The following is a 47,545-nucleotide window of genomic DNA, read 5'->3' on the forward strand; positions in this document are numbered from 1 at the left end:
GGTGGGACACGGTGCTCCCGTTCGGCGGGCGGGGCACACGGGACGGGCCCGAACGCGCGGTCCCGTTCAGTGTTTCGGGTGCACCGAATTCTACCTGTCGTTCATGAAAATGTGTTGTCGTGAAGGAGAGCGAAATATCTGGGTGTTTTTTGTGAGGGATAGGTGTATTTGGATAAAAAAGTTAAGAAAAGGGTGTTATGTGCGGCACCCGGGCCGTCCGCCTCCGGCGACGGACGGCCAGGACGGGCTGGTCAGGAGGCCGGTACCGGTTCAGGGGTCCGACGGCGGGGGCGACCCCACGGCATGAGGCGGTCCACGCAGAGGCGGCCGCCCGTGAACCCGAGGGCCAGGGCCACGGCGCCGAGGACGAGCACGAGCTCGAAGCCGCCGACCAGCGGGTCGCCGACGTGGGCGAAGAAGTAGGCGCCGGCCATCATGAAGGCCAGGAGGATTCCGGCCAGGGGCAGGGCGAACCCGATGATGAGGGCCAGTCCGGCTCCCACCTCGATGCCCGCCCCCAGGAGCGCGGCGAACTGCGGGAAGGGGATCCCCATGGACGCGAAGCCCTGGGCGGTGCCTTCGAGGTCGGACATCTTCGGCCAACCGTGCGCGATGAAGACGACGCCGACCACGACTCTGGCGAGCAGCGCGACGACGTCCCTCACGCGGGACATGAGCGGATTATCGGTCATAGCGGTTCCTGTTCCTGTGAGCGGGTAACCCAGGAGGAGGTCGTGGCCTCGCACCGTTGCTTGAGGATGCAACCTTTTCCTGGGAAAGCAGATGATAGTACGCATCGGCCCGAACACATAGAGTGCCAACGGGGGATATTTCTCCCCCTCGGCGTCCGCCCTGGTGAGAGTCGGCGACAGAACGCGACTCAGCCCCGGCGCGCCGCACCGGCCGACCCCGTGTACCGCGACTCCTCGCCACCGGGGTCGAGCACGCCGAGCATGGACTCCGCGATCCCCCGCAACTGCTTGACCTGGTCCTCGGTGAGCGCGTCGAAGAGCACGCGCCGAACCTCGTGCACGTGGCCCGGCGCCGCCTCGCGCAGCACGGCCGCCCCCTGGGGGGTTAGCTCGGCCAGGGTGGTGCGCCGGTCGTCCGGGCGCTTGAACCTGCGGACCAGGCCGTCCCCCTCCAGGCGGGCGACCGCGTGCGAGAGGCGGCTGGGCGAGGAGCGCAGCCTCTTGGCCAGGCCGGTCATCGTCATCACGCGCTCGGGCGCCTCGGACAGCTTCACCAGGATCTGGTAGTAGGCGTGGGACATGCCGGAGTCCTGCCTGAGCTGCCGGTCCAGCGCCCCGTCCAGCAGGTGGACGGCAGCCAGGAAGGTCCGCCACGTCTGCTGTTCGCCCTCGTCGAGCCACCGCGTCTCGGCCATCGGGCCCGTGCCCCCAGGGATAACTTGAGAGTTCAACTATGTTCTGGTCAAATATCTATCTTCCAGGCATCTGAGAGCGGCCGCGGCACGGCGGCCCCGCACGCCCGAGCGCGGTCCGCCGGTGTCGGCACACTGGAAGGACGCCCCGCCCACCGTCGGCGCCACGGCGGGCGGAATCCCTCTGACCTACGGACTTCCGGGGTTCCCCGCAACGCTACTACGGAGTCACATGCGCCGCCCCGGTTACGCCCCGCCCCGTTCGGGGCCACCGGCCGCCCGCCTCCGGAGGCGTGTCGGCGAGCTGCCTGTCGCAGTGTTGGACCGTCGGCTTCACGGCGGAGGGGGTCGGCTACCGCACCGCGGAGCACTACATGACGGCCGCCGAGACCCGCCTGTCCGGTGACGCCGAGGCGGAGGAGCGAATCCTCGCGGCGGACCGCCCCCGGGACGCCGAGTTCGGCCGGAACCCGGAGCTGCGCGAGTTCCTGCTGGGCACTGGCAGGCGGGTGCTGGTGGAGGCCAGCCCCCGCGACAGGGTGTGGGGCGTCGGACTGGGCGCCGAGAACGACGACGCGCGGGTCCCCGAGCGCTGGCGGGGGCTCAACCTGCTGGGGTTCGCCCTGATGGAGACCCGGGCCCGCCTGGCCGCGGCTCCGTGACACCGGGTCCGTTCCGCGCCGGACCGACGCGGGCGGAGTCGCGCGCCCCGGCCCCTGGCCCCCGTGTCCCCGTTGGCGCGTTAAAAGAGACGTATCGTGCGTGTTGTGTAGTTACCAGAGGATTTTTCCGAATCGCATCCCGTGATCACCGCCGGATCACCCGAATTTCATCCGCTGTATCCGTGGTTACGGCTCCGGCGTTCCCACGACAGGAGTAGAGTCCAGACCGCGGACGGCATGGTGCTTCCGGCACCGCACCCGTTCCCCGGAGCGCTCCGGGTCTCGGCGTTCCCGCCGCCACCCGTCAGACGCTCGCGCGGCCCGACCACGTACGCCCGCCGCACGCTCCGGGAGACCGGTTCACCCACGCGCACCCTCCGGTGCCGCACGCGGTCCGGGAACGCACCGTCCTTCTTCCATCCAGGACGAACCACACTCCAGGGACTTCCCATGGCCTATTACCGCGTCCAGTTGCGCGACGGCTCCGACCACACGCTCCAGGCGGTGCGCATGCGCACCGACGCACGCAGCCTCTATCTGGAGGAGCGCACCGCCGGAGCGTGGACCGAGGTGTTCTCGAACCCGATCACGGAGGTGGAGCGCGTCCAGCGCCGCTTCACCGAGAACGACGGCACGTGGACCTGGCTGAGCGAGCGCCTGCCCGCCCCAGTCGGCGGCGTCCGCGCCTGGTGAGGCCACGACCGGGCGGAGGCGTCCGCCCGGACCCCGCGGGCGTCCCGGCTCTCCGCTTCCCGTTCTCCGGCGCGGCCCCCGGCGGGAGCCGGGCGCGGCGGGCGTGAGGGTCCGGAGTCACGGACCCCTGCCCTGTGTCCTGCTCCTCCCGGACCGGCACCCCTCTTGCTTGGCGTTCATCGAGCAGGAGGGGACGGGGAAAGCTGGATACCGTGGGCGGCGGGTCCGCGACCCCCCGCACGGGCCCGGAGTACCCGACGGGGTGCAGGAAGTGGAGAGACCAGGATGAGCGAGACGACCCCGGCGCCGGACACCCGCGCCCCCTCCGGCGCCGAGGCGCCGACACCGCGGAGGCGGGTGAACCGGCGCGAGCAGATCCTGCGCACGGCGGCCGACGTCTTCGCCTCGCGGGGCTTCCACAACACCTCGCTGGCCGACATCGCGGCGACGCTCAGCATCACCCCGGCGGGGGTCCTGCACCACTTCGGCTCCAAGACCGACCTGCTCACCGCCGTCCTGGAGCTGCGCGACGACACCGACCCGGCGCCGGAGGGCAGCAGGATGCTGGACCACCTGGTGGCGACCGCCGAGCGCAACGCCGAGCGGCCGGGGACCACGCAGCTCTACGCGGTGCTGTCGGCGGAGAGCGCCACCGACGAGCACCCGGCGCAGGACTGGTTCCGGGACCGCTACACGGTGCTGCGCGAGGAGATCGCGAACGCCGTGCTGGACCGGCTGGAACCGGGGCGACGGGAGGCCGCGGACACGCCGGGGCCGGACGGGCACACCCCGGCGCAGGCGGCGGCGTCGGCGGTCATCGCCGCGATGGACGGGCTCCAGGTGCAGTGGCTGCTCGACCCGGGCGCCGTGGACATGGCCGCCGTCACCGAGCTGGTGATCGACTCCGTGGTGGCCCGGCTGTCCCGACGGGACTGACCGGGCGGGCGCCCGGGGCGGGCCCGCCGCCTCCCGCGGGGGCCGCGGAACGCCGGAGGGGGCGCCGGGAACCGTGCGGTTCCCGGCGCCCCCTCCGGCGTCGGGCGGGCGGTTACTGCTCGCCGTGGACGGAGCCGGGGGTGCCCGAACCGTCGGTCACCTGCGGCTCGCCGGTCGCGCTCTCGGCCAGCCACTCGTCCCAGGACATCTGCCAGAAGCCCCAGCCGTTGTTCCACTCCAGCTCGCGGTCGGTGCCGGTGGTCTCCATGACGTCGCCCATGAGGGTGTTCTCGAAGATCCAGCGGGCGTCGTCCATGCGCAGGTTGGTGCAGCCGTTGGAGGTGTTGGCGCTGCCGATGTTGCCGTTGTAGGAGGCCTCGTGCAGGAACTCGCCGCTGTCGCTGGTGCGGACCGCGTACTGCACGTCCACGTTGTAGGCGCCGGGGGTGCCCTCGGGGATGCCCACCGTGGAGGAGTCCATGGTCATCTGCTCGTAGCGCTGCATGAGCACGTGCGTGCCGGAGGTCGTGGTGTCGAAGCGGCGGCTGGCCTTGCCGTTGCTCACCTCGATGGTGCGGTCGTGCTCACCGTCGATGTCGACGACCAGCTCGTGGTCGGGCACGTGCATGGTCATGATCAGCTCGCGGCCGACCTCGAAGTCGATGCGGTGGTTCTCCACGCCGTAGACGCCCTCGGACGCCTCGACGCCCGCGAGGCGCAGGTCGACGCTCACGGACTGGTGGGGCTCCCAGTACTCCTCCGGCCGGAACACGGCCATCGTGTCGGTCTCCCAGTTCCAGGCGCCCTGGACGCCCTGCTCGGAGATGACCTCCATGGAGTTCTCGACCTGCGCCTTGTTGGTCACCGGCAGGTCGAAGTTGATGACGATCGGCATGCCCACGCCGACGGTGTCACCGGAGACGGGCCAGTTGGAGGCGAGTTCCAGACGCTGACCGGCGACCGCCTCCAGGGTGGTGAACTCCTGGACGACCTCGGTCTCCTCACCGGCGTCGTTCTCGGCGGTCGCGGTGACCACGACCTCCGCGCCGGGGCGCAGGTTCCAATCGCTGACCCACTCGGTCGCGTCACCGTTGAGGGTGCCGGTCATGGCGTAGAGGTCGGGGTCCTGCGACCCGCCCTCGCCCTCCGCCGCGGCCTCGGTGGCGACGGCCTGCTCCACCTGGACGTCCGTGATGACACCGCTCTCGGCGGTGACCTTGACGGGGGAGTCGGGCGCGACCTCCTCGGCACCGCTCTCGGGGGTGATCACCAGTTCCACGGGGTCGGCGCCGGCCGCGTCGGTACCGCCGCCCTGGGTCTCGGCCTCACCCGACGTGCAGGCCGTCGCGGCCAGCGCCAGCACTGCCAGTCCGATACCGAAACGACGCGCCACCGCCGGAGCTGTCTTGCCCGTCACGTCTGGTTACCTCCATGTCATGCCTGAAACGCCATCCACGCAAGTAAGACGCACACCCACCGAAAAGGTTCTGAAATCTCATGCATCGGTATAGAGCGGTTATCTGAGGCGTGGGACGTGGGGGACTCCGGAACCGAAGACGATACACCCCGGGGGTACACCTCGATTCCCTACGGGTATGAGGTTACGGCCATCCATAACCGGCCTTGGACACCGGGGCGACCCTCCGCCTAAAATCCTGTCCGAACGTTCAGGTTTCTTCTCCGGAGGAACCTGGCCAAACGCCCGGTCCTCCGCCGGAAGGAACGCAGTGCCCTGGCTCTGGCTGGCCGGAGCGATCACCGCCGAGGTGGTCGCCACCACCTCACTCAAGCTCTCCGAGGGCTTCAGCCGCCCGCTGCCCTCGGTCGTCGTCGTGGTCGGTTACGTCGGGGCCTTCCTCATGCTCAGCCAGTCCCTCACCCGGGGCATCGACCTCGGCGTGGCCTACGGCGTGTGGGCGGCCGTGGGCATCGCGCTGGTCGCGATGATCGGCACGCTGCTCTTCGGCGAGTCGCTCACCTGGGTCCAGATCGGCGGGATCGCGCTGATCATCGCGGGGGTCATGGCCCTGGAACTGGGCGGGCGGCACTGAACGTCCACGACACGGCGTCCGTCTGCGGGGACATCGCCGACGGACGCGGACGCGAGGGCGAGCGGCGCCGCCTTGGACGGCCTGCTCTTTCGGTCCCGCGCCGCCCCCGGTCCGACGGCCGAGGACGTGTACCGCACGCTCAGCCGCCTGGTGTCGCGCGCGCCGCGTAGCGCGCGGGAGGGGTGCCCAGAACGGCGGTGAACTCCCTGGTCAGGTGGGACTGGTCGCTGAACCCGAGTTCGGCGGCCAGGCTCCCCCAGTCGGGCGGCGCGCCCTGTCTGGCCCGCTCGGCGGCCTCGTAGAGCCGGTACCTGCGGATGACCGCCTTGGGCCCGAGGCCGACGTGGTCGGCGAAGCGGCGCTGGAGCAGGCGTACACCCATCCCCTCGCGCAGGGCGAGCCCGGACACGTTGACCACCGAGGGGTCGGCGGCCACCCGCTCCACGACGTCGCGGGTGTCCTCGGCCGGGTGACGCTCCGCGGGGAGCAGTTCGGCCAGGGCGCGGTCGACCAGGGCCATGAGGGCGAGGGGACCGGACGTCCCGGACGTCACCGCGCCGTCGAGGACCCCGCCACCGCCGAGGGCGCCGAAGACCTCCGACGCGGGGAGAGCGGTGTCCACGATCGTGTTCACGGGCCCGCCGAGGAACGGGCGGAACCCCGCGGGCCGGAACATCACCCCGAGCGCCCAGCCCCCGCCCTCCAGGCGGCGCTCGGTCACCTCGGTGGTCGGGCCGTGCACCGTCGCGGTCCCACCGGTGAACACCAGGTTCACGACGGGGTGGGCCAGGACCCGCTGGGTGTACGGCTCGCGGCCGGTCAGGTTCCACGAGGCGAGCCAGTAGCGGTCCACGAAGCGGGCCACCCGCTCCGAGGGCGCGTGTCGGTCCAGGCGGAACCGGGTCAGCCCGGCGGCCGGGTCGAGGATGCCGCGCGCGTCCCCCTCCACCCCCACGGAGTACGGTCTCACGGCTCCAGGGTAGCCCTCCGCCCCCGAACACACGTGCGGTTCGTCGTGTTTTTTCAAGACGGTGAACGGCCGAGGGGGCGAGGATGGCGGACACCGAGACGGAACCGAGGGGAACACGATCATGAGCGACACCTCCGAGCGCTACGCCCGCCTGTCCGAGGACTTCGCCGGGACGGTGGCGGCCGTCCCCGCCGACCGCTGGTCGTCGGCTTCCCCCTGCGAGGGGTGGGACGCCCGCGACGTGGTCCGCCACGTCGTGGACACCCAGGGCATGTTCCTCGGCCTGGTCGGCCGCGGACTGGGCGGCGTCCCCTCCGTGGACGAGGACCCCGGCGCCGCCTGGGACGCCGCCCGCGCGGTGGTACAGGCCGACCTGGACGACCCGCGGCGCGCGGACACCGGGTTCGACGGGTTCTTCGGCCGCACCACCTTCGCCGAGGCGGTGGACCGGTTCCTCTGCTTCGACCTGGTGGTGCACCGCTGGGACCTGGCCCGGGCCACCGGTCAGGACGAGCGCCTGGACCCCGGCGACGTCCGGTGGGCTCACGAGGCCACAGCCCGCTTCGGGGAACACCTGCGCGGGAACAGTGTCTGCGGTCCCGAGCTCACCCCTCCCGAGGGCGCCGACGCCCAGACCCGGTTCCTGGCCTTCGTCGGCCGCCGGGCCTGGTAGCGGCCCCGGGCCCCCGCCCCGGGGGCGGTGCACGGGCGGAGGAGCGCGGACGGGCGGTGCGACGCGGATCGTGTGAGGCGAGGAGGCGGTGCCGTCCACTCCGAGGATGCCGCCTTCGCAGCCGGAGCGGCCGAGCCCGTCCACACCTGTGGAGAACCCGGAGGGCCACGGGGAGACTCCCCGTGGCCCTCCGGCCGAGTCGCCGCGCCCCAGGCGCGGCCGCCGCCCGCTCGTGCGCACTCAGCGGATCAGCAGGTCAGCTCCCAGGAGCACTCCAGCTCACCGCCGGGCCGGGGCGGCGCGCTCTGGGGCCGGACGCTCACGGGCGCCTGGTGGCCCAGGTACTCCGCCAGCCGGACGGCGATCGCGTCCTGCACCGGCGTGGGAGCCGGGCCGCTGTAGTCGTTGTTGACGACGCTGAACGCCAGCCCGTCGCCGCCGTCCCGCCCGGCCGCGTATCCGGACAGCGCGCTGATGCCCGTCATGGTGCCGGTCTTGGCGGAGACGACGCCCGCGGCGGCGGTGCCGCCCATGCGGAACCGCAGGGTCCCCCCGGTGAACGGGTCGCTCTCGCCCGCCACCGGCAGCGAGTCCGCCCAGATCCCGTGCCAGGGCGCGCCGCGCGCGCTCACGAGCAGGTCCACGACCGCGTCGGAGGTGACCAGGTTGCCCCGGGAAAGGCCCGAGCCGTCGTTGAGGACGAGGTCGGAGGTGTCCACCCCCAGCCCGGACAGGGACCGCTCGACACCGTCCAGCCCGGCGTCCCAGCTCCCCTCCCCCGCGACCTCCCGGCCGATGCTCTTGACGAGCATCTCGGCGTGGCCGTTGTTGCTGAACTTCATGAAGGGGACGAGGATCTCCGCCAGCTCGGGGGACTCGTGGTCGGCCACCAGCCGGGCACCGTGGCGTCCCCTCTCGGGCGCCTCGCCGAACTCCACGCCGCCCTCGACGGCGACGCCGTGCCGCTCCAGCGCCCGCGCGAAGAGGTGCCCGGCCAGGCCCGCGGGCTCGTCCACCGTGCGCAGCGCGGTCACGGGGGCGGCGTCGGCCGGGATCGTGCCGGTCACGGTGATGGTGTTGGTCCCCACGGGGCGGTCGACGACCACGCTGCTGGTACCGCCCGCGGGGCCGGTCACGGCCCGGTTGTCGAGTTCGGCGTAGCCCTGGGCGGCGCCCAGGTCCACGGTGGCGGGCGCGCCCGCCGCGCCGGGGGTGACCACGACCTCGGTCACGCCGGTGTCGTAGCGCTCCCCGTGGGCGACGGTGAGGGCCGAGATCTGCGCGGAGTAGGCGTAGGGCTCGTCCTCGGGCCACCAGTCGTCCACGAGGCGCTGGGAGTCGAACCGGGTGTCGTCGGCGAGGACGTCGCCCCGCACGGTCCTGACCCCCGAGGCGGCCACGTCGGCGGCCAGCGCGTCCAGGTCCCGCTCGGACAGGGTGGGGTCGCCGCCGCCCACCAGGTACAGGTCCTCGACGGAGCGCCGCTGCCGGTGGCCGTCGGTCACGACCTCGGTGGAGAAGGTGTGGTCCTCGCCCAGGACGTCCAGGGCGGCCGCGGCGGTGAACAGCTTCATGTTGGACGCGGGCACCAACTGCTCCCCGCCGTCGCGCGAGTACAGCACCGCGCCGGTGGAGGGGTCGGTGACGGTCACACCGGACACCCCGCCCTCAAGGGACGGGTCCGCCAGGAGGGCGTCGATGTCCGCGCGAAGGTCGGTCAGGCGCTCCTCCGCGGCCGCCGGGTCGGCGTGGGCCGGGAGCGCGCCCAGGGGCGCCGCGACGAGCACGGGGACGGCCGCGAGGGCCGCGGTCCAGGCGGCGCGTCGCCGGACCGGGGCACGGCGCCTCCCGACCGGGGGTTCACTGGAAGCGTTGGGGGTTGTCAACGGTGTGTCTCCTAGCGGTCACGGACACGAGGGGCACCGCACCCTAACCCGCTCCGGTTCCACGGCACCAGTACCCGGGGCGCGGGTCGGACACGGGAGGGGCCAATGGGGACGCCTAGGCGCAGGTGACGCGTGCGCACCCAAATCCGCCACAGACGGAACCGCCCGGTTCCGGTCCTCCCCATGGGCGCGGCGAGGGGCCCGGCGCACGGAAGCGGTACCGGGCGCTCGCTCCGCGATCTCCCCGGCCCGGCAGGGCAGGTGCGTGCCCGGCCCCGGCACCGGCCCCTCCCGCCGCTTTGCGCGGCGTGGACGGCGAACGGGCCGGTACCGGGGACGCACTCCCCCGGCACCGGCCCGTCACGGCCGCGGCGCCCGGATCACCCGGGCGGGGCCCCGGTCAGAACAGCTCCCTGGCCCGCGAGTAGTGGCAGGCGTCCAGGTGGCCCGCCCCCCGGTCCATCAGCTCCGGCGGCTCCTCCACGCACTTGGCGCGCTCGCCCTCCGACAGCTCGTTCGCGAACTTCGGGCACCTGGTCCGGAACCGGCAGCCCGAGGGCGGGTCGGCGGGGCTGGGCACGTCGCCGGTGACCACGATCCGCTCCCGGGTCCGCTCCTTGACCGGGTCCGGCAGGGGGATCGCCGAGATCAGCGCCTGCGTGTACGGGTGCGAGGGCGCCCCGAACAGCTCCGCCGTCGTCCCCGTCTCCACGATCTTGCCGAGGTACATCACGGCCACCCGGTCGGCGATGTGCTTGACCACCGACAGGTCGTGCGAGACGAACAGGTACGACAGGCCCAGGTCGTCCTGGAGGTCCTCCAGCAGGTTGATCACGCCCGCCTGGATGGACACGTCCAGCGCCGAGACCGGCTCGTCCAGGATGAGCACCTTGGGGTTGAGCGCCAGCGCGCGGGCGATGCCGATGCGCTGGCGCTGGCCGCCCGAGAACTCGTGCGGGTAGCGCGAGCCGTGCTCGGCGTTGAGCCCCACCAGGTCCAGCAGCTCCTTGACCCGCTTCTTGGCGGTGCCGTTGCCCCGGCCGTGGATCCGCAGCGGCTCGGCGATGATGTCCGAGACCGTCATACGCGGGTCCAGGGAGGCGAACGGGTCCTGGAAGACCAGTTGGAGGTCGCGGCGCAGCGGCCGCATCTGCCTCGGGGACAGCGTGTGCAGCGGCTGCCCCATGTAGCTGACCTCGCCCGAGGTCTGCTTGATCAACTGGAGCATGAGGCGGGCGGTGGTGGACTTGCCGCACCCGGACTCGCCGACCAGGGCGAGGGTCTCGTGCTCGCGCAGCTCCAGGGAGACCCCGGAGACCGCCTGTACCTCGCCGATCCTGCGCCGCAGGAGACCCTTGGAGCGGATGGGGAAGTTCTTGACCAGGTCCCTGACGGTCAGGATGGACTCACGGGGTCCCCCGTCCGCGGGCTCGGCGGTCTGCGCGCCGATGCGGGCGCGCGCCTCCTGCGCCTGTCCCTCGGCCTCCTCGACCTCCGTGACGGTGTCGGCCTCCACCGCCGTCCCCCTGAACAGGTCGGTGGGGGCGGCGCCCCCCAGCTCCTCACTGAAGTGGCAGGCCGCCGTGTGCGCGGAGGTGTCCGTCGCCGGCACGCGCACCCGCTCCCCGTCCCCGCCGACCGCGAGCAGGCGGGGCTCCTGTTCACGGCACAGGTCCCGGGCCATCGGGCAGCGCGGCGAGAACGCGCACCCGGTGGGCAGGGAGAGCAGGGAGGGCGGGGTGCCCACGATGGGGGTGAGCCGCTCGTGGCGGTCCTCGTCCAGGCGGGGCAGCGACCCCAGCAGGCCGAGGGCGTAGGGCATCCGAGGTCGGTAGAAGACCTCCTCCACGGGGCCCATCTCCACGAGGCGGCCGCCGTACATCACGCCGATCCTGTCGACGTGCCCGGCCACCACGCCGAGGTCGTGGGTGATCAGCACCAGGGCGGCGCCGGTCTCCTTGCGGGCCGCCTCCAGCGCCTCCAGGACCTGCGCCTGGACGGTCACGTCCAGGGCGGTGGTCGGCTCGTCGGCGATGATGACGTCCGGCTCGTTGGCCATCGCGATGGCGATCACCACGCGCTGGCGCATGCCGCCCGACAGCTCGTGCGGGTACTGCTTGATCCGCTGCTCGGGGCTGGGGATGCCCACCAGCTCCAGCAGCTCCAGCGCCCGGGCCGTCGCGGCCTTCCTGCCCACCTTGCGATGGGCCAGGACGGCCTCGGCGATCTGGTAGCCGACGGTGTAGACCGGGTTCAGCGAGGTCAGCGGGTCCTGGAAGATCATCGCGATCTTGTTGCCGCGGACCTTGCTGATCTGCGCGTCCCTGAGGCCGATGACCTCCTGGCCCAGCACCTTGGCCGAGCCCTCGACGCGGGCGTTCTTGGGCAGCAGCCCCATGATCGCCATCGAGGTCACGGACTTGCCCGATCCGGACTCGCCCACGATCCCCAGCGCCTCGCCCCGGCGCAGGACGTAGGACACCTCGCGCACGGCGGGCAGCGGCCCGTCGTCGGAGGGGAAGGTGACGCTGAGGTCGCTGACCTCCAGGACCACGTCGCCGTTCGCGGCCGTGGCGGCCCCCTCGTTGCTCATCTGGTCAGTCGTGGTCATCGCCGCACCATGGTCTGTCGTGGGTCGAGGGCGTCGCGCAGCCCGTCGCCGATGAAGTTGATCGTCAGGCAGATCACCAGCAGCAGCAGGCCCGGCGGGTAGAACAGCCAGGGCCTGGTGGAGACGGCCGTGCGCGCGTCGCTGATCATCTGGCCGAGCGAGATGTCGGGGGGCTGGATGCCGAACTGGAGGAAGGACATGCCCGCCTCCAGCAGGATCGCCACCGCGATCAGCAGGGTGGCCGCGACGATGATCGGCCCGGCCGCGTTGGGCAGCAGGTGGCGGACGATGATCCACCCGGGCGAGGCCCCCGCGGCCTTGGCCGCCTCCACGAACTCCTGCTCGCGCAGGGACAGGACCACGCTGCGCACCACGCGGGCGATCTGCGCCCACGAGAAGAAGCCGATGATCAGGGCCACCGCGTACCAGGTGGTACCGGCGCGGGCGTTGCCCGCGATCGCGGCGACCATCACCAGCAGGGGCACGATCATAAACACGTCGGCCACGCGCATCATGAGCGCGTCGATCCGGCCGCCGTAGTAACCGGCCGTGGCCCCCCACAGGGAGCCGATGACGGTGCCCATGACGGACACCGTGAACGCCACCTTGAGCGTCTGCTGGGCGCCGCGCATGAGCTGGCCCAGGACGTCGTGCCCGGCGGTGGTGGTGCCCAGCGGGTGGTCCGCGTTGGGCGGCACGCTCGGCGGGATCTCCAGGTGGACGGTGTGGTCCCACCGCCAGAGGAGGGGGCCCACGAAGGCGGCCAGGACGACGACCGCCAGGACGACCAGGCTGACCATGGCGGCCCGGTGGCGCAGGAACCGGGACAGGATCATCTGGAACTGGGTGCGTTCGGCACCTCCGACGCTCTCGGCGTCGGCGCTCCGCGGCGCCTGGGGCGCCCTCTTCTCACTCATAGCGAATCCTCGGGTCGAGCACGCCGTACAGGAGGTCGGCGATGAGGTTGGCCACGATGACCATGACACCGCTGAGCAGCAGCCAGGCCATCAGCGCGTACGAGTCGTTCTTCTCGACCGCGGTGATGAAGAACTCGCCCAGGCCGCGCCACTGGAAGACGCGTTCGGTCAGGACAGCGCCGTCGATGATCCCGGCGATGCCGACGGCGACCACCGTGGTCAGCGGGATGAGGGCCGTGCGCAGCGCGTGGCGCCGGATGACGACGCGGTTGGGCAGGCCCTTGGCGCGGGCCAGTCGGACGTAGTCGCTGTTGAGCACCTCGAGCATGGAGGTCCGCTGGTACCGGCTCCACGAGGCGAAGCTGGTCAGCATCAGCACGATCGTGGGCAGGGTCATGTAGGCGAAGGCGTTGGTGACGCGCCCCCAGAAGTCCTCGCCCTGCGCCTGGTAGACGCCGTCGCCGATCGTGGCGAGGACCTGGTCGCCCACCAGGTCGTTGAAGCCGACGCCGGCCTGCTGCATGATGCCCGCGAACCAGAAGACGGGCATGGACAGGGCCAGGAAGCCGATGAACGTGAGCGTGTAGTCGAGCTTGGAGTACTGGCGCATGGCGCTGACGACGCCGGCCAGGACGGCCAGGCCCAGCGCGAAGACCATGGACGCGCCCACCAGCCGCAGGGTGGTGCCCAGCCGCTCGGCGATGTTGGCGCCGATGTCGTAGCTGTTGCTCTGCGTGGAGGGGCCGAACTCGCCCTGGAGCAGTCCGATGTCCCCGTTGCCGCCGATGCCGGTGACCCAGAGCCAGTAGCGCTCGGGCATGGACCGGTCGAGGTAGAGCCGCTCCTCCTGGAGCTGGATGACCGAGGGGTCCGGGGGCGGCTGCTGCATCCTGAGCTCCGTCAGGGGATCGCCGGAGACGTCGATCAGGACGAAGGTGAGCACGGACGCGAGGATCAGGATGGGTATCGCGCCCAGGACGCGCCGCACCGTGTAAACGAGCATGAGTGTGATCCTTCAGGGGTGGACGAGGACCGGCCCGGGCCCGGGAGGACCTCCCGGGCCCGGGCCGCGGGCCCTGTGCCGCGAACTACTCGGCGAGGTCCCACTCACCGATGTTGTAGGTGGCGCGGTAGCTGGACTGGAGGTTGTCCTCGACGTTGGCGAGCCCGTCGTTCACGAAGAAGTAGTTGGGCTCGGCCACGATCGGCAGGACGTAGGCGTCCGGGACCACGGCGGCCACGGCGGCGTTGGCGTGCTCGGCCGCCTCGTCCAGGTTGGCGGCCGTCGCGGTGGCCTCGGCGTGCTCGTCCACCTCGTCGTTGGCGTAGCCGCCGAAGTTGCTGGTGCTCTCGGAGTGCCAGAACTGCTCGGGGCTGGAGGCGAAGTACGGGCTGCCGCTCCAGCCGAACTGGACGATGTCGTAGTCCTGCTCGGCCAGCATCGTGCCCAGGTCGTCGGTCATCTCGATGGTGGTCTCGACGCCGATCTCGGCGAGCTGGGCCTGGATCAGCTGCACGGAGTTGTTGCGGATGACGGTGTCGGTGCTGCGCAGGCGGAACGGGCCGACCTGCTCGCCGTCGAGCATGAGGGTGTCCCCGTCGAGCTCGTAACCGGCCTCCTCCAAGATCTCGGTGGCGGCCTCGGCGTCGCCGCTGCCCTGCCCGGACTCGGAGATGTGGTCCTCGAAGTACTCGCTGTCGCTGCCGAAGACGTGGTTGTTCTTCAGCTCGTACTCGGGGTATCCGGCCTCGAAGTTGCGGCTGGCGATCTGGTCGCGGTTGATCGCGGTGAAGACGGCCCTGCGGAGCTCGACGTCCGAGAGCCACTCGTTCTCGGTGTTGATGTCGATGTGCTCCCAGATGTTGCCCTCGCCGATGGTGAGCGTGGCGGTCTCCATCCCCTGGAGCTGGGTGATGATGTCCTCGCTGTACTGCGCGGGGTTGGCGCCGTCGATCTCGCCGTTCTGGAAGGCGGGGACGAAGGTGCCCTCGTCGGTGTTGTACGGCATGATGATGCGGTCGAGCGCGGGCTGCGTCTCGCCGAACCACTCGGGGTTGGGCTCCTTGACGACCTGGTTCTCCAAGTCGCCGTCCACGATCTGGTACGGGCCGCCGGACCACTCGGGGCGCGTCTCGTGCAGCCAGGCGTAGTACTCGCCGAGCTGCGCGGGGTCGTCGACGTCCCAGCCGTTCTCCTCGGCCAGGTGCGCCGGGTAGAAGCCGCCCGCCACGCTGTGCGCGTCGAACATGCCCATCCACTCGGGGTTGGACAGGCCCTCCTTGAGGGTGAAGGTCGCGGTCTTGCCGTCGACCTCGACCTCCTCGACCATGTCGGCGCCGGTGGTGCCGCGGGAGTCGCAGGTGTCGCAGTAGCCCTCGGTGGGGGCCGCGGACATCATCATGGTGACCCGCAGATCCTCACCGGTCATCGGTGTGCCGTCGTTCCACACGGCGTCCTCGGCGAGGGTGAAGCTGAACTGGAACGGGCCCTCGTCGGGGTTGTCGTTGATGAGGGTCGGCTCCTCGGCGAGGACGTCCATGTCGTACTCGTACGTCGCGTCGGGCTGGTACTGCCCGGTGAAGGGCACGACGCCGGAGAGCGCCTGGATGACGTAGACGCTGCCTCCGGCGCTACTGATGGCTCCCCAGGCTGCGGGAAGGCTGTTGATCACCCATGTGACCTCCTTCTCCTGCTCGCCTTCGCCACCGCCGCCGCCGCAGGCGGTCAGCACCATCAAAGCGGAGGTGCCCGCCGCGGCGAGCGCGAGCGTCTTCCTTCGTTTGTGCATCAGTTACACCCTTGATCACTAATACGAGCCGAACCTCGGGGTTGTGTGGTTCGCACACGCCCCGCAGAACTAGGCGATTAGTCGATCAGAAGACCATTGAGCGAAATGTCTGTATAGCCCTACTGCTGGATTCGTGACCCATCCGCAACCGGTTCGCGCCCATCGCACCGAGCCGGGGACGCATAGTTCACACCCCGCCCAGACATGGGGGGTCACCGCAGGTCAGAGCCCGAACCCAGGAGAACAGCCCATCTCTCCGGATTCGGACAAGCCAGAAATACATTGCGGGCCAGTTACGCCAGTCAACAAGGGCCCAGGTAAAGTAAACGTCGTTTAACTACCGGGACGTCCCGAACGACTACACAGAGAAAAACGGACAAAAGTTCCCAAAGCACACATATAATCCCCAAGGCTCCCTCCGGCCCTCCGATCGCCTTCGGGGCGACCCCCGCAGGAAACAGAACGCGTCATACATGGGATGACAGGATGTTAACCAGACATGAGTGCAACAACATCCCAGCCAGGGCCAGACCACGCCAAGCAGGTACGGAAATCCACAGCTCCGGTTGTCCGAAACCACCATCCATGCGCCGCCGGAGCCGATAAGGTTTTGAGCGGCGATTGCCGTCATCCCGCCCGCGGTGCCCACTGAGAGAGGCTTCTGCCGTGTCCGAAACAGTCCGCCTCGTCTGCCCGGCAGGCCGCAAGCACCTGGAGCTGTGGGGCGGCTACGGTCTGGCGGCTCTCGGCGCCCTGGCGATCGCGGTCGACGTCTCACACTGGGCCAACATCGCCCTCGGCGTCCTCCTGGCCCTCACCGGCGCCGCCCTGGCCGCGCACGGCCACATGATCAAGGCACCCGTCCTGGAGGTCTCCGACGGCGAGTTCCGCTACCAGCGGGGCCGCTACATCGTGCGCGTGCCCTTCCACGACATCGGCTCGTACTACGTGCTCCCGGGCCGTATCCGATCCCTGGGGCTGTACGACAACGCCGGGCGCCCCAAGCGCTTCCCATCGCTCCAGAACCGCCGCACCTCGCGCGCCTACCTGCCGCTGACCGGGATGACCAGACCGGCCCGGGTGGAGTCGTTCATGGCGGTGGCGGGCATCCCGCCGCGCGGGCGCTCGCTGACCTCCTGAGCGCGGCGGCCGCTCCCGCGCGCCCGCCCCCTCCCCGAGGACGCCCCGGGCCGGAGACCGAAACCTCCTCCTCCCGCAGGACGGCGCCGCTCGCGTCGACCTGCAGCGACATATCCCGACACTTCGGCCTATTACCCACCACGCCCCGTACGGACATACCGCCGCAAGACCATGTCCTCTACTCTCGATGGGGTGAAGCAGTCCAGAATCACCGCCATCCTGACCGTAGCGGGGATGCTCGCGGCCATGTGGGTCTTCGAGATCCTCGACAGCTTCGTGCTCCTCGGAAGGCTCGACCAGCAATACGGTCTGCGCGCCTGGGACCTCCAGGGGCCCTGGACCGTGTTCACCGCGCCGTTCATGCACGGGAACCTGGAGCACCTCATCGGCAACTCGCTGCCGTTCCTCGTGCTGGGCTCGCTCGTCGCGTTCAGCGGCCTGGGACGGTTCCTGCTCACCACGCTGATCATCATCCTGGTCAGCGGTGTGGGCGTGTGGCTGTTCAGCTCACCGTTCTCCCTCACCGTGGGCGCCAGCGGCCTGGTCTTCGGTTACTTCGGCTACACGGTCCTGCGCGGGATCGTCGAGCGCAAGACCATCGACATCGTCATCATGATCTGCGTGATCCTCTTCTACGGGACGATGATCTGGGGGGTCCTGCCCCAGTACCCCGGAGTCTCGTGGCAGGCGCACCTCTTCGGGTTCATCGGCGGCATGCTAGCGGCCTACCTGCTGCCCAGGCGCGAGCGCCGCAGGCAGCTCGACCAGGGCTACGGGGGCGCCCAGGGCGGCTACTACGCCCCCTGACCGCGTTCCCCGGGGCCGCGCGCGGCCCCGGGAGCGCGGGCGCACGCGGACGGGCCGCCCCGAAAGGGACGGCCCGTCCGTACGAGCGGGAGGCGCGGGCGCCCCGTTGCCCGGGGCCTCAGCCGCAGGTGGTTTGTTCGGGCGCCGCCAGGGTTCTGCTCGACGGGGCAAGCCGCGAGCGAGGAACGAGCGGCAGGCGCAGCCGAGGAGGAAGAATCCCTGGCCTTCTGGGCGCCCGAACACGGGCCGAAGCGAAGCGGAGGCCCCAAGAAAACACAGCCTAGAACTCCAGGCCCTCGGCCTCCTCGCCCAGGGTGCGCTCCAGGAACTCGGGGTTCTCCGACAGCCAGACGCGGGCGCCCGCCTCCGGGTCGTCCTTGTACCCGCCGTCCTCGGACACGGTCAGGACCTCCAGGCTGGCCAGCTCGTCGTCGCTGAGCTCGAAGCCCTCCAGCCAGCCGGTGAGCTCGGGGTACTCCTCGCCGAAGCCGTCACGGCCCACGGCGTGGACGGTCTCCGCGTCGCCCATCAGGCCCTCGGGGTCCTCGAGGTCCTTCAGGTCGTACTGGGCGTAGGCCGGGTGGGGCCGCCACAGGGTCACCACGATGGGCTCCTCCTCGGTGATCGCCGAGTCCAGCTCGGCGAGCATCGCGGCGGTGGAGGAGGTGACCAGTTCGAAGTCCTCGTCCAGGCCGTAGCCCGGCATGGCCTCCTCCTGGGTGACGCGGGTCAGCCCGGCGCCGGGGTCGATGCCCACGATGCGGCCGTCCAGGTCCTCGACGTGGTCGGCCAGGTCGGGGATGCTGTTCACGTCCTCCATGTAGGAGGGCACGGTGATGGTCAGCTTGGCGTTGTCGTACCAGGAGCCGAGGTCCTCCAACTGGTCCCCGTACTCCTCCCAGTAGTCGGCGTGCGTCACCGGCAGCCAGGTGTCGAGGAACAGGTCGACGTCGCCGTTGGCCGCGCCCTGGTACATCGGGGCGACGTCCACGTCGGTGATCGTGACGTCGTAGCCCTTCTCCTCCAGGATGGCCTGCCACATGTGCGTGACGGCGATGCCCTCCTCCCAGGCGATCAGCGCGATGTTGATCTCCTTGGTGTCCTCACCGCCGCCCTCCTCCGGGCCGGTCAGGCTCTCACCACCGCCGCCGCAGGCGGTCAGGAGGAGCGCGGCGCTCATGCCGGCGGCGGAGAGGGCCGCCATACGCTTACGGCTGTACATCGTGGGGTTCCTTCCCTCGGGGAATTCTGTGTGCGGGGCTGGACGTGGTGGGGAGGGCACGCCGCTCAGGCGGCCGACGCGGCCGCGCGGGGGCTGTTGCGGGTGACGGCCGCGGTCAGGCGGTCGAGGAAGATCGCCAGGATGACCACGGCGATACCGGCCTCGAAGCCGAGTGCGCCGTCGTTGCGGGTGATGCCCTGGTAGACCTCGCTGCCCAGGCCGCCCGCGCCGACCATGCCCGCGATGACGACCATCGACAGGCCGAGCATGATGACCTGGTTGACCCCGGCCATGATGGTGGGCAGGGCCAGCGGCAGTTGGATGCCGGTGAGGACCTTGGCCGGGGAGGCGCCGAAGGACTCGCCCGCCTCCACCAGCTCCTTGTCGATCTGGCGGATGCCCAGCTCGGTCAGGCGGACGCCGGGCGGCATCGCGAACACGATGGTGGCGACCACGCCGGGGACTGCGCCGATGGAGAAGAAGAAGATCGCCGGGATCAGGTACACGAACGCGGGCAGCGTCTGCATCAGGTCCAGGACCGGCTTGACGATCTTGCTGACCAGGTCGTTGTAGGCGGCCAGGACGCCGATCGGGATCGCGATGACCACGGCGATGGCGCTGGCCACGAGGACGAGGCCGAGCGTGTCCATGGCGTTGGTCCACTGGCCGACCGAGGCCACCAGGGTGAGCGCGAGCAGGCCGAACAGGCCCATGCGCCACCCGGCCACCGAGAGCGCCAGAAGGCTCAGCAGCAGGATCATCAACAGCGCCCCGGGCCGGGTCACCAGCATCGGGAGCACGAGCCAGCCGAGCAGGACCAGCACGAGCCAGCCGCCCGCGACGACGCCGGTGCGCACGCGGGTGCCCCGGTCGAGCACGCCGAGGACGGTGACGGCGGCCAGGAAGACCAGCGAGACGCAGAAGTAGGCGTCCACGTACTGCTGGTCGAACAGGTTCATCGCCCACAGGAAGAGCTGCGGCGGAAGGCTGTTGACGATGGTGTTGCCGAACCCGAACTGCGCCTGCAGGACGTAGAGCAGCGAGACCGCCGCGACGATCACCACCAGCGGCAGACGGCGGCGGCGCAGCAGCGGAACGGCGATGATCACGGCGGCCACGAAGGCGAGCTGACCGGCGGCCGGTTCCGTGAAGAAGCCGGACAGGGCGCTCACGGCCCAGCTGATGAACGCGCCGACGGCGTCGAAGAAGACGCCGAAGCTGCTCTTGAGCCAGGCGTTGAAGGCCTCGAAGCCGTCGCCGACGGGCAGGGACGGCGGGAAGTCGACGGGTGTCACGGTGTCTCCTTCCCACCCGCGAGCGCGGCCAGTACGGAGTTGCGGGTCACCGTACCGAGCACGGTGCCGTCCTCGTCGACCACGCGGAGGCGATCGGAGGCGGCCGCGCTGGTGTACAGGTCGGCGAGCAGGGTGTCGGCGCCGACCTCGGGCGCTGAGGAGTCGGCAGCGGGAGCGCTCGGGTCGAGCACCGACGCGGCGGTGAGCACGCGGGTGCGGTCGACGTCCTCGATGAAGCGCTCGACGTAGTCGTTGGCGGGCTCGCTGAGGATCTCCTGCGCGCTGCCGATCTGGGCGACGCGGCCGTCCCGCAGCACGCAGATCCGGTCGCCGAGGCGCATGGCCTCGTTGAGGTCGTGCGTGATGAAGACGATGGTCTTGCCCAGGCTCTTCTGGAGGTCCAGGAGCTGGGTCTGCATGTCCCGTCGGATGAGCGGGTCGAGGGCGCTGAACGCCTCGTCCATGAGGATGATGTCGGTGTCGGCGGCCAGTGCCCTGGCCAGGCCCACACGCTGCTGCATGCCTCCGGAGAGCTGGTGCGGGAGCTTGTCCTCCCAACCGCCGAGCCCCACGAGTTCGAGGGTCTCCCCCGCCCTGCGGCTCCGCTCGGCGCGGGACAGGCCCCGCAGCTCCAGGCCGTAGGCGGCGTTCTCCAGGACCGTGCGGTGCGGCAGGAGCGCGAAGTGCTGGAAGACCATGCTGATCTTCTCGCCCCGCAGCTTCAGGAGGTTCTTCCTGCTGAGCCCGGTGATGTCCACGCCGTCGACCTCGACCGTCCCCGCGGTGGGTTCCAGGAGGCCGTTGAGCATCCGGATCAGGGTGGACTTCCCCGATCCGGACAGGCCCATGACGACGAAGATCTCGCCCGGTTCGACCTCGAAGGACACGTCGATGACGGCGGCCGTCACGTCGAGGTCGGCGATGGTGTCACGGTGGCTGCCGTCCGAGAGCCGCCCGACGGCGGCCCTGGACTGTCTGCCGAACACCTTGTACAAGTGGTCTGCGCGTACTGCTGGCACGGTCTCCTCTAGAGGGCTGTCCCGACCGCGAGGCGCGCCGGGGCACCAGTTCCGCCCCATCGCCGACCCGCGGTTCCCACAGGTAGTCGGCGTGCGCGGAGCCCCCTTGCGCGCCCCTCATCAGGGCGGAACCGCTACCTGGTTCACGTCGGGGCGCAACCTTACCGAGGTGTGTACGTACAGTTCAGGCGCTAAGTAACCACCAAATAACATGTTTAAACGCCATAAAAACGGTCCGCCGACCTGTGGCAGCGGATGCCGGAGCCCCAGAAGGCTCCTTTGTGATTTACACCACAGGCAAAAAAATAGTGACCTTGGTCACATATTGATGACAGGCGAATAAAACGACGGTCCGTGTCCGTTCATGACCGTAACGTAAACGAATCGCCCTGTCCGCTCCGGCCCCGGCTAGACGCTCTCCGGACTGATCGGGGTGCGGATGAAGTTCTGGTGGGACCTGGACGGCGTCGGTCCCCGCTGCCCCTGGTAGCGCGATCCGTAGCCCGCGGAGCCGTAGGGGTGCTCGGCCGGGGAGGACAGGCGGAACATGCACAGTTGGCCGATCTTCATGCCCGGGTAGAGCTTGATCGGCAGGGTGGCCACGTTGGACAGCTCCAGCGTGACGTGCCCGGAGAAGCCGGGGTCGATGAACCCGGCCGTGGAGTGGGTGAGCAGCCCCAGGCGCCCCAGCGAACTCTTGCCCTCCAGACGGCTCGCGATGTCGTCCGGGAGGCTGACGACCTCGTACGTGGACGCCAGCACGAACTCGCCCGGGTGCAGGACGAACGCGTCCTCGCCGTCGGTCTCGACCAACCGGGTGAGGTCCGGTTGCTCGGCCGACGGGTCGATGTGCGGGTACTTGTGGTTCTCGAACACACGGAAGAAGCGGTCCAGCCGGACGTCGATGCTGGAGGGTTGGACGAGGCCGGGGTCGAAGGGGTCGATCCTGACCCGCCCGGCGTCGATTTCGGACCTGATATCGCGATCGGAGAGCAGCACGGTCCGAACCTACCGCCTGGGGCAACGCAGCGTAGCGGCGATCCCCGGCCGGGTGGCGGCCCGCGCCGAGTTGCCCACCCGGCCCGGAGTTGGGCTAGGATGGCATCCGTTGCCAGCCGGGTTCCTCCGGTGGTGCCGCGCGGATGTAGTTCAATGGTAGAACTTCAGCTTCCCAAGCTGATAACGCGGGTTCGATTCCCGTCATCCGCTCCAGACACACAGACGGCCAGGTCGTTCGGGGTTTACCGAACACCTGGCCTCACGCGTTTCTGGGGACCTGTACGGGCCGCGTGCCCGTTACGTGCCCGATGCTCGGACCGCAGCACCCGCAGAGGGCGAGCCCCCACCGTCGCCCGCACGGGTCCGGCGCAGCTCCTCGGCGGCCCTCTCCCCCAGCCGGTCCGCCAACTCCTGAGCGCGTTCGTCGCGCGCGTGGAGGTAGACCATCGCCGCGCGGGGACTGGAGTGCCCCGTCCGGTTCATCAGCTCCCGCACGGAGGCACCGGCCTCGGCCGCGTAGGTGTTGCCGGTGTGCCTCAGGTCGTGGAGGTGGACGTCCTCCAGGCCCACGGCCGCGCAGGCGTCGGCCCAGTACTTCGTGAAGTTGCTCCGGCGGAGCTGGTTGCCGCGTACGCCGACGAACACGAACCCGTTCGGCCCCGGAGCCGAGTACTCGTCCAGGTGGCGGCGCAGGTCCGGGAGGATCAGCGACGGGAGGCGCACCGTACGGGCGCCCGCCCGGGACTTGGGCTTGCCCTTCTCCAGGGTCCCGATGTCGTAGACGGTCTCCCGCACGGTCACGGTCCGCCTGTCCAGGTCGAGGTGTCGGCGGCGCAGGCCCGCCAGCTCTCCCCATCGCAGACTGCCGAACGTCGCCAGCAGCACCAGCGCCCGGTACCGCGGTTTGATCGTCTCGGCCAGCACGAGGGCGGGCAGACCGGTTACCCATCGGCTAGGAGCGCTCACGGGTCCGGTCCCAGGACGGGTCCGCCGTGGAACACGGGGCCGTCCGCGCCCAGGCCGGGCGACTCCCCGACAGCGCGACGCCGCGCGTCAAGAGGCCGTCCCCCGCCCCTGTCCCGTTCCTGGTCACCACCGCGCGGCGCCCCGGAAGCGCGAACGGGTCGGCACCCCGACGCGGCCTGCCCCGACCGCGCCCGAGGCGCCGACCCCCGACGGTCCCCGAGGGGGACGCGTCCCGCGGCCGTCAGTCCTCGGCGCGCACGTCCACGACCTCACCCGCGGCGTCGAGGATGACCTCGTACTCCCGGCCGTCGGCGCCGCGCACCTCGGCGTCCCAGCCGTCCCAGCCGTCCTCGTCCTGGCGCTCGACGTCCTCGGTGGTCGCGCCCTCGCCGACCGCGGCGGCGGCGTTGGCGGAGACCGTCTCCCGGTCGGCCGCGGCCTGCTCACCGGTGTTCTGCCAGGGCGCGGGGCCCCCGTCGGTGTCGCGGAAGGCCGTGCCGTTGACGGTGAACACGTCGGCGTCGTCGCGGTCCTCGCCCTCGTCGTCATCGTCGTCCTCGTAGCGCACGCCCAGGGTGACCTCGGTGCCCTCCAGGCCGCGCAGCTCGTCCAGGAGCGGCTCGACGGTGCCGTTGCCGTCGAAGTCCTCCAGTTCGGGGTTGGTCAGCAGCCACTCCTCCGGGCCGAAGTCGACCTCGACCCCGGACACGGACCAGTCGTCGACGTCGTCCCCGGCGCGCAGCTCGCCCACGAGCTGCTCCAGCCCGTCGACCGTCCGGGTCGAGGGCTCGCTCTGCTGCGACTGCCCGTTCCCGCCCGTCTCGGAGTCGGTCCCGGCGGTGACGCCGGTGAGAGCGATCGGGGCCACCTCCTGTTCGGGGTCGCCGGCGAGCAGGTAGCCGACCGTGCCCACGGTGAGCAGTCCGGCGGCGGCAGCGGAGGAGAGGATGATGATGGTCTTGGTCTGCATCGCGGATCCCTTGCTCACGTGCTCGAAGGTCTGTGTACCACCCAGCATGCGGCGGCGCGATGATGGCGGCATGAGGTCGACATGAGGGCCTTCTTCATGTTGCGCTCAGCAACGGTTCAGCGACCTCCGCCACGGTGGGAGGCGACACGGGGAAACGGGGGCACGGCCTTGGCGATTCTGGTGGTGGAGGACGAGGAGGGGATCGTCTCCTTCGTGCGGCGCGGGCTGGAGACGGCTGGTCACCAGGTGCTCACCGCCGCCGACGGGGTCGACGGGCTGACGATGGCGCTGTCGTCGGACGTCGACCTCGTCGTGCTGGACCTGGGGTTGCCGGGGATCCCGGGTGAGGAGGTGCTGCGGCGGCTGCGCGCGCGCCGCCCCTCGGTGCCGGTGATCGTGCTCACCGCCAAGGACGCCGTGAGCGACCGGGTCGCCAACCTCGACGCGGGGGCCGACGACTACATGGTCAAACCGTTCAGCGTGAGCGAGCTGCTGGCCCGCGTGCGGGCCCGGCTGCGCGGCGGCGGCCAGGAACGCGGCGACGTGCTGGCCGCGGGCGGTGTGGTGCTCGACCTGGGGGCGCGCACCGCATCGGTGGAGGGGCGCACCGTCAACCTCTCGGCGCGTGAGTTCGCGCTGCTGGAGGTGCTCATCCGCCACCCGACGCAGGTCTTCTCCCGGCCCCAACTGCTGGACCGGGTCTGGGGCTACGACTTCGAAGGCGCCTCCAACGTGGTGGAGGTCTACGTCAGCCAACTGCGCCGCAAGCTCGGCAGCGAGCGCATCCAGACGGTCCGCGGCGCCGGGTACCGGCTCGGGGACGGCGCACGGTGAGCCTCACCGGCCGGGTGGTCCTGCGGTCGCTGCTGGTCATGGCCCTGGTCATCGGCGGCGTCGCCCTGCTCACCTACGAACTGGTGCGCGTGTCGGGCCTGGCGGACATCGACCGCCTTCTGCGCGAGGAGTCGGCGCTGGTCGGCGACGCCCTCGACGGGCGGCTGCCCGCCGCCGCCGGGCTCGACGGCGTGGTCTCGGGCCCGGAGGCCGAGCGCGCCGCCCGCCAGGCGCTCGCCGTACGCCCCAGCGGCGCACGCCACGTGACGCTGGTGACCGTCAACGGCGTGCGGCTGCAGAGCACCGGGGGCCCCTCTCGCGTCGCGGGCCTCATGCGCGGCGGCGACGCCCCCGGGACCGAACCCGGGACCCTGCGCACGCTCGACACCGTCGCGGGCCCCCTCCGGGTGCTCGACACCCGGGTCGTGGACGACGCCGGTGACACCCTGGCCGTGGTCACCGTCGCCGCCCCGCTCGACTCCACCCGGGACGCGGCGGCCACCGTCCTGCTGTGGGCCGGGCTCGCCGGGGCGATCGGCGTGGTCGGCGGAGGGGTCGTGCTGTGGCTGGTCGTGCGGCGCACCCTGGGCCCCGTGCGGGAGGTCTCCGACGCGGCCAAGGCGATCTCGCCGACCGACCTGGCCACCCGCGTCCCGGTGCCCCCCACCCGCGACGAGATCGCCGAACTGGCCACGGAGATCAACCAGATGCTGACCCGCATCGAACAGGCCGACAGCAACCGGCGCCGGTACCTGGCCGCGATCTCCCACGAGGTGCGCACCCCCCTCTCGGTCGCCGAGGGGCACCTGGAACTGCTGGGCACCGCGGAGGCGGCGGTGGTGCGCGCCGAACTCGACCGCCTGCGCCGCGTGCTGGAGGACCTCATGGCGGTGGCCCGCGGCGGCGACGAGATCGACGTCAGCGTCGAGGCCGTGTTCCTGCCCGACCTGTTCCACGGCGTGCGGGCCCGGCTCGACGCCCTGCCGTACGCCGAAGCCGTCACCTTGGAGGAGCCGCCGCCGGACGTCCTGCTCGGCGACCAGTCGCGCCTGGAGCAGTGCCTGGCCAATCTCACCGCCAACGCCGTCGACCACAACCCGCCCGGCACCCGCGCCACGGTGACCGCACGCGGCGGCGGGGACACGGTCTCCCTCACCGTGGCCGACGACGGTCCGGGGATCAGCGCCGAGGTGCTCCCCCGCGTGTTCGAACCGTTCGTCACCACGCGCACCGCCGGATCGGGACGCACCTCGGGGCTCGGACTGTCGGTCGTGCGGTCCCTGGTCGAGGCCCAGGGCGGTGAGGTGGGCATCGACAGCGGTCCCTCCGGCACCGCCGTCACGATCACCCTCCCGCGCGCCACGCCCTGACCGGCTCCGCGCGGGTCCGGGACCGCGCGTCGGGCCGCTCGCACGGGCCCCTCGGCGGCGCTCCCCCTTCGCCGCTCCCCGCCGGTCAGGACAACCTCGACATATCGCCGCAACGCCTCTCAACTGCGCATACGCCTTCCACGGTCGCCTGACCGGACCATGGCCGAGTTTTGGTCGGCTCTTGGAGGGCAGTGCGATGTGTCAGGAGGTGCTCCAATGGAGACCGGAATAATTGTCATCATCGCCTTAGTGGCGGTGGTCGTCATCGCCGGAGGAATCGCGGTCGCCGCGCGGTCCTCGATCCTTCCGGCCCGGCGCACCGCCCGGCTGAAGAAGCGTTTCGGCGCCGAGTACGACCACGCCGTGGAGGTACACGGCAACAGGACGGCCGCCGAGAACGACCTGTCCGAGAGGCTCCGACGCCGCGACGACATGACGCTCCGCGAGCTGGACGACCAGCAGCGCGCGGCGCACACCCGGACGTGGGCCGGGGTGCAGCAGGAGTTCGTCGACGACCCCGTCCGCGCCGTCCGCGACGCCCGCGGACTGGTGGAGGCGATCATGTCGGACCGCGGCTACCCGGGCCCCGAGTCCGCGGCCGACGGTGACGCGGCCTTCGACCGGCGCCTCGACGACCTGTCGGTGGACCACTCCGCCGCGGTCACCGGATTCCGCCGCGCGCACGCCGCCGGGCGCTCCGCGGAGGCGGGGCAGAGCGGCACCGAGCACCTGCGCGAGGAGCTGGTGTCCTACCGCGGCCTCGTGGAGTCCCTGCTGGGCGGCCTGCCGACGGCCGACGGCACGACCGGCCGGAGCCCGGACGCGGAGCGGACCGCTGTCGACAGCACCGCTACGGCAGCGGGCACGGAGCGCGCCGCCGTGGAGCGGCCGCGCCCGGACAGGGAACCGGAGGCGGGTGCGTGACCGGCACCGGCAGTTTTTCCCCCCGAGGAACCGACGACACGAGGAGGCGGACATGGTGGAGCGCGTAACCGGCCCGGGCACGGACCGGGAGACCGAATCTGACCGTTACCGGGCCTCGGCGCCCGGCACCGGGACCGGCCCCCGTGCCGCGGAGCCGGTGACCGTAGACGCCGAGGTGAACGACCCCCGACCCGCCGGGGGCCAGAGCACCGGGCCCGCCGGCGCCCCCGGTCCCGACCGCACGGACTCCTCCGTCGGCGGTGACCACACCGGCCCCGGGGCCGCCGGACACGCCAGGCCGGGCGGTCGCGGAACCGCGCCGGGCCGGGTGTCGGAGCAGCCGGGCGCCGGAGCGGACCGCCCGGGCACGGCGGACGGGACCCGGTCGCGGGGCGCGAAGCTCGAACGCGTGCGGGAGCGCTGGAACGCGACGCAGGGCAAGTTCGTCGACGACCCCCACGGCGCCGTGCGCGAGGCCGACGCGCTGGCGGCCGAGGTCGCCGACGCCGTGGTCGCGGAGATCGAGGAGCGCCGCTCCGCGCTGCGCTCCGCGTGGAACGAGGGTGAGGGCACGGACACCGAGTCGCTCCGGGTGGCCCTGCGCGACTACCGCTCCTTCGTGGAGCACCTGGTCAACACCAACACCTGACGGCGCGCGGCCGCCGTGAGCCGTTCCGGTCCGGGAGGGGCCGCCCACCGCCGAACGCGGGGGCGGCCCCTCCCGGTGCGCGGCCGGGCCGCTCCCCTCGGCGGGGACCCGTGAGCGGGCCCGCGTCCCCCGGACGGGACCCGGGCGGCCCCGCCGGTCGACTCATCCGGCGAGGAGCTTGTCGACCGCCGCCTCGGCCTCGGCGAACAGCCCCCGGTAGTGGCGCTCCCGGGCCGCACCGGACAGGTCCTGGGCCTCGCTGTCGAACAGCGCGGCCGTGTGGACGTCGAAGACCCCGCAGTACTCCGAGACGCCCCGGCGCAGGGGCCCGTCGAGCATGTCGAACACCAGGTCCGCGTTCTGTTCCCCCTCGGCGAGCCCGGCCAGGGCCAACCACAGCATCCGCTTGCCCGCCATGGGGGACCTGCTGCGGCCGTACGCGAGGCCGTAGTTCCACACGCGGTCGATCCAGCCCTTGAGCAGGGCGGGCAGCCCGTACCACCACACGGGGAAGACGGGGACGATGAGTTCGGCGGCGTGGACGCGGCGGATGTGGGCGTGCACCTCGTCGGAGTAGACCTTGTCCCGGTTGCCGTAGTCGGGTTCGTCGGCCTCGCTGTTGCGGGGGTCGAACCCCTCGGCGTTCAGGTCGAGCAGGTCGACGCGGTACCCGGCCGCCTCCAGGCGCGCCGCGACCCGTGCGGCCACGGCGGCGGTCAGGGAGTCCGGGCGGTGGTGGGCGAACACGACCAGGGCGGTGCGTCCGGTCGGAGTGACGGCCCCGGAGGGCTCGAAGGGGTCGGAAGCTGTGAAGGGCTCTTGGTTCATGAACCCAGTACAGACCAGCGGGCGTGGACTTTCCATGGCTGAAAAGCTGCGTTTCTTTGGCGTGCGTCTACACTCGCCCCCATGGACCCTTTGAGCGACATGCTCAGCGGCATCCGCTCCGCCGGAGCCTCCGTGAGCCAGACCTCGCTGGACCCGCCGTGGACGATCCGCTTCACCGGCGGCGCGCCGCTGACCATGCTGACGGTGATCAGCGGCGGCGGCTCGGTGGCCATGCCCGACGGGACCGCCCTCGGGCTCGGCGCGGGCGACACCGCGCTCGTGCGCGGCCCCGACCCCTTCCACCTCGCGGACAGCCCCGCCTCGCTCCGCCGCCCCCACCGGGACCGCGAGATCGACTGCCTCGACCCGGTGCCCGGGAGCGGGCCGGTCAGCGCTCCCCCGGACGGGCTCCCCCCGCGCGGCGGCCTCCGGGACGGCGGCCCCGGCGGTGGGCCCCCCGCCGGGCCCTCGAACGACGGCGTCGCGAACGGCAGCCTCCCCGACGGGGCCGCCGCGGACGCCACCACCCTGATCGTCACCGCCTACCGGGCGACCCGGAGCCGCCACGAACGGCTGCTGCGCACCCTGCCGCCCACGCTGGTCCTCAACGAGGAGGCCGAGAGCGTCTTCTGGCTCGACGCGGCGAGGGACGCCCTGTCCCGGCGGCACCTCCCGGGCGGACAGGCCTTGGTGGACCGCGTCGTGGACATGGGGCTGGTGTGCAGCCTGGCCTGCTGGTTCGAGCAGGAGGGCGCCGACGCCCCCGCCTGGTACCGGGGGGCCGTCGACCCGGTGACCGGACCCGCGCTGGAGGCCGTCCACCGGCGTCCGCACGAGGCCTGGACGGTGGGTGCCCTGGCCGCCCGGGCGGGGGTGTCGCGCGCGCTCTTCGCCAAGCGCTTCACCGAGGTCGTGGGCCAGTCGCCCCTGGGCTACCTGACGGAGTGGCGGATGTACACCGCCGAGGAGCTGCTGGCGGACCCCGAACTGAGCGTGGCGAAGGTGGCCGGGGCCGTGGGCTACGCCGACCCCTCCTCGTTCAGCACGGCCTTCAAGCGGCTGCGGGGGCTGAGCCCGCGGGAGTTCCGTCTGCGGAACCCGCCGTCGGGAACCGGCACCGCCCCCGACCCCGGTATCGGAGCGAGTCCCTGATCCGGACCGGGGCCCGGGGCCGCGAACGGTCCCGGGCCGGACGGCCTCAGCCCCGAACGACGGGAAGCGCGGCCCGACCGCTCGCCACGATGGACGGGGCCTGCTCCACCCGCGCCCCCTCGGCCAGGCGCAGGTCCGGGAAGCGCGTGAAGAGCGCCTCCAGCGCGGTCACGCCCTCCAGCCGGGCCAGCCCCGCGCCCAGGCAGAAGTGCGGACCGTGCGAGAAGGCCAGGTGCCCCCGCTGCTCCCTCCGCAGGTCGAAGGCGTGCGCGTCGTCGCCGTGGCGCCCGGGGTCGCGCCCCGCCGCGCCGAAGCCCATGAGCAGCGCCTCCCCCGCGGGCACGCGCGTGCCCGCCAGGGTGACGTCCTCGGCCGTGTAGCGCAGCGGCAGGTACTGGATGCTGGCGTCCCAGCGCAGGGTCTCCTCGACCGCGTCGGCCCAGGAGGCGCCGCCGGACCGCACCAGCTCTAACTGGTCCCGGTGGGTGAGCAGCGCGTGCACGGCGTTGGTGATGAGGTTCATCGTGGTCTCGTAGCCCGCGCCGATCATCAGGATCAGCGTCCACACGAGTTCGGTGTGGGAGAGCCGCTCGTCGCCCTCGGCCCGCGCCTGGAGCAGCGCGCTGGTGAGGTCGTCGCCCGGCTCGCGGGACTTGCGCTCGGCCAGCTCCGCCAGGAAGGCCTGCATGTCGGCGTTGGTCTGTGCCGCCACCTCCGGGGTGGTGGTCGCGTCGAAGACCCGGTGCATGAGTGTGTGCAGAGTGCCGCGGTGCTCCGCCCCGACACCGAAGAGCTCGGAGATGACCGTCATGGGCAGCGGCAGCGACAGCGCCGCCTTGAGGTCCACCGGCCCCGGCCCGGCGGCGGCGATGCCGTCGAGCAGGCCGGCGGTGATCTCGGTGATCCTCGGGCGCAGCTCCTCCACCCGGCGCGGGGTGAACGCCTGCGAGACCAGGGTCCGCAGACGCCGGTGGCGGTCGCCGTCCGCGGTGAGCATGTTGTCCGGGGCCACCCAGGAGATCAGCGGCCAGTCCATGGGGATCTCGCCCTGCGCCCACGCCCGCCAGTGCCGCGCCTCCTTGCGCACGCCGGGGTGGGCGAGGGCCTCCATGATGACGTCGTGGCCGGTCAGCGCCCGAACAACCACGCCACCAGTGATCTCAACCTCGACGACGGGGCCGCGGTCGCGGAGTCCGGCTGTCTGTCGGTGGAGGTCGTAGGGGTGGAGGACGGGGATGTCTGCTGCCATGGCGGTGTTCCCTTCGGGGAGGCGGGCGGAAATTCCACGGGGAGTTCGGCCAGGGCCCGCGCGAACGGGGAGACCCGCCAGCGCGGGGCCGGGTCGGTCACGCGCAGGCCGCGCAGGCGCCTGGTGAGGACCTCGACGCCGACCTGGGCCATGGCCTGGGCGAATCCGTGGGCCGGGCAGCGGTGCGGGCCGACCCCGAATGCCAGGTGGGCGCGGGTGACGTGCTCGATGTCGGGCCCGTTCTCGGCCATCGCGGTGTGGGCCGCGGCGTAGCCGAGGAGGATGGGCTCCCCCTTGCGGATGACCCGTCCGCCGCTGATCTCGACGTCGCGCACCGGGTAGAGGACCGGGTAGTTGGTGATGGGCGGCTCGCGCCACAGGACCTGCTCGACCACCTCGTCGACCCCGACGAGGGCGCCGTTGAGGGCCCGGCTCACCTCGGGGTCGGTGAGGATCGTGTGCGTGGCGGCCGTGATGAGGTTGGCGGTCGGCTCGGCGCCGGCGCCGATGGTCACCACGAGCTGGTGCAGCATCTCCTCGTCGGTGAGCCCCGCCCGGTGCTGGAGCAGCCAGGTGGTGATGTCGTCCCCCGGCGACGCGTGCTTGTGCGAGATGGCGTCGGACAGGGCGCGCTCGTACTCGGCGTTGGCGCGTACGACGTCGTTGCCGTCCCACAGGTCCGCGAGCGAGGTCAGGACGCGCTCGCCGACCTCGCGCGAGAAGCCGAACAGGTCGCAGAGCACCAGCAGCGGCAGCAGGCGGGCGTACTCCGGCACCAGGTCCGCGCTGCCGCGCTCGACGAAGGCGTCGATGAGGCTGTCGGCGTGGCGGCGGGTGCTCTCGCCGACACGGCTCTCGGGCACCCGGCCCAGGGAGTCGACCACGGACCGCTTGAGGCGGGCGTGGGCGTCGTCGTCGGCGAAGAGCAGGTTGGGGCGGTAGGACATCATCGCGGCCACGGGGGCGTCGTCGGGGACGCGCCCCTCGGACCAGTCGCGCCAGAGCCGGGAGTCGCGCCGGAAGGTGCGGGTGTCCCTGCACCAGGCGGTGATGAGCGCGTAGTCGGCGACCACCCAGGCGCTGATTCCGGGTGAGATCTCGGCGGGGAAGACGGAGCCGTGTTCCTCGGCCATCCGCGCGTAGACGTCGTGCGGGTCGTCGTGGAACTCGGGGGCGTGGAGCTCGGCGTAGGGGCAGCGGGAAGCCAACGTTTTCCTGTTCTACAGGGGGTTCGAGAGCCGCGCCAGTCTAGTACCGCGGCATGTCCGCCGTTCCTTCCGTCCCGTCTGTTCCACCCCTCACGGAACGCAGGGGGCGGCCGTCCTCCTCCCGAGTCCCGGAGGCTCCCGGTCAGCGGCGCGAGTTGTAGCATCGTGGCCGGATTCCTCCCCCCTGCAACCCGCTCCTCCGGTCCCGGCGAAGGCCGTGCGGCGGGGCTCCTCGACACATACGGGAACGGACGTTCATGGACGCTGAAGACACCCAGGTCATGACCAGGACGAGTGAGTTCACCAGCACCACCCTGAGCTGGGAGGCCTCGGTCCGGGGCCGGGTCGCGGCGGCGGTCGACCGCCTCTCCGGGCCGCTGGCCGACCTGCTGGAGCGCGACGCCAACGACGGCGACACCCGCATGCTCGTCACCGACTTCTTCAGCGTCGGACTGAACTTCAGCAAGTACCAGGACATGACCACCGAGTACCGGACCAGCGGCGACTCGATCGACTACGCGATCGTGCTGGACGGCAAGCTTTTCGCGCCGGTGGAGGTGCGCCGGGTCGGCCAAGAGCTCGACCAGCGCAACATCCAGGTGTCCCGGCGCCTGGCCGTCGAGGAGGGCGCCGAATGGGTGATCCTCACCAACGGCCGCCTCTGGAAGGTCTACCACCTGCGCCCCGACGGCGACGGCGGCAACCGGCCGGTGGAGGTCGTCGACGTCGACCTGACCGACGCCGACGCCTACCAGCGCAACATCGACGCCCTGTTCCACATCACCCGCGAGGCCGTCGACCGCGGACGGCTGGACACCCTGCGCAAGTGGAACGAGGCCGTCGAGGCCGCCCCCGTCGCCGAGGTGCTGCGCAGCGACGCCGTGGTGGAGGCGGTCCGCGCGCAGCTGCGCGCCGCCACGGGACACCCGGGGCACACGGGCGACACCGACGAGGTGCGTCGCTCCCTGGTCGGTGAGGTCATCGCGCCTGGGCTGCTCAAGGACTGACACCGGTGGCGGGCCCGGCTCCCGGGGCCGGGCCCGCCCGCGTCCGACCGGTGCCGCTGGTCGCCCGCTCCGCTCCGGGTGTGTCCCGCCTCCTTCGCCGCCCGCTGGTTCGTGCTTTTGCCCCCATTGACAACTGTGATACACGACACAACAATGGTCATACTATTGGGAGCGCTCCCAGTGCTTCCGACCGCTTACCCCCCAGCGGAAGGACCCCCGTTGAGTCCGGCACGAAGAAACCGCGCGGCGGCGCTCGGCGCCGCAGCCGCACTGGGCACGAGCCTCCTCGTCGCCTCCCCCGCCCAGGCCGACGACGAACCGGTCGAGCAGATCACCAACGGCGACTTCGCCGACGGCACCACCGGCTGGTGGGCGACCGAGGGGATCGACCTCGCCGTGAGCGAGGACGGAGCCCTGTGCGTCGCGGTCCCCGGCGGCACCGGCGACCCGTGGGACCAGATCATCGGCCAGAACGACATCCCCCTCGTGGCGGGGGAGTCCTACTCCCTGACGTTCACCGCCTCCGGCGCCGACGGCCTGCCCGTCCGAGCGCTGATCCAGGAGCCCGTCGACCCCTGGCGAACCGAACTGGACGAGCGCCCCGTGCTCACCGCGACGGCGGCAGGATACGAGTACGTCTTCACCGCGTCGGCCGAGATGGCCGACGCCCAGGTCGCCTTCCAGATCGGCGGGGCCGAGGAGGACTGGACCTTCTGCCTGGACGACGTCTCGCTGCTCGGCGGCGCCGAACCCCCGGTCTACGAACCCGACACCGGCCCGCGCGTGCGCGTCAACCAGGTCGGCTACCTCCCGCAGGGCCCCAAGAACGCCACCGTGGTCACCGACGCCGAGGAGGCCCTGCCCTGGCGGCTGTCCGACGCCGGGGGCGCGGTCGTGGCCGAGGGCGACACCGTGCCCCGCGGCCTGGACGGGTCCTCCGGGCAGAACGTGCACACCGTCGACTTCAGCGGCTTCACCGGGACGGGCGAGGGCTACACCCTGACCGCCGACGGCGAGACCAGCCACCCCTTCGGCATCACCGCCGACCCCTACGCCGCCCTGGCCACCGACGCCCTGGACTTCTACTACACCCAGCGCAGCGGCATCGAGATCCTCGACGAACTCGCCCCCGGGTACGGGCGTGAGGCCGGGCACGCGGGCGTGGAGCCCAACCAGGGCGACACCGACGTCACCTGCCACCCCTCCGCCCCGTGCGACTACTCGCTCGACGTGTCCGGCGGCTGGTACGACGCGGGCGACCACGGCAAGTACGTGGTGAACGGCGGCGTCTCCGTCCACCAGCTGATGAGCGTCTACGAGCGCGCGCACACCGCGCCGACCGGCGACCCCGCCCGGGTCGCCGACTCCACCCTGTCCGTCCCCGAGCGGGACAACGGCGTGCCCGACGTCCTGGACGAGGCCCGCTGGGAGATGGAGTTCCTGCTGTCCATGCAGGTCCCCGAGGGCCGGGAGCTCGCGGGGATGGCCCACCACAAGGTCCACGACGAGCGCTGGACCGGCCTGCCCCTGCTGCCCTCGGAGGACCCCCAGCCCCGCTACCTGCACCCCCCGTCGACGGCGGCCACGCTCAACCTGGCCGCGACCGCCGCCCAGTGCTCCCGCGTGTTCGCGCCCTACGACGCCGACTTCGCCGCGACCTGCCTGGAGGCGGCGGAGACCGCCTGGGACGCCGCGGTGGCCGAGCCCGAGCGCTACGCGACCGTCGGCGGCGAGGGCGGCGGCGCCTACGACGACGGCAGCGTCGCCGACGAGTTCTACTGGGCCGCCGCGGAGCTGTACCTGGCCACCGGTCACGGGGACTACGAGGAGGCGGTGACCTCCTCCGAGGCGCACACCGCCGACGTGTTCTCCGAGTACGGCTTCGGCTGGCGGGACACCGCCGCGCTCGGCCGCCTGCAGTTGGCCACCCTCCCCAGCGGGCTGCCCGACCGCGAGCGCGTCCGCGACTCCGTGGTCGAGGGAGCCGACCAGTACGCCAGCGTCCTGGAGGCGCACCCCTACGGCATCGCCTACGCCCCCGAGAACGGCGCGTTCGTCTGGGGCTCCAACAGCCAGGTCCTCAACAACCTGGTGGTCGTGGCGACCGCCTACGACATCGGCGGCGACACGCGCTTCCGCGACGCGGTGCTGGAGGGCATGGACTACCTCCTGGGACGCAACGCCCTCAACCAGTCGTACGTGACCGGGTACGGCGAGAACGACGCGGTCAACCAGCACAGCCGCTGGTACGCCCACCAGCTCGACCCGGGCCTGCCCAACCCGCCCGAGGGCACCCTGTCCGGCGGTCCCAACTCCGAGACCGGCACCTGGGACCCCGTGGCCCGGGCCAACCTGGACGGGTGCGCGCCCCAGTTCTGCTACATCGACGACATCGAATCGTGGGCGACCAACGAACTGACCGTCAACTGGAACTCCACGCTGGCCTGGGTGTCCGGGTTCGTCGCCGACCAGGGCGACGCCTCCCCGCCCGCCGGGTCCACCTGCGAGGTGGACTACGTGGTCCACGGCGAGTGGCACGAACGCTTCACCACCCAGGTGACCGTCCGCAACACGGGCGACGATCCCGTGACCGGCTGGGAGCTGGTGTGGTCCTTCCCCGGCGGCCAGACCGTGGAGCGCCACTGGAGCAGCGCGCTGGAGCAGGCCGGTCACACCGTGACCGCCGTGAACGCGGACTGGAACGCGGCCATCGAGCCCGGTGACGCGGTGACGTTCGGCTTCATCGGCACCCTGGCGTCGGGTGCGAACGCCGTGCCCGCGAGGTTCGCCCTCAACGGGTCGGTCTGCGGCTGACCCCGTGGGCGGGGCGACGACGGCGCGCCCGCCCACGCCGTAAGAACCCCCTTGGAGGACGGGGCCCTCAGGAGAGCGTGGGCCCCGTCCGTCATGTCCGGGGGATCAGCGCTGCCAGCGCGCCTGGCAGAAGCAGTAGGCGCCGTAGAGGGCGACGCCCAGGGCCACGGCCACGAGCGCCCAGGGCCCGGCCGGGGTCTGGGAGAAGGCCCGCAGCGCTCCGTCCAGCCCGACCGCCTGGTCCTTGTCGAAGGTGATCGCGGCCTGGATGAAGAAGACGCCGACGGCGGCCAGGACCAGGCCCTGGGTGCCGATGCCGAGCACGCCGACGGTGACGACGGCCCTGCGCCGTCGCTGTGTGAGCGCGCCGAGCGCCAGCTCCCGGGTGAAGCGGCGGGTCGCCGCCTTCCAGATCTGGTACAGGCCCACGGCGATCACGCCGCAGCCCACCGCGCCGACGGCGAACCGGCCGAAGGGCAGCGCCATGATCTGGGCGGTCAGCGCCTCCGACTGGCTGTCCTGGGACTGGGGCGAACCCTGCCCCAGCAGGAAGCCCGCGATGGTTGAGGCCAGCACGGCGTAGACCACCGCGCGGGCACCGGAGGCGACGCGCCTGGTGGCCTTCTCCAGGCCCACGGCGGCGTAGACCGCCTGCCACACGCTGAGTCCCACCAGCCCCGCCGCCGCGACCCAGAGCAGCAGCATGCCGCCGGTGTTCTGTGCGACGAGTTGGAGGGCACCGCTGTTGTCCGCCTCCTGGCCGCCGTTGTCGCCGAAGGCGATGCGCAGGGCGATGTAGCCGATGATGAGGTAGAGGAGGCCCGTGGCGGCGAAACCGACGCCCGCGAGCCTGCGCAGCCAGGTGCTGTGGGCCGCCTGGCGGCCCGCGCGCCGTCCCGCCGCCCGGGCGTCCTTGGCGGAGCGCCGCGCCTTGCCTGGTAAGTCTGAGGAGGACATGTCCGGCCCGTGCCCACGAGGAGGGCATGAAAACGGATGTTTACCGTTAATACTCCCTTTTGTGCTGTTCAGCGACGTGGAATCCCTCCGGGGCGCCCGCGCGGGATGACGGGTTGGCCCGCGGCGGGCCGGGCGGGCCGACGGGAACGCGGCACGTCGGGCACTGACGGAAACGGCGTGGAACAGCGCGGGCCGACCAGGGACGGCGCGGGACGCCTGGCCGCGCGTGGAACGCCGGACCACGCCTGAGCGCACGCACCGGTGGACGGGGGCGCCCGGGCGCCTACTCCAGCGGCACCCGCAGGATCCTGTCGCCCCCCTCGACCGGCTCCCCGACCCCGTCGAGGTTGCTGGTGGCCAGCCACAGCGCGTCACCGCCGGGGGCCGTCACCACCGTGCGCAGGCGGCCGTACTCCCCCTGGTAGCGGTCCACCGGCTCGCCCACGCCGCCGTCACCGGTGAGCGGCACCTCCCACAGGCGTTCGCCGCGCAGCGCCGCGACCCACAGGGAGCCTCCCGCGACCGCCGCGCCGCTGGGCGAGGCCTCCGCGGGTCTCCACGTCAGCAGGGGGTCGACGTACTCGTCGCCTCCCCCGACGCCCTCCACCTCCGGCCAGCCGTAGTTGCCACCCGGTTCGATCAGGTTGACCTCGTCGAACTCGTTCTGCCCGAACTCGGTGGCGTACAGGTCGCCCTCGTCGTCCCACGCCAGGCCCTGGACGTTGCGGTGGCCGTAGCTGTAGACCGGGTTGCCGAAGGGGTTGTCCGGGGCCGGATCCCCGTCGGCGGTGATCCGCAGGATCTTGCCGCCCAGCGAGCCGGTGTCCTGGGACAGGCCCTCCCGGCCCGCGTCCCCGGTGCCGACGTACAGCAGGCCGTCGGGTCCGAACCCGATCCGTCCGCCGTTGTGGTACGAGGCGGTGGGGATGCCGTCGAAGACGACCTCGGCGTCCCCGAAGCCCCCGTCTCCGTTCTCGGGGTCGTACTCCAGTCGGCTGATCCGGTTGTCGGAGAGCGCGGTGTGGTAGGCGTACACGTACGGTTCCCCGGGGAAGTCCGGGTGCACGGCCAGCCCCAGCAGCCCGCCCTCGCCGTTCGGCGCGGCCCCCTCGACGGCGCCGACGCCGGCGACCGAGCCGTCGGGGGACACGCGGACGACCTCCGCCGAGTCGCGCTGGCCGACCAGGGCGGAGCCGTCGGGGAGGAAGGCCAGTCCCCAAGGCACCTCCAGGCCCGCGGTCACCTCCTCCGGTCGTCCGGGGTCGGCACCGGCGGAGCCGTCGTGTCCGCCCCGCTCCCGCTGGCCGTCCGCTCCGCCCGCCCCGTCCCCCCTCGCACCGCAGCCGCTGAGGAGGACGAGTGCGCCCAGGACGGCGGCGGCGCGGAGCACGGCGCTCGGGCGCGCTGAAGGTTCCATGCCGTTTCCCTTCCCGTTGTCGGGGCCCGTTACCTCGCCGTACCGCTCGACGTCCCCTCATCGCTGTTCTCGTGCCCCTCCCGCAGCTCCTCGAACAGGCGCTCCAGGCCGGTGCGGTCCCACGCTCGTGGCCGCGGCGCCCCTCAGCCGTTCGGCGGCCATCCGGCCTCCGCCCTCCGGTCCCGTACGGTCTCCCGCGCGAACTCCCCGACCAGGTCGGCGACCCGCTCGGGGGCGGCGGCGGTGAGCGCGTGGGGCTGTCCGGGCAGGGTCACCAGCCGCCCCCGGGGCAGCAGCCTGGCGGCCTCCCGAGCCCATGGTCCGGGGCAGAGCGGGTCATCGCCCCCGCGCAGGACCAGGGTCGGCTGCACCACCCCCGGCAGGACCGTCTCGATCCGGTGCTCGCGGCTGGCCAGAAGGCTGCGGACGTCCCTGCGCGGTCCCGCGTCCCAGTAGTCGGCCACCACGGAGCGGATCACGGAGGGGTCCTCTCGTATGCCGTCGCGCAGCAGGCGCGCGGCCAGTTCGGGCAGCGAGCGCGCCCCGGGGTCCGTCGTGGGCCCGGCCAGCACGAGCGACCCGACCTCGTCGGGAGCGCGCACCGCGGCCTCGGCGACCACCTGCGTTCCGAGGGAGAGCCCGAGCAGGCAGGGCCGTTCGATCCCGCGGACGCGGAGCCACGCCAGGAGGGAGTCCGCTAGTCCGGTGACCGTCGGCGCGTGGTCGGGTGCGGTGCTCGCGCCGAACCCCGGCAGGTCGACGGCCCAGGCGGGCGTCCTTCCCTCCAGGGCCCTGACCACGGGCAGCGTCTGGCGGGAGGAGATCCCCGCACCGTGCACGCAGACCACCGGCGGCCCCTGTCCGGGTACGTGCCACCAGGCCATCGACGCGCTTCCGACCGCGTCCGTACCCCTGCGGGCCTCCATGCCCATACCCCCGAACGGCCTCCTCGGCACCGGTCACGTGGTCGTCACGACTACCCGGATCCCGCGCCTTCAACCCATTCCCCGCCGAGGCGTGTGGAGAGGCGAGGGCCGGTCAGGGAGGTACACGCGAGGGCGTGCGCGCGAAGGGAGCCGGGAGATGGGCAGGAAGTCGGATTCGCCTCAGAGGCACCCGTGGTGGCGGGGCGCCGTGCGGGGTGTCGCGGGTGCGATGGCCATGAGCGGTATGCGGCAGGTGGAGGTCGGGACGGGGTTCGTGCGGCGCACACCGCCCGAGGCCGTTCTGGCGGAGGGCGTGCCCGCCCTGCTGGAGAGCGTCCCCCCGGAGCGGAGGAAGGCCGCGATCGAGCTGGCCCACTGGGGGTACGGGGCGGCTTCGGGCACCGTCTTCGCGCTGCTGCCGCGCCGGGTGAGGCGGTGGCGGCTGGCCGGGCCGGTCTTCGGGGTGGCGGTCTGGAGCGCGTACGAGCTGGCCGTGGCCCCCGCGCTCGGCCTCGCCCACGCGCGCGGGCACCGATCCCGGGAGCGGTGGGCGTTCCTGGTCGACCACGTGCTCTTCGGGCTCATGGTCGGGGAGCGGCCCGCGAGCGTGGTGGCCGGAACGGGGGATTCCGGGGACGACGCGGAGGAGAGGTGCTGCTGCGGGTGCCACGGGAGGGCCGGTGCCCGCGGGGAACACCGGGAACGCCGAGGGCGCGGGGGCCGACGCGAGAGGGGAGCACACGAGAACCACTGCGGCCACTGCGGCCACGGGCACCGCGCGGACGGTGGAGGCCGTGGGGTCCACGGCGGGCACGGGGAGCACTGTGGCCGTGGGAGGCACAGGAGCCGGGGGAAGCGTCACCGGCCCTGACGGCGGAAGCAGGGCGCTGTCGACCGCTCACCGGCCGCCGGAGGCGCACCCCGGCGAAACGACGGCTCGGAAGCCCGCCGCGGCGTGCACATACCGGGCGGCGCTCGCGGGTAGCGGGGGGGCGAAGGGCCGGTAGCGGCCGTGTCGATCCGTGTGGGGGTGGCCGAGGTGGCCGGGAGACCGAACCGCCGGATCGCCGTGGTCAGCGGAGCCAGCGCGGGCGTCGGAAGGGCGACCGCGCGCGAGCTCGCCCGGCGGGGGTACGCCGTCGCGCTGCTCGCGCGGGGGCTGACGGGGTTGGAGGCCGCGGCGGAGGAGGCCCGCGCCGAGGGCGTGACCGCGCTGCCCCTGCGTGTGGACGTGAGCGACGCCGAGGCGGTGCGCGGGGCCCTGGCCCGGGTCGAGTCGGAGCTGGGGCCGGTGGACGTGTGGGTGAACTGCGTGCTCGCCACGGTCGTCTCGCCGTTCACGGAGGTGGACCCGGAGGAGTACCGCCGGGTCACCGACGTCTGCTACCACGGCTACGTGTACGGCACGCAGGCCGCCCTGGAGCGCATGCTGCCCCGGGACCGGGGGGTGGTCGTGCAGGTCGGGTCGGCCCTGGCCTACCGCGGCGTCCCCCTGCAGGCGGCGTACTGCGGAGCCGAGCACGCGATACGCGGGTTCACCGGCTCCGTAAGGGCCGAGCTGATCCACCGCGGATCGGGCGTCCGGGTGACGGAGGTGCACCTGCCCTCGGTGAACACCCCGCAGTTCACCTGGACGCGCGCACACCTGGACGGCCGCCGCCCGCGCCCCGTGGCCCCCGTGTACCAGCCCGAAGTCGCGGCCCGGGCGATCGTCTGGGGTGCCGAGCATCCGGGGCGGCGCCGGTACTGGGTGGGCATGTCGACGGTGGCCGCCGTCCTGGGCCAGCGGTTCGCACCGAGGGCGTTCGACTGGCGACTGGGGCTCACCGGACGGAAGAGCCAGGTCCGCGACGCCCATCCGCCCGCGCGCGACAACCTGTTCCGCCCGCTGGACGAGGAGTACGACTTCGGCGCGCACGGCGAGTTCGACGACGAGTCGCGCGAGTCGAGCCTGCTCCAGGAACTGAGTCAGCGGCGGAGCACCGTGGCCCTGCTGGGCGCCGCCGGGTTCGCGGTGGGGGCCGCGGGCTACGCGGTCGCACGGGGAGCGCACCGACGGCCCTGAACAGCGATGAAGACGAAACCTAGGGAGAAGAGCATGGCCGAGCACGATCCCGCCGTGGACGAGGCGTGGGAGGAGTTCCACGCGGTGGTGAACATGACCGGGGAGCAGCTGCGCGAGTGGCTGCTCACGAACGCCTCGGGCGAGGACGCCTTCCGCACCGAACCGGGGCACACGGTGTCCCGGAGGGGCGAGGCGGTCGTGAACCTGCTGAACAAGCGGCGCGTGGACGTGACGGAGGCCGACGTCGAGCTGATGCGCGAGGTGGCCGAGTACGTCCGCGGCCAACTGGCGGACCCGCACCGCGAGGACGCGCGGTGGCGGCACCGGCTGATGTCGGTGGGGCACGACCCGCTCAGCCCCGACTCCGTGCGCCCCGACGAGGAGGACCTCGCCGGGTAGCGGTCAACGCGGGGCCGGGGCGGGCGCGGGTGCCCGCCCCGGCGCACGTCGGCGCCCCCGTGCGGCCCTCCCGCCAGGGAGGGCTAGGACGGGGCCGAGCCGCGCGGTTCGCCGGTCCTCCTGCCCAGGGACCAAGCGGACACCGCCGCCAGGACGGCGAGTCCGCCCAGGGCCGGGCCCACCACGTGGAACGCGTCCGTGAACCGCCCGCCCTCCAGGCGTCCACCGGTGAGCGCGGCCAGGAGCGCCCCGACCGCGGCGAGGGCGACCGTCTCCACGGTGATCCGGGAGGCGTTGAACACCCCGGCCGCGACGCCCGTCCGCTCGGCTGGCACCACGCCCATGGCCATTCCGTCCACGACGCCGTTGGTGAGGCCCACCCCGGCTCCCACCAGCAGGAACGACGGGAGGAGCCGCCACGGGGTGGCGTCGGGGCCCAGCACGAGCAGCCCCGCGGCTCCGGCGGCGCACAGCAGCAGGGCGCCGACCACGACCGCGGTGTGGGGCAGGCGCGCGGCCAGTTCCGCGCCCAGTGCGGGCAGCAGAAGGGTGGGCAGCGTGAGCATCATCAGCCACAGCCCGGCTTGGCCCGCGCTCAGCCCGACCACGGTGATCAGGTACGACGGCAGGTACACGAGCAGGGGCACGAGCACCGCCATGAACGCGGCGGCGGCCAGGGCGTGGGCGACGAACCGGCGGTTGGCCAGCAGGACCAGGTCCACCAGCGGGTCGCGGGCGCGGCGTTCGACGAGCACGAAGGCGACCGCCAGAGCCGCGGCCGGGGCCAGTCCCGCGAGCACCGCCGGCAGGCCCCGCGCGGGGCCCTCCACCAGGACGGCGATCAGCAGGAGCAGAGCCGAGGTGAACAGGACGGCGCCGAGCCGGTCCACGGGCCGACCCGTACCGCGCGCGGCGGGCAGCAGGGGGACCAGGAGGAGGACGAGCCCGGCCACGGCCGCCGGGGAGGCGAAAGCGGCGCGCCAGCCGAGGTTCTCGACGAGCAGTCCGGCCACGGCCGGTCCGAAGGCGGTACCGGCGCCCAGCACCGTGCCCAGCAGACCGAAGGCCCGGGCCCGCGCGGGACCCTCGAAGGCCGCGGCGATCATCGAGCTGCCGCCGGCGACCGCCGCCGCGGCGCCGACGCCGCCCGCGGCGCGCAGCAGGTTCAGGGCGGCGACGTCGCGGACGAACAGGCACAGCAGACCGCTGGCGCAGAACAGGGCGAGGCCGAAGGCGTAGACCCGGCGGCGGCCGACCGCGTCGGCGACCGACCCCGCGCACACGAGGAAGGCGGCGAAGCAGGCGTTGTAGGAGTTGACGACCCACTGGGCGGCGGTCAGCGTGGCGCCGAGTTCGGCCCGGACGGCGGGCAGGGCCACCGAGGCGCCGGTGATGGCCAGCGGGAAGGCGAGCGTGGAGAGCAGGACGGCGAGGAGAAGTACCCCGCCGCGGTCGCGTGTGGACAAGAGGGGCTCCGTGGCATCGCAAAGGCGGAGCCGGGCAGCACGCGGTGCCGCACCGGCGTGGTCGCTGATGCGGCGGGAGGACTCTGGGGTCGGCCGCCGCTAGGCGGCCACGTCATCCGATTCGGGCACGGGCGGGAGCCTAGCCGGTTCCCGGCGGTCCGGGCCAGCGGTTTTCCGCGCCGAGGAGGAGCACTGCGGGCTGGTGCTGTTCCTGCGTTCCTTCAGCGGGACGGAGCGCGACGCCGGATAGCCCCGTCAGGCCCGGAAGGGCCGGGGACGGGAACGCCATCCCCCACCGGCCAGGACGAGCACCGGCCGCTGTGCTGCCCGGAGGCGCTGGCAGTACGGACGGACCAGATCTTTCGCTCAGCGAGCTGCCCAGCGTGGACATTCGCGTCGTGCCCGTCAATCCCCCCGTGCCCAGCGGCCACTTCAACGGGTCCCCGTATACGACGGCTGTCTGGTGACCGTCGAGGTGTTCAAGAGCGAGCTCGCCCTGTGCAACCTGAAGTACGTCTCCTACAGCATGGAAACATTGACATTCTTTCACTAACAAAAAATCAAAGGCGAAAAATCAAGATAATAACTTCACACCCCCAGGAATGCATCAAACGCGCACCATCGGCACCGTCGGAATGAGCGAAACCCTGACGATCACTTGTTCATCCTGCTCAATTATTCCCCTTGTTTCCTTATGGGACCATCTTATTTGGCCCCACCCGGAAACTTCTGAGCGCCTCACGCGACACCCGACGATCCTCTGCGCTCACCCTCGGCGCACCGAAAGAGTAGGCAGGCGCCACCGGCACGCCTGATCAGACCTCGTCCGCGATTCTCCCCCATCCGGCGCCCCGTTGTCCTGGAACCACTCGGCAAGCTCTGGCCCACCGATGACGCGGGGTCCCTTTCCGTGCCGACGTCCACGGCCCCCTGACCCAGCCACCGGCTCCGGCCACTCTGCACCCGAGGACCTTGGCCTACTTGAGGACAGTGGTTCCGGAAGCTTCACCCGGACCGAACCAAACGCCCGAAAAATCTGATTCACGCAGATCCTTCGCGTGCATCCATGCTGCGTTGAGGTATGCGCCTCTGAGGCATGGTCCAACGATTTCAGAACGGTAGAACTTGGCACCAAAGAACGGGGATATACTGAGGTCAGATCCCCGCGCCTAGCACTCAGATAGATCGGCCTTGCGGAAATTTTATCCGACAAAACGATAATTGTTCAGTACAGCCGCACTGAGCTCCGACCTGGAAAGTTTGTATACGTCGAACACGAGCCCACTGAAATCCGCATGAAAGAAAAACAGGTATCCCATGGGGATTCCAGCCATGCCAGTACCTCGCAGATCCATCGCGGACGCACCGAGCTCCTGATCTTGGCCTCACACGCGACATTCATTTAAATTCACACCAGCGAGACATTAATTATCTCAGGCCATAACAAAGCAGCCTTTTTGCAGCGACACCCCCAATGGCGAACACCACAAAGAACTTATATCATGAATTTCCTTCAATACTAGAGAAATCACGATTTATTCCACCGCCCCACGGGAGTTGGCCCTCGAAGTCGCATGCTGCAACTGCAGGATGCCCGGAACGCCAGAGGAACTCCAGAACCCTTGATGTTTCAGCGACCATTTCCGTCTCACTCGATTCACCCTCCCCATCCAACTCGATGATCACAGGCCAGAACAGGAAATCGTCCCCCAGGGAACCGGACTCCGTCGAATCAGGATTTCCGTGAACCTCAACTATCAGATGGTTCAGGTACATGCCACTTCCCTCGAAGGCACCCTGAAACTCAGAAGATATCGCTTCCTTGGCAGAAGTCTTATCCATGTACTTAACGAAAATCTTACAGTACAGCTCAAATTCTTCGCTCATTTTACGGAACCTCGATGAAAGGTGGCCTGTCAAACGGACCTTGCCGCATGACAATCGATATATCTACGTCCATGCCAAAAATCTTTTCAAGCCGCCGCCGAAGTGGACGCAAACCCGCTTCACCGGCCTGAATTTTTCCTGTCTCGATAGCGTGCAACATCGTCCTTTCTTTTGCACTTCCGGAGTTGGGGCTACCGAACCTATCAGCCACTATCCCTTCAAAAGAATTTGCATCCACTCGAATCGCAATGTCGATGTCAGAGTCGGGGCGAGCAGTTCCACCGGCCCTGCTCCCTTGGACAACAATATCATCACTAATATGACCAACGGTCTCCCTTATAAGCGCCGCTCCTTCAAGGAACCTCTCTTCTGAAATGTCTTGCGGAGGACCATCATTATAATCTTGAGGCGATCCTTCCCCGGGTGAAGTACTGTCGGCTGGAGCAGACTCCGAAACACCTGGTTCGGAATCCGAATCAGGACGTGTTGCCGTATTTCCTCTGTCGCGGTCACCGTCATCGTTACCAGTGTTGCCGTGGTCACGATCATGGTTGGGCTCGTCACCGCTGCTGTCGTCCCCGCCGGTGCCGGTGCGGTCGTTGGGCGGCTCGTCGCCACCGCCACCACCGGCGGCGGGCTCGGGGCGCTCGGCCTCCGGCTCCTCGCGCGGGCCGCCCGTGCCCTGTCCCGCATCGCTCCGGTCGCTCTCGTCGTCCTCGTCACGACGCGGGGGACGCCGTTCGGGATCGTCCTCGGCGCGGGGAGCACCGGAGTCGCCGCGATCGCCCTCACCGTCCGGACGCGGCGTCGGGGCCGGGACGCCGGGCCTTTCGCCGGGCGCTCCCGGCGCATCCTGCGCGTCCTCGTCGCCCGGTCGGTTCTGCGGTGTGCCGCTGTCCTGGGGCTGCGGCGCGGGCGGGCTCTGCGAGGGCCGGTCCCCGCCGCCGTCGGGCACGGGGGTGGCCGGGGTGGAGGCGGGCGGACGGTACCGGTCGGGGTCCAGCAACGACTCGTTCAGGTGGGTGAGCGGGTTCTCGAAGCGCTCACCCGTGGGACGCTGCCCCTCCCCGGCGCCCGGCAGCGGGCTGCTGGGCCAGCCCCGCGTTCCCGGCCCGCCCCTCGACGAGAAACCGTCCGAGCCCGAGCCCGAACCCGTGCCGGAACCCGGCCCGGAGCCGTCGAACTCCGCGTCGCCCGCACCCGTGGGAGTGTCCATGGAGCCGACCACCCCCGCGCCGGCGATGATCTTGAGAGCTTTGAGCGGCAGCCCGCCGGTCAGCATCAACGCGTTGGCGGCCATCGTGGTGTTGGAGTAGGCGACACCGTCCTCGCGTGTGGACCAGGCGGTGTGCCCCTCCCAGACCTCGTCGATGCTGTCCCGGGCGTTGCCGGTCCACCGGTCCCATCCGGCGCTCCAGCCCTCCCGGCCGCCCTCGCCCGGCTCCCACAACCACCCGTGCTCGTCGTGGACACCGACCAGCGCGGCCGCGTCCATGCCCGCGTCGCGCCAGGCCGCCGTGGCGTTGTCCCAGCGCCCCCGCGGGTCGAACCGCCACCCGTTGTCGGGGTGCCAGAGACCGAGCTTGGACGTCAGCCCTACCGCCGACCCCCACAGGACGTCGGTGATCACCGTGTCCCAGGCCGCCTGACCGGTGGGGTTGCCCCAGTCCATCAGGGAGGGGTGGAACTCGCTGCCCGCCCACGCCGTGGCGTCGTTGATGTTGCTGTTGACGCCCTCGAAACTCAGGTGGTGTTCCAGGGACACATCGCGCTCACCGGCGTCGGTGGGCAGCCCGTAGACCAGCGCGCCGTCCCCGCCCGCCTGGTCCGGGGAGACGTAGGCGGGGCCGCCGAAGGTCGCCGAGATCCGACTGGCGCACGCGTTCTCTGCCTCGTTGAACGTGGACCAGGCCGTGTTGACCGCGTCCTTGATGCGGATGTTCTCGCCCAGCGCCCACTCGTCGGTCTCCTCGTCCTTGTTCAGCCACCACACCTTCTTGTCGTGGTTGGCGTTCCACAGGCTCTGGGCGTCGATGCGCAGGGTGTTGAGCGAGCGGCGCGCGGTCGCGGCCGCCTCGGCCAGGTCCTCCAGTGCGTCGGCGACGGTGGCCAGGTCGCTCTGGATGCCCTCTCCCCGGGTGAGGACGGGGTCCATCGCGGCGAAGAGCGTCTCGCTCTCCGGTGCGCTGTAGTGGGCCTGCACACCGTGCCAGGTGGAGGACATGTCCTCGGCGCCGCCGAAGAGGTCCTCTCCGCCGGTGCGCAGGGTCTGGGCCGCGTAGTTGAGGGACCAGACGTCGGTGAGGGGGTAGGGGATGGTGTCGGGGTCGATGAGTGTGAACGGGTTGGGGTCCACGCCGTTCTGGGGCTCGGTGGGCTCGAAACTCACCAGGGGGCCTTCCG

General features: G+C 71.4%; 41 protein-coding genes and 1 tRNA gene. 18 read left to right on the top strand and 24 right to left on the bottom strand.

All coding sequences use genetic code 11. The annotated features are described in order from the left end of the window. Positions 1-251 precede the first annotated feature (251 nt). The gene (locus ABD54_RS06980) at positions 252-692 is read right to left on the bottom strand and encodes a DoxX family protein (RefSeq protein WP_047868595.1); all 441 of its coding nucleotides are present in this window, start codon (positions 690-692) and stop codon (positions 252-254) included. 188 nt (positions 693-880) lie between these two features. Further along, the gene (locus ABD54_RS06985) at positions 881-1,387 is read right to left on the bottom strand and encodes a MarR family winged helix-turn-helix transcriptional regulator (protein ID WP_047868596.1); all 507 of its coding nucleotides are present in this window, start codon (positions 1,385-1,387) and stop codon (positions 881-883) included. A 290-nt stretch (positions 1,388-1,677) separates the two neighbouring features. Between ABD54_RS06985 and ABD54_RS06990 the strand changes: the two genes are divergently transcribed. From ABD54_RS06990 to ABD54_RS07000, 3 genes are all read left to right on the top strand, one after another. Beyond that, entirely contained in the window at positions 1,678-2,046 is a 369-nt protein-coding gene (locus tag ABD54_RS06990; protein WP_082166721.1) for an NADAR family protein, read from the top strand. 450 nt (positions 2,047-2,496) lie between these two features. Then, complete coding sequence (locus tag ABD54_RS06995) at positions 2,497-2,739, top strand: hypothetical protein (RefSeq protein WP_047868597.1); 243 nt, start codon at positions 2,497-2,499, stop codon at positions 2,737-2,739. 285 nt (positions 2,740-3,024) lie between these two features. Continuing rightward, a complete protein-coding gene (locus ABD54_RS07000; RefSeq protein WP_047868598.1) occupies positions 3,025-3,675 on the top strand; it encodes a TetR/AcrR family transcriptional regulator in 651 nt (216 codons plus the stop codon). Between the two features lie 112 nt (positions 3,676-3,787). Here the strand turns inward: ABD54_RS07000 and ABD54_RS07005 are convergent, their stop codons facing one another. Next, positions 3,788-5,092: an Ig-like domain-containing protein gene (locus ABD54_RS07005; protein WP_047868599.1), complete on the bottom strand. Its 1,305-nt coding sequence runs from the start codon at positions 5,090-5,092 to the stop codon at positions 3,788-3,790. A gap of 310 nt (positions 5,093-5,402) precedes the next feature. On the opposite strand from ABD54_RS07005, the gene ABD54_RS07010 reads away from it, so the two are divergent. Continuing rightward, positions 5,403-5,726: a multidrug efflux SMR transporter gene (locus ABD54_RS07010; protein WP_047868600.1), complete on the top strand. Its 324-nt coding sequence runs from the start codon at positions 5,403-5,405 to the stop codon at positions 5,724-5,726. Positions 5,727-5,865: 139 nt separating this feature from the next. Here ABD54_RS07010 and ABD54_RS07015 read toward each other — a convergent pair whose 3' ends face one another. Further along, positions 5,866-6,696, bottom strand: coding sequence for a helix-turn-helix transcriptional regulator (locus ABD54_RS07015; protein ID WP_235432001.1), 831 nt, complete (start codon positions 6,694-6,696; stop codon positions 5,866-5,868). Between the two features lie 121 nt (positions 6,697-6,817). Here ABD54_RS07015 and ABD54_RS07020 point away from each other — a divergent pair, with 121 nt between their 5' ends. Beyond that, positions 6,818-7,369: a TIGR03086 family metal-binding protein gene (locus ABD54_RS07020; protein WP_047868602.1), complete on the top strand. Its 552-nt coding sequence runs from the start codon at positions 6,818-6,820 to the stop codon at positions 7,367-7,369. Between the two features lie 248 nt (positions 7,370-7,617). Here the strand turns inward: ABD54_RS07020 and dacB are convergent, their stop codons facing one another. The 5 genes from dacB to ABD54_RS07045 form a co-directional block, all read right to left on the bottom strand. Next, on the bottom strand, positions 7,618-9,156 hold the full coding sequence (gene dacB / locus ABD54_RS07025; RefSeq protein ID WP_047868603.1) for a D-alanyl-D-alanine carboxypeptidase/D-alanyl-D-alanine-endopeptidase: 1,539 nt from the start codon (positions 9,154-9,156) through the stop codon (positions 7,618-7,620). A 499-nt stretch (positions 9,157-9,655) separates the two neighbouring features. Beyond that, positions 9,656-11,866, bottom strand: a complete 2,211-nt coding sequence (locus tag ABD54_RS07030) for an ABC transporter ATP-binding protein (protein ID WP_047868604.1) — start codon at positions 11,864-11,866, stop codon at positions 9,656-9,658. Next, on the bottom strand, positions 11,863-12,783 hold the full coding sequence (locus tag ABD54_RS07035; protein ID WP_047868605.1) for an ABC transporter permease: 921 nt from the start codon (positions 12,781-12,783) through the stop codon (positions 11,863-11,865). Before ABD54_RS07035 ends, ABD54_RS07030 begins: the two co-directional genes overlap by 4 nt. Beyond that, positions 12,776-13,786, bottom strand: coding sequence for an ABC transporter permease (locus tag ABD54_RS07040; RefSeq protein WP_047868606.1), 1,011 nt, complete (start codon positions 13,784-13,786; stop codon positions 12,776-12,778). Before ABD54_RS07040 ends, ABD54_RS07035 begins: the two co-directional genes overlap by 8 nt. 85 nt (positions 13,787-13,871) lie before the next feature. After that, positions 13,872-15,572, bottom strand: a complete 1,701-nt coding sequence (locus tag ABD54_RS07045; RefSeq protein WP_047868607.1) for an ABC transporter family substrate-binding protein — start codon at positions 15,570-15,572, stop codon at positions 13,872-13,874. Between the two features lie 666 nt (positions 15,573-16,238). Between ABD54_RS07045 and ABD54_RS07050 the strand changes: the two genes are divergently transcribed. Both ABD54_RS07050 and ABD54_RS07055 read left to right on the top strand, forming a co-directional pair. Continuing rightward, a complete protein-coding gene (locus tag ABD54_RS07050; protein ID WP_047868608.1) occupies positions 16,239-16,712 on the top strand; it encodes a hypothetical protein in 474 nt (157 codons plus the stop codon). Positions 16,713-16,904: 192 nt separating this feature from the next. Then, entirely contained in the window at positions 16,905-17,519 is a 615-nt protein-coding gene (locus tag ABD54_RS07055) for a rhomboid family intramembrane serine protease (protein ID WP_047868609.1), read from the top strand. A gap of 280 nt (positions 17,520-17,799) precedes the next feature. Here ABD54_RS07055 and ABD54_RS07060 read toward each other — a convergent pair whose 3' ends face one another. The 4 genes from ABD54_RS07060 to dcd form a co-directional block, all read right to left on the bottom strand. Further along, positions 17,800-18,741 (bottom strand): glycine betaine ABC transporter substrate-binding protein, encoded by a 942-nt coding sequence (locus ABD54_RS07060; RefSeq protein ID WP_047868610.1) that lies wholly within the window; start codon positions 18,739-18,741, stop codon positions 17,800-17,802. Between the two features lie 65 nt (positions 18,742-18,806). Continuing rightward, the gene (locus ABD54_RS07065; protein ID WP_047868611.1) at positions 18,807-20,036 is read right to left on the bottom strand and encodes a proline/glycine betaine ABC transporter permease; all 1,230 of its coding nucleotides are present in this window, start codon (positions 20,034-20,036) and stop codon (positions 18,807-18,809) included. Beyond that, entirely contained in the window at positions 20,033-21,031 is a 999-nt protein-coding gene (locus tag ABD54_RS07070; RefSeq protein ID WP_047868612.1) for a glycine betaine/L-proline ABC transporter ATP-binding protein, read from the bottom strand. The genes ABD54_RS07065 and ABD54_RS07070 overlap by 4 nt, the downstream gene beginning before the upstream one ends. A 432-nt stretch (positions 21,032-21,463) precedes the next feature. Further along, positions 21,464-22,054, bottom strand: coding sequence for a dCTP deaminase (dcd, locus tag ABD54_RS07075; protein ID WP_013155535.1), 591 nt, complete (start codon positions 22,052-22,054; stop codon positions 21,464-21,466). Between the two features lie 139 nt (positions 22,055-22,193). On the opposite strand from dcd, the gene ABD54_RS07080 reads away from it, so the two are divergent. Further along, a tRNA-Gly gene (locus ABD54_RS07080) sits at positions 22,194-22,267 on the top strand. Positions 22,268-22,351: 84 nt separating this feature from the next. Here the strand turns inward: ABD54_RS07080 and ABD54_RS07085 are convergent. Both ABD54_RS07085 and ABD54_RS07090 read right to left on the bottom strand, forming a co-directional pair. Continuing rightward, a complete protein-coding gene (locus ABD54_RS07085) occupies positions 22,352-23,020 on the bottom strand; it encodes a tyrosine-type recombinase/integrase (protein ID WP_235432002.1) in 669 nt (222 codons plus the stop codon). 241 nt (positions 23,021-23,261) lie between these two features. Further along, on the bottom strand, positions 23,262-23,990 hold the full coding sequence (locus tag ABD54_RS07090; protein ID WP_047868629.1) for a PepSY domain-containing protein: 729 nt from the start codon (positions 23,988-23,990) through the stop codon (positions 23,262-23,264). Positions 23,991-24,158: 168 nt separating this feature from the next. Between ABD54_RS07090 and ABD54_RS07095 the strand changes: the two genes are divergently transcribed. From ABD54_RS07095 to ABD54_RS07110, 4 genes are all read left to right on the top strand, one after another. Then, on the top strand, positions 24,159-24,824 hold the full coding sequence (locus ABD54_RS07095; RefSeq protein WP_047868613.1) for a response regulator transcription factor: 666 nt from the start codon (positions 24,159-24,161) through the stop codon (positions 24,822-24,824). Further along, positions 24,821-26,194 carry a HAMP domain-containing sensor histidine kinase gene (locus ABD54_RS07100; protein WP_047868614.1) on the top strand — a complete coding sequence of 458 codons (1,374 nt, stop codon included), beginning with the start codon at positions 24,821-24,823 and terminating at the stop codon, positions 26,192-26,194. Before ABD54_RS07095 ends, ABD54_RS07100 begins: the two co-directional genes overlap by 4 nt. 216 nt (positions 26,195-26,410) lie before the next feature. Next, positions 26,411-27,118, top strand: a complete 708-nt coding sequence (locus ABD54_RS07105; protein ID WP_047868615.1) for a hypothetical protein — start codon at positions 26,411-26,413, stop codon at positions 27,116-27,118. Between the two features lie 52 nt (positions 27,119-27,170). Then, entirely contained in the window at positions 27,171-27,767 is a 597-nt protein-coding gene (locus tag ABD54_RS07110; RefSeq protein ID WP_047868616.1) for a hypothetical protein, read from the top strand. A gap of 162 nt (positions 27,768-27,929) precedes the next feature. On the opposite strand, the gene ABD54_RS07115 is transcribed toward ABD54_RS07110, so the two are convergent. Continuing rightward, a complete protein-coding gene (locus tag ABD54_RS07115; protein ID WP_047868617.1) occupies positions 27,930-28,595 on the bottom strand; it encodes an NAD(P)H oxidoreductase in 666 nt (221 codons plus the stop codon). 81 nt (positions 28,596-28,676) lie between these two features. Here ABD54_RS07115 and ABD54_RS07120 point away from each other — a divergent pair, with 81 nt between their 5' ends. Next, the gene (locus ABD54_RS07120) at positions 28,677-29,747 is read left to right on the top strand and encodes an AraC family transcriptional regulator (RefSeq protein ID WP_047868618.1); all 1,071 of its coding nucleotides are present in this window, start codon (positions 28,677-28,679) and stop codon (positions 29,745-29,747) included. Between the two features lie 46 nt (positions 29,748-29,793). Here the strand turns inward: ABD54_RS07120 and ABD54_RS07125 are convergent, their stop codons facing one another. Together ABD54_RS07125 and ABD54_RS07130 are read right to left on the bottom strand one after the other, a co-directional pair. Next, a complete protein-coding gene (locus tag ABD54_RS07125) occupies positions 29,794-30,894 on the bottom strand; it encodes a cytochrome P450 (RefSeq protein ID WP_047868619.1) in 1,101 nt (366 codons plus the stop codon). Continuing rightward, on the bottom strand, positions 30,876-32,204 hold the full coding sequence (locus ABD54_RS07130) for a cytochrome P450 (RefSeq protein ID WP_047868620.1): 1,329 nt from the start codon (positions 32,202-32,204) through the stop codon (positions 30,876-30,878). Before ABD54_RS07130 ends, ABD54_RS07125 begins: the two co-directional genes overlap by 19 nt. A 257-nt stretch (positions 32,205-32,461) precedes the next feature. Here ABD54_RS07130 and ABD54_RS07135 point away from each other — a divergent pair, with 257 nt between their 5' ends. After that, entirely contained in the window at positions 32,462-33,211 is a 750-nt protein-coding gene (locus ABD54_RS07135; protein WP_047868621.1) for a hypothetical protein, read from the top strand. 219 nt (positions 33,212-33,430) lie between these two features. Beyond that, positions 33,431-36,025, top strand: a complete 2,595-nt coding sequence (locus ABD54_RS07140; RefSeq protein ID WP_047868622.1) for a glycoside hydrolase family 9 protein — start codon at positions 33,431-33,433, stop codon at positions 36,023-36,025. Between the two features lie 105 nt (positions 36,026-36,130). Here the strand turns inward: ABD54_RS07140 and ABD54_RS07145 are convergent, their stop codons facing one another. The 3 genes from ABD54_RS07145 to ABD54_RS07155 all read right to left on the bottom strand — a co-directional run bounded on the left by ABD54_RS07145 (position 36,131) and on the right by ABD54_RS07155 (position 39,331). Beyond that, a complete protein-coding gene (locus ABD54_RS07145) occupies positions 36,131-36,982 on the bottom strand; it encodes a DUF1206 domain-containing protein (RefSeq protein ID WP_235432003.1) in 852 nt (283 codons plus the stop codon). A 283-nt stretch (positions 36,983-37,265) separates the two neighbouring features. Beyond that, positions 37,266-38,399, bottom strand: coding sequence for a sorbosone dehydrogenase family protein (locus ABD54_RS07150; RefSeq protein ID WP_047868623.1), 1,134 nt, complete (start codon positions 38,397-38,399; stop codon positions 37,266-37,268). A 143-nt stretch (positions 38,400-38,542) separates the two neighbouring features. Then, a complete protein-coding gene (locus tag ABD54_RS07155; RefSeq protein WP_327136575.1) occupies positions 38,543-39,331 on the bottom strand; it encodes an alpha/beta hydrolase in 789 nt (262 codons plus the stop codon). Between the two features lie 229 nt (positions 39,332-39,560). Here ABD54_RS07155 and ABD54_RS29475 point away from each other — a divergent pair, with 229 nt between their 5' ends. The 3 genes from ABD54_RS29475 (at position 39,561) to ABD54_RS07170 (ending at position 41,789) form a co-directional block, all read left to right on the top strand. Continuing rightward, the gene (locus ABD54_RS29475; RefSeq protein ID WP_327136576.1) at positions 39,561-40,196 is read left to right on the top strand and encodes a hypothetical protein; all 636 of its coding nucleotides are present in this window, start codon (positions 39,561-39,563) and stop codon (positions 40,194-40,196) included. 141 nt (positions 40,197-40,337) lie between these two features. Beyond that, complete coding sequence (locus ABD54_RS07165) at positions 40,338-41,390, top strand: SDR family oxidoreductase (protein WP_047868624.1); 1,053 nt, start codon at positions 40,338-40,340, stop codon at positions 41,388-41,390. Positions 41,391-41,423: 33 nt separating this feature from the next. Beyond that, complete coding sequence (locus tag ABD54_RS07170; RefSeq protein WP_047868625.1) at positions 41,424-41,789, top strand: DUF3140 domain-containing protein; 366 nt, start codon at positions 41,424-41,426, stop codon at positions 41,787-41,789. Between the two features lie 83 nt (positions 41,790-41,872). On the opposite strand, the gene ABD54_RS07175 is transcribed toward ABD54_RS07170, so the two are convergent. The 3 genes from ABD54_RS07175 to ABD54_RS28495 all read right to left on the bottom strand — a co-directional run. Beyond that, the gene (locus tag ABD54_RS07175) at positions 41,873-43,255 is read right to left on the bottom strand and encodes an MFS transporter (RefSeq protein ID WP_047868626.1); all 1,383 of its coding nucleotides are present in this window, start codon (positions 43,253-43,255) and stop codon (positions 41,873-41,875) included. 1,500 nt (positions 43,256-44,755) lie between these two features. Then, positions 44,756-45,142, bottom strand: coding sequence for a hypothetical protein (locus ABD54_RS27795; protein WP_152692013.1), 387 nt, complete (start codon positions 45,140-45,142; stop codon positions 44,756-44,758). A 1-nt stretch (position 45,143) separates the two neighbouring features. Then, on the bottom strand, positions 45,144-47,545 hold a 2,402-nt coding region (locus ABD54_RS28495), incomplete at its 5' end, for a nucleotidyltransferase domain-containing protein (RefSeq protein ID WP_394324531.1).

Source organism: Nocardiopsis sp. RV163 (assembly GCF_001029525.1).
Lineage (GTDB): Bacteria > Actinomycetota > Actinomycetes > Streptosporangiales > Streptosporangiaceae > Nocardiopsis > Nocardiopsis dassonvillei.

Bases quoted from the DNA above. Each gene is read 5' to 3' on its own strand.
- ABD54_RS06980 (WP_047868595.1), bottom strand. From the start codon at position 692: ATGACCGATAATCCGCTCATGTCCCGCGTGAGGGACGTCGTCGCGCTG.
- ABD54_RS06985 (WP_047868596.1), bottom strand. From the start codon at position 1,387: ATGGCCGAGACGCGGTGGCTCGACGAGGGCGAACAGCAGACGTGGCGG.
- ABD54_RS06995 (WP_047868597.1), top strand. From the start codon at position 2,497: ATGGCCTATTACCGCGTCCAGTTGCGCGACGGCTCCGACCACACGCTC.
- ABD54_RS07000 (WP_047868598.1), top strand. From the start codon at position 3,025: ATGAGCGAGACGACCCCGGCGCCGGACACCCGCGCCCCCTCCGGCGCC.
- ABD54_RS07020 (WP_047868602.1), top strand. From the start codon at position 6,818: ATGAGCGACACCTCCGAGCGCTACGCCCGCCTGTCCGAGGACTTCGCC.
- ABD54_RS07030 (WP_047868604.1), bottom strand. From the start codon at position 11,866: ATGACCACGACTGACCAGATGAGCAACGAGGGGGCCGCCACGGCCGCG.
- ABD54_RS07035 (WP_047868605.1), bottom strand. From the start codon at position 12,783: ATGAGTGAGAAGAGGGCGCCCCAGGCGCCGCGGAGCGCCGACGCCGAG.
- ABD54_RS07040 (WP_047868606.1), bottom strand. From the start codon at position 13,786: ATGCTCGTTTACACGGTGCGGCGCGTCCTGGGCGCGATACCCATCCTG.
- ABD54_RS07045 (WP_047868607.1), bottom strand. From the start codon at position 15,572: ATGCACAAACGAAGGAAGACGCTCGCGCTCGCCGCGGCGGGCACCTCC.
- ABD54_RS07060 (WP_047868610.1), bottom strand. From the start codon at position 18,741: ATGTACAGCCGTAAGCGTATGGCGGCCCTCTCCGCCGCCGGCATGAGC.
- ABD54_RS07090 (WP_047868629.1), bottom strand. From the start codon at position 23,990: ATGCAGACCAAGACCATCATCATCCTCTCCTCCGCTGCCGCCGCCGGA.
- ABD54_RS07105 (WP_047868615.1), top strand. From the start codon at position 26,411: ATGGAGACCGGAATAATTGTCATCATCGCCTTAGTGGCGGTGGTCGTC.
- ABD54_RS07110 (WP_047868616.1), top strand. From the start codon at position 27,171: ATGGTGGAGCGCGTAACCGGCCCGGGCACGGACCGGGAGACCGAATCT.
- ABD54_RS07115 (WP_047868617.1), bottom strand. From the start codon at position 28,595: ATGAACCAAGAGCCCTTCACAGCTTCCGACCCCTTCGAGCCCTCCGGG.
- ABD54_RS07120 (WP_047868618.1), top strand. From the start codon at position 28,677: ATGGACCCTTTGAGCGACATGCTCAGCGGCATCCGCTCCGCCGGAGCC.
- ABD54_RS07135 (WP_047868621.1), top strand. From the start codon at position 32,462: ATGGACGCTGAAGACACCCAGGTCATGACCAGGACGAGTGAGTTCACC.
- ABD54_RS07145 (WP_235432003.1), bottom strand. From the start codon at position 36,982: ATGTCCTCCTCAGACTTACCAGGCAAGGCGCGGCGCTCCGCCAAGGAC.
- ABD54_RS07150 (WP_047868623.1), bottom strand. From the start codon at position 38,399: ATGGAACCTTCAGCGCGCCCGAGCGCCGTGCTCCGCGCCGCCGCCGTC.
- ABD54_RS07155 (WP_327136575.1), bottom strand. From the start codon at position 39,331: ATGGGCATGGAGGCCCGCAGGGGTACGGACGCGGTCGGAAGCGCGTCG.
- ABD54_RS29475 (WP_327136576.1), top strand. From the start codon at position 39,561: ATGAGCGGTATGCGGCAGGTGGAGGTCGGGACGGGGTTCGTGCGGCGC.
- ABD54_RS07170 (WP_047868625.1), top strand. From the start codon at position 41,424: ATGGCCGAGCACGATCCCGCCGTGGACGAGGCGTGGGAGGAGTTCCAC.
- ABD54_RS27795 (WP_152692013.1), bottom strand. From the start codon at position 45,142: ATGAGCGAAGAATTTGAGCTGTACTGTAAGATTTTCGTTAAGTACATG.